Origin of the sequence: Xenorhabdus santafensis (genome assembly GCF_033949405.1) — a bacterium.
GTDB classification, from domain to species: Bacteria; Pseudomonadota; Gammaproteobacteria; order Enterobacterales; family Enterobacteriaceae; genus Xenorhabdus; species Xenorhabdus santafensis.
The window spans coordinates 1-57,671 of sequence record NZ_VCDN01000048.1 but is presented as its reverse complement, the minus strand read 5'-3'; the positions used below and the strand labels follow the sequence as shown (position 1 = coordinate 57,671).

General features: G+C 42.5%; 46 protein-coding genes and 2 pseudogenes. 23 read left to right on the top strand and 25 right to left on the bottom strand.

Annotated features, from left to right (window positions below):
• Nucleotides 1-16: 16 nt before the first annotated feature.
• Nucleotides 17-718, bottom strand: coding sequence for a hypothetical protein (locus tag FE392_RS13315; RefSeq protein ID WP_319930706.1), 702 nt, complete (start codon nucleotides 716-718; stop codon nucleotides 17-19).
• 97 nt (nucleotides 719-815) lie between these two features.
• Entirely contained in the window at nucleotides 816-1,220 is a 405-nt protein-coding gene (locus tag FE392_RS13310; protein WP_319930705.1) for a TetR family C-terminal domain-containing protein, read from the bottom strand.
• A 165-nt stretch (nucleotides 1,221-1,385) separates the two neighbouring features.
• On the opposite strand from FE392_RS13310, the gene FE392_RS13305 reads away from it, so the two are divergent.
• Nucleotides 1,386-2,582 (top strand): MFS transporter, encoded by a 1,197-nt coding sequence (locus tag FE392_RS13305; RefSeq protein ID WP_319930704.1) that lies wholly within the window; start codon nucleotides 1,386-1,388, stop codon nucleotides 2,580-2,582.
• Between the two features lie 103 nt (nucleotides 2,583-2,685).
• Here FE392_RS13305 and FE392_RS13300 read toward each other — a convergent pair whose 3' ends face one another.
• From FE392_RS13300 to FE392_RS13265, 8 genes are all read right to left on the bottom strand, one after another.
• Nucleotides 2,686-3,387 carry a hypothetical protein gene (locus FE392_RS13300; RefSeq protein WP_319930703.1) on the bottom strand — a complete coding sequence of 234 codons (702 nt, stop codon included), beginning with the start codon at nucleotides 3,385-3,387 and terminating at the stop codon, nucleotides 2,686-2,688.
• An 87-nt stretch (nucleotides 3,388-3,474) separates the two neighbouring features.
• The gene (locus FE392_RS13295; RefSeq protein ID WP_319930702.1) at nucleotides 3,475-4,074 is read right to left on the bottom strand and encodes a TetR/AcrR family transcriptional regulator; all 600 of its coding nucleotides are present in this window, start codon (nucleotides 4,072-4,074) and stop codon (nucleotides 3,475-3,477) included.
• Between the two features lie 218 nt (nucleotides 4,075-4,292).
• Complete coding sequence (locus FE392_RS13290) at nucleotides 4,293-5,009, bottom strand: hypothetical protein (protein WP_319930701.1); 717 nt, start codon at nucleotides 5,007-5,009, stop codon at nucleotides 4,293-4,295.
• Nucleotides 5,010-5,440: 431 nt separating this feature from the next.
• Nucleotides 5,441-6,547 (bottom strand): ABC transporter permease, encoded by a 1,107-nt coding sequence (locus FE392_RS13285; RefSeq protein WP_319930700.1) that lies wholly within the window; start codon nucleotides 6,545-6,547, stop codon nucleotides 5,441-5,443.
• Between the two features lie 12 nt (nucleotides 6,548-6,559).
• Entirely contained in the window at nucleotides 6,560-7,720 is a 1,161-nt protein-coding gene (locus FE392_RS13280; protein WP_319930699.1) for an ABC transporter permease, read from the bottom strand.
• Nucleotides 7,717-9,453 carry an ATP-binding cassette domain-containing protein gene (locus FE392_RS13275; RefSeq protein ID WP_319930698.1) on the bottom strand — a complete coding sequence of 579 codons (1,737 nt, stop codon included), beginning with the start codon at nucleotides 9,451-9,453 and terminating at the stop codon, nucleotides 7,717-7,719. The genes FE392_RS13280 and FE392_RS13275 overlap by 4 nt, the downstream gene beginning before the upstream one ends.
• Before the next feature lie 9 nt (nucleotides 9,454-9,462).
• Nucleotides 9,463-10,491: a secretion protein HlyD gene (gene hlyD, locus FE392_RS13270; RefSeq protein ID WP_319930697.1), complete on the bottom strand. Its 1,029-nt coding sequence runs from the start codon at nucleotides 10,489-10,491 to the stop codon at nucleotides 9,463-9,465.
• Nucleotides 10,492-10,633: 142 nt separating this feature from the next.
• Nucleotides 10,634-11,311 carry a transcriptional regulator gene (locus FE392_RS13265; RefSeq protein ID WP_319930696.1) on the bottom strand — a complete coding sequence of 226 codons (678 nt, stop codon included), beginning with the start codon at nucleotides 11,309-11,311 and terminating at the stop codon, nucleotides 10,634-10,636.
• A 372-nt stretch (nucleotides 11,312-11,683) separates the two neighbouring features.
• On the opposite strand from FE392_RS13265, the gene rhlE reads away from it, so the two are divergent.
• The 5 genes from rhlE to FE392_RS13240 all read left to right on the top strand — a co-directional run bounded on the left by rhlE (nucleotide 11,684) and on the right by FE392_RS13240 (nucleotide 21,625).
• A complete protein-coding gene (gene rhlE, locus FE392_RS13260; protein WP_319930695.1) occupies nucleotides 11,684-13,210 on the top strand; it encodes an ATP-dependent RNA helicase RhlE in 1,527 nt (508 codons plus the stop codon).
• Nucleotides 13,211-13,213: 3 nt separating this feature from the next.
• Nucleotides 13,214-14,170 carry a tRNA dihydrouridine(16) synthase DusC gene (gene dusC, locus FE392_RS13255; RefSeq protein ID WP_319930694.1) on the top strand — a complete coding sequence of 319 codons (957 nt, stop codon included), beginning with the start codon at nucleotides 13,214-13,216 and terminating at the stop codon, nucleotides 14,168-14,170.
• A 422-nt stretch (nucleotides 14,171-14,592) separates the two neighbouring features.
• A complete protein-coding gene (locus tag FE392_RS13250; protein ID WP_319930693.1) occupies nucleotides 14,593-15,642 on the top strand; it encodes a hypothetical protein in 1,050 nt (349 codons plus the stop codon).
• A 313-nt stretch (nucleotides 15,643-15,955) separates the two neighbouring features.
• Entirely contained in the window at nucleotides 15,956-21,061 is a 5,106-nt protein-coding gene (locus FE392_RS13245) for an RHS repeat domain-containing protein (RefSeq protein WP_319930692.1), read from the top strand.
• 312 nt (nucleotides 21,062-21,373) lie between these two features.
• Nucleotides 21,374-21,625, top strand: coding sequence for a GlsB/YeaQ/YmgE family stress response membrane protein (locus FE392_RS13240; protein ID WP_319930691.1), 252 nt, complete (start codon nucleotides 21,374-21,376; stop codon nucleotides 21,623-21,625).
• A gap of 123 nt (nucleotides 21,626-21,748) precedes the next feature.
• Here FE392_RS13240 and sseA read toward each other — a convergent pair whose 3' ends face one another.
• Together sseA and FE392_RS13230 are read right to left on the bottom strand one after the other, a co-directional pair.
• Nucleotides 21,749-22,588 carry a 3-mercaptopyruvate sulfurtransferase gene (sseA, locus tag FE392_RS13235; RefSeq protein ID WP_319930690.1) on the bottom strand — a complete coding sequence of 280 codons (840 nt, stop codon included), beginning with the start codon at nucleotides 22,586-22,588 and terminating at the stop codon, nucleotides 21,749-21,751.
• A 75-nt stretch (nucleotides 22,589-22,663) separates the two neighbouring features.
• Nucleotides 22,664-22,819, bottom strand: coding sequence for a hypothetical protein (locus tag FE392_RS13230; RefSeq protein ID WP_319930689.1), 156 nt, complete (start codon nucleotides 22,817-22,819; stop codon nucleotides 22,664-22,666).
• Nucleotides 22,820-23,042: 223 nt separating this feature from the next.
• On the opposite strand from FE392_RS13230, the gene dinG reads away from it, so the two are divergent.
• Nucleotides 23,043-25,178 carry an ATP-dependent DNA helicase DinG gene (dinG, locus tag FE392_RS13225; protein WP_319930688.1) on the top strand — a complete coding sequence of 712 codons (2,136 nt, stop codon included), beginning with the start codon at nucleotides 23,043-23,045 and terminating at the stop codon, nucleotides 25,176-25,178.
• A gap of 668 nt (nucleotides 25,179-25,846) precedes the next feature.
• On the opposite strand, the gene FE392_RS13220 is transcribed toward dinG, so the two are convergent.
• The 3 genes from FE392_RS13220 to rhtA all read right to left on the bottom strand — a co-directional run bounded on the left by FE392_RS13220 (nucleotide 25,847) and on the right by rhtA (nucleotide 27,853).
• Nucleotides 25,847-26,068, bottom strand: a complete 222-nt coding sequence (locus FE392_RS13220) for an alkylphosphonate utilization protein (RefSeq protein WP_045969765.1) — start codon at nucleotides 26,066-26,068, stop codon at nucleotides 25,847-25,849.
• A 190-nt stretch (nucleotides 26,069-26,258) separates the two neighbouring features.
• Nucleotides 26,259-26,765, bottom strand: a complete 507-nt coding sequence (dps, locus tag FE392_RS13215) for a DNA starvation/stationary phase protection protein Dps (protein ID WP_319930731.1) — start codon at nucleotides 26,763-26,765, stop codon at nucleotides 26,259-26,261.
• A 197-nt stretch (nucleotides 26,766-26,962) separates the two neighbouring features.
• Nucleotides 26,963-27,853, bottom strand: a complete 891-nt coding sequence (gene rhtA / locus FE392_RS13210) for a threonine/homoserine exporter RhtA (protein WP_319930687.1) — start codon at nucleotides 27,851-27,853, stop codon at nucleotides 26,963-26,965.
• A gap of 144 nt (nucleotides 27,854-27,997) precedes the next feature.
• Between rhtA and FE392_RS13205 the strand changes: the two genes are divergently transcribed.
• Both FE392_RS13205 and FE392_RS13200 read left to right on the top strand, forming a co-directional pair.
• Nucleotides 27,998-28,612 carry an LOG family protein gene (locus FE392_RS13205; RefSeq protein WP_319930686.1) on the top strand — a complete coding sequence of 205 codons (615 nt, stop codon included), beginning with the start codon at nucleotides 27,998-28,000 and terminating at the stop codon, nucleotides 28,610-28,612.
• Between the two features lie 21 nt (nucleotides 28,613-28,633).
• Nucleotides 28,634-29,098, top strand: coding sequence for a GNAT family N-acetyltransferase (locus FE392_RS13200; RefSeq protein WP_319930685.1), 465 nt, complete (start codon nucleotides 28,634-28,636; stop codon nucleotides 29,096-29,098).
• A 160-nt stretch (nucleotides 29,099-29,258) separates the two neighbouring features.
• Here the strand turns inward: FE392_RS13200 and FE392_RS13195 are convergent, their stop codons facing one another.
• Complete coding sequence (locus tag FE392_RS13195; RefSeq protein WP_319930684.1) at nucleotides 29,259-30,278, bottom strand: Gfo/Idh/MocA family protein; 1,020 nt, start codon at nucleotides 30,276-30,278, stop codon at nucleotides 29,259-29,261.
• A gap of 305 nt (nucleotides 30,279-30,583) precedes the next feature.
• Here FE392_RS13195 and FE392_RS13190 point away from each other — a divergent pair, with 305 nt between their 5' ends.
• Nucleotides 30,584-31,816, top strand: a complete 1,233-nt coding sequence (locus tag FE392_RS13190; RefSeq protein ID WP_319930683.1) for an MFS transporter — start codon at nucleotides 30,584-30,586, stop codon at nucleotides 31,814-31,816.
• Nucleotides 31,817-32,000: 184 nt separating this feature from the next.
• A complete protein-coding gene (locus FE392_RS13185; RefSeq protein WP_319930682.1) occupies nucleotides 32,001-33,596 on the top strand; it encodes an ABC-F family ATPase in 1,596 nt (531 codons plus the stop codon).
• A 105-nt stretch (nucleotides 33,597-33,701) separates the two neighbouring features.
• On the opposite strand, the gene moeB is transcribed toward FE392_RS13185, so the two are convergent.
• Together moeB and moeA are read right to left on the bottom strand one after the other, a co-directional pair.
• Nucleotides 33,702-34,454 carry a molybdopterin-synthase adenylyltransferase MoeB gene (gene moeB, locus FE392_RS13180; RefSeq protein WP_319930681.1) on the bottom strand — a complete coding sequence of 251 codons (753 nt, stop codon included), beginning with the start codon at nucleotides 34,452-34,454 and terminating at the stop codon, nucleotides 33,702-33,704.
• A gap of 41 nt (nucleotides 34,455-34,495) precedes the next feature.
• Nucleotides 34,496-35,737 carry a molybdopterin molybdotransferase MoeA gene (moeA, locus tag FE392_RS13175; protein ID WP_319930680.1) on the bottom strand — a complete coding sequence of 414 codons (1,242 nt, stop codon included), beginning with the start codon at nucleotides 35,735-35,737 and terminating at the stop codon, nucleotides 34,496-34,498.
• Nucleotides 35,738-35,964: 227 nt separating this feature from the next.
• Between moeA and FE392_RS13170 the strand changes: the two genes are divergently transcribed.
• The 5 genes from FE392_RS13170 to FE392_RS13150 all read left to right on the top strand — a co-directional run bounded on the left by FE392_RS13170 (nucleotide 35,965) and on the right by FE392_RS13150 (nucleotide 40,243).
• Entirely contained in the window at nucleotides 35,965-37,149 is a 1,185-nt protein-coding gene (locus tag FE392_RS13170) for a YbfB/YjiJ family MFS transporter (RefSeq protein WP_319930679.1), read from the top strand.
• A gap of 179 nt (nucleotides 37,150-37,328) precedes the next feature.
• Nucleotides 37,329-37,997, top strand: a complete 669-nt coding sequence (gene folE, locus FE392_RS13165) for a GTP cyclohydrolase I FolE (RefSeq protein WP_319930678.1) — start codon at nucleotides 37,329-37,331, stop codon at nucleotides 37,995-37,997.
• Between the two features lie 15 nt (nucleotides 37,998-38,012).
• On the top strand, nucleotides 38,013-39,161 hold the full coding sequence (gene yeiB / locus FE392_RS13160) for a DUF418 domain-containing protein YeiB (RefSeq protein ID WP_319930677.1): 1,149 nt from the start codon (nucleotides 38,013-38,015) through the stop codon (nucleotides 39,159-39,161).
• A gap of 513 nt (nucleotides 39,162-39,674) precedes the next feature.
• A complete protein-coding gene (locus FE392_RS13155; protein ID WP_319930676.1) occupies nucleotides 39,675-39,923 on the top strand; it encodes a type II toxin-antitoxin system CcdA family antitoxin in 249 nt (82 codons plus the stop codon).
• On the top strand, nucleotides 39,923-40,243 hold the full coding sequence (locus FE392_RS13150; RefSeq protein WP_319930675.1) for a CcdB family protein: 321 nt from the start codon (nucleotides 39,923-39,925) through the stop codon (nucleotides 40,241-40,243). The genes FE392_RS13155 and FE392_RS13150 overlap by 1 nt, the downstream gene beginning before the upstream one ends.
• A gap of 34 nt (nucleotides 40,244-40,277) precedes the next feature.
• Here the strand turns inward: FE392_RS13150 and sanA are convergent, their stop codons facing one another.
• The 6 genes from sanA to metG form a co-directional block, all read right to left on the bottom strand.
• A complete protein-coding gene (sanA, locus tag FE392_RS13145) occupies nucleotides 40,278-41,009 on the bottom strand; it encodes an outer membrane permeability protein SanA (RefSeq protein WP_319930674.1) in 732 nt (243 codons plus the stop codon).
• Between the two features lie 366 nt (nucleotides 41,010-41,375).
• Complete coding sequence (locus FE392_RS13140; RefSeq protein WP_319930673.1) at nucleotides 41,376-43,073, bottom strand: NAD-dependent malic enzyme; 1,698 nt, start codon at nucleotides 43,071-43,073, stop codon at nucleotides 41,376-41,378.
• Nucleotides 43,074-43,296: 223 nt separating this feature from the next.
• Nucleotides 43,297-44,181 carry a cytidine deaminase gene (cdd, locus tag FE392_RS13135; RefSeq protein WP_319930672.1) on the bottom strand — a complete coding sequence of 295 codons (885 nt, stop codon included), beginning with the start codon at nucleotides 44,179-44,181 and terminating at the stop codon, nucleotides 43,297-43,299.
• 233 nt (nucleotides 44,182-44,414) lie between these two features.
• Nucleotides 44,415-45,110, bottom strand: coding sequence for a CidB/LrgB family autolysis modulator (locus FE392_RS13130; RefSeq protein ID WP_319930671.1), 696 nt, complete (start codon nucleotides 45,108-45,110; stop codon nucleotides 44,415-44,417).
• Nucleotides 45,104-45,553, bottom strand: coding sequence for a CidA/LrgA family protein (locus tag FE392_RS13125; protein WP_319930670.1), 450 nt, complete (start codon nucleotides 45,551-45,553; stop codon nucleotides 45,104-45,106). Before FE392_RS13125 ends, FE392_RS13130 begins: the two co-directional genes overlap by 7 nt.
• Before the next feature lie 272 nt (nucleotides 45,554-45,825).
• Nucleotides 45,826-47,853, bottom strand: coding sequence for a methionine--tRNA ligase (gene metG / locus FE392_RS13120; protein ID WP_319930669.1), 2,028 nt, complete (start codon nucleotides 47,851-47,853; stop codon nucleotides 45,826-45,828).
• Nucleotides 47,854-48,034: 181 nt separating this feature from the next.
• Between metG and apbC the strand changes: the two genes are divergently transcribed.
• The 7 genes and pseudogenes from apbC to dcuC all read left to right on the top strand — a co-directional run bounded on the left by apbC (nucleotide 48,035) and on the right by dcuC (nucleotide 56,392).
• The gene (gene apbC / locus FE392_RS13115; RefSeq protein ID WP_319930668.1) at nucleotides 48,035-49,147 is read left to right on the top strand and encodes an iron-sulfur cluster carrier protein ApbC; all 1,113 of its coding nucleotides are present in this window, start codon (nucleotides 48,035-48,037) and stop codon (nucleotides 49,145-49,147) included.
• A 600-nt stretch (nucleotides 49,148-49,747) separates the two neighbouring features.
• Nucleotides 49,748-50,734, top strand: a complete 987-nt coding sequence (locus FE392_RS13110; protein WP_319930667.1) for an Rpn family recombination-promoting nuclease/putative transposase — start codon at nucleotides 49,748-49,750, stop codon at nucleotides 50,732-50,734.
• A 120-nt stretch (nucleotides 50,735-50,854) separates the two neighbouring features.
• Nucleotides 50,855-51,164 (top strand): annotated as a pseudogene (locus FE392_RS13105) (Rpn/YhgA-type helix-turn-helix domain-containing protein); the annotation flags it as partial.
• 417 nt (nucleotides 51,165-51,581) lie between these two features.
• Nucleotides 51,582-52,223: a uridine kinase gene (gene udk, locus FE392_RS13100; protein WP_319930666.1), complete on the top strand. Its 642-nt coding sequence runs from the start codon at nucleotides 51,582-51,584 to the stop codon at nucleotides 52,221-52,223.
• Nucleotides 52,224-52,269: 46 nt separating this feature from the next.
• Nucleotides 52,270-52,851: a dCTP deaminase gene (gene dcd / locus FE392_RS13095; protein WP_092507189.1), complete on the top strand. Its 582-nt coding sequence runs from the start codon at nucleotides 52,270-52,272 to the stop codon at nucleotides 52,849-52,851.
• A 62-nt stretch (nucleotides 52,852-52,913) separates the two neighbouring features.
• Nucleotides 52,914-54,782, top strand: a complete 1,869-nt coding sequence (gene asmA / locus FE392_RS13090; RefSeq protein ID WP_319930665.1) for an outer membrane assembly protein AsmA — start codon at nucleotides 52,914-52,916, stop codon at nucleotides 54,780-54,782.
• Nucleotides 54,783-55,033: 251 nt separating this feature from the next.
• Complete coding sequence (gene dcuC / locus FE392_RS13085; protein WP_319930664.1) at nucleotides 55,034-56,392, top strand: anaerobic C4-dicarboxylate transporter DcuC; 1,359 nt, start codon at nucleotides 55,034-55,036, stop codon at nucleotides 56,390-56,392.
• Nucleotides 56,393-56,494: 102 nt separating this feature from the next.
• On the opposite strand, the pseudogene FE392_RS13080 reads toward dcuC, so the two are convergent.
• A pseudogene (locus FE392_RS13080) lies at nucleotides 56,495-57,671 on the bottom strand (hypothetical protein); the annotation flags it as partial.

Here is a 57,671-nt window from a genome sequence, read left to right as displayed (position 1 = left end):
CAAACTATCACTTACGTTATTGTAGGTGGTAGGGGGTAAAATCGACATGCTCTCTGAACATTACACTCGCATTACTCTGCTCTATAAATCTGTAGATCCTCGGATCTATTGGGTTTATATCTTCTTGCCCATAACATAATAATTTTCCTCTATTACTCCATTTGTGCATTTTCTTTTTCCATTCAATAGGATAGTTGTGTGAAAGGCAAGCTATATTTGCCCAAGGATCACATACCCATATTTCAGCGCCTTGATGTTGATTGAATAAATCTGGTAAATTTGGAAGATACTCTGGTTGCTGAGGGTAATTATATGATAAAATTACACATTGATGATCAAACAAACTTATGTCACTGTTTAAGTTGATCATTATGATATCAAATGGCCTTCGATATATTGCCCAAATTAATTTTGACTTCTCGACTAAATACTCCAATGCTTTACAGCTATGTTCCCCACAATTGCCAACATGATCATGCGATTGTATGCTGTGTAAAATAGTATTTCTTTCATATGGTGAGTGCATAGGTTTTATCCTATCTCTTGTTTTCGCTAGTAATCTTCCACGCATCTCACTATTTTCTGGTGAATATAGTTGGCGTTTATACGCTGGCAATTGTACGCGCACTGATTCTTTATAGCTTTTGTTATAAGATTTTAAATTAAAAAAACACCTTGTAGCATATACAGTTTCTCTGATGATATTTTCTATAGACATATTATTATTCTCATATTCACGGTGTGCGGTGCGAAATTTATTCTTACCTGTTTTTATGGAGAACGATATTTTGTTTAAAATATTGGCCTCACTGATTTTATCCTTTCTTTAATCCATTCAATAAAACATCAAAAGAAATTAATATATTAGATAAGGTTTTGTCAGGACGTTGGCATTTGGTGCTCCACAATGCGGTATCCATCAAGCCCCCATTAATGTATTGAGCCAGAATATGGGAAAAAGTCGATGTAATCTGAGCTTTTTCCATGAGTATACATAGAATATCTGCGGTTGAAACAATACATTGCAAACTGGCATTTTGTAACTGCTCGGCCTCTAAAACTGAGGATGCAGCGAACAGAACAACCCGCGGTATTTCTGGTTCTATTACCATTTCCAAATAGGCATGGCTGCGACGAGTAAAGGCAGCCCAACTATCTGTTTCACGCTTTGAAATATCAGTTAGATGGCCATCCATTTCTGCGGCAATGTGTTGCAGCACAGCAAGAAAAAGCCCTTTTTTATCACTGCAAATTAATAGTATTTGATTTTTTCAATTGACATACGTTATGTATGTCAATTAAATTAACATACGCTTCGTATGTGAATTTGTGGGCATTCTTGATTTTCTAAATAGTCTGGCTTCATCAATTTTTCAGGAGTATTTATGGCAAATCCGTACAAAGAGCTGTTCAAGGCACCGGGCGCATTAGCATTTTCTATTGCTGGATTAATTGCGCGAATGCCAATTTCTATGGCAGGGATAGGAATTATTACCATGCTCTCGCAATTGAAAGGCTCTTACTGGATTGCTGGGGCGGTTGCTGCTACGTTCACTTTTTCCATGGCGATATTTGCTCCACAAATTTCACGTATGGTGGATCGTTTTGGGCAAAGCAGAGTATTGCCTTACGTGACTGTGCTGAGTGTCATTTCAATGTGTATCCTTTTGCTGTGCGCTCATTTTCAAGCACCAGATTGGACATTGTTTGTTTTTGCTGCCTTGTCAGGAGGAATGCCAAGTATGCCAGCCATGGTCAGAGCGCGATGGAGAGAAATCTATCGGGATGATCCTCGACTGCATACTGCTTTTGCTTTTGAAGCTGTTTTGGATGACATTAGTTTCATCATCGGGCCTCCAATTTCTGTTGGATTAAGTGTAGTTGTAGCACCTGAAGCCGGGCCATTGTTTGCTGCGATTTTACTGGCTATCGGCGCTGCGATGCTCATATTGCAAAAACAAACCGAACCAGCAGTACACCCAGATGTCAGCGTAAATAAAGTCACTGTTTTAAAAATACCCTCTGTACAAATACTAGTCGCATCATTAATCGCATTGGGAATTATTGTCGGAACTATTGATGTTATCAGTGTGGCTTTTGCTGAACGCCAAGGGCAACCTGCCGCTGCAAGTATTGTTTTATCAGCATATGCTGTAGGCTCTTGTCTGGCTGGGTTGGTATTTGGCGCAATTAAAATAAATATTCCATTACCTCGGCTGTTTATGCTTACAGCATTGGCAACCATGCTGACGACTGTACCATTACTGTTGGTATTCGATATTTTGACACTGTCAACGATGATATTTATTTCCGGATTATTTTTTGCCCCAACGATGATTATCGCGACGAGGTTAGTGGAATATATCGTGCCCTCTCACAATTTAACTGAAGGATTAACATGGGTAATTACTGGGTTGAGCATGGGGGTTGCTTTTGGGGCTTCACTTGCAGGATGGGTGGTTGATGAAATGGGTATTCAGGCAGGCTTTATGATCACATTGGTTGCAGGTATTGCCGTATTTTTGGCAGCTATTTATAGTTATAGATTGGTGCAACCTAACCGTATTCAGCGATCTATTTAACTCTCTGACTGAAAAGCTCAATACTGAAGTGGGCTATTTTTAACTATTTAATTACAATAAAAAACCCTGTTAGGATAGGGTTTTTATTGTACGTAATGATATATCATCGTATGTGACGTTTGGAAAATTTTACATTTTGATTGAACGCTACGCTTTTAATTCCATTGCCTATTAAGGTGACGATTTTGAAATCTGTTGGTTCTAAAATCCCTCCCGGAGAATTTAATAACTTCCCTTTACCATCCCATTTAAACATTTTATTTTTCCATTCAATAGGATAGTTGTATGACAAGCAAGCAATATTAGCCCAAGGATCACATATCCATATTTCTGAGTCATGATATCTATTGAATAAATCTGGTAAGTTTTCCCTATCTGTAAATTGATTTAGATAGTTACTCGAAATCATTACAATACCGTGATTAAATTGAGTTGAGGGAGAAGTAATGTGGATTATCGAGATGTCAAATTCTCTTTGATATATTTCAAGAATTAACCTTGATTTTTTTATTAAGCATTTAAACGCCTTAGAACTATATTCATCACAGTTGCCTACGTGATCATTGCCTTGTGTGCTTTCTAAAATATGGTTTTTTTTATATGGGCTTTGGCTATACGTCATTTGGCTTCTTGATTTACTCAATAACGCGTACCTTTCCTCTATCTTCTCCGGTAAATAAAATTGGCGTTTATGCTCTGGTAATTCTAATCGTGCTGATTCTTCATAACATTTATTTTGAGTTTTTAAATTAAAGTACCTTCTTGTGTCACTTAATGCTTCTTTAACAATATTTTCTATAGACATATTATTATTCTCATATTAACTGTACGCGTCGTAAAATTTATTTTTCCCGTTTTTATGAAAAATAATATATTGTTTAAAACATTAACCTTACTGGTTTGGTTTTTTCTTTAATCCATTCAATACAACATTAAGGGAACCCAAAGCATCTGATAAGGCTTTGTCAGGATGTTGACTTTGGGCGATCCACGATGCAGTATCCATCAAACCCCCATTAATGAACCTAGCCAGAATATGGGGAGACGTCGATATAACCTGGCCTTCTGCCATGAGTCTGTTTAGCATATCTGCGATTGAAGTAATACATTGTAATCTGGAATTTTGTTGTTGGTCGGCATCCAAGACAGAGGAGGCATCACACAAAACAATCCGTTGTATTTCCGGTTCTATCGCCATTTTCAAATAGGCATGACAGCGGAGAGTAAATACCGCCCAACTATCTGTTTCACGCTTTGAGATTTCATTCAGACGGTCATCCATTTCGGCATCAATTTGTTGAAGTACAGCAAGAAACAGTCCCTTCTTATCACCGAAATGGTGATACAAAGCACCTCGTGTCATTCCTGCTTTAGCGGTCAGATCATCCATCACAGTATTGGCATATCCTACCGTGCCAAACTGTTGACGTGCAGTTTCAATCAATTTTTGTCGAGTTGTTTCAATCATTTCAGTTCTGGGTTTACGTGCCATGTTACCACTCCAAATTTATGCTATCTGGCTTTTATAATTGACGTACGCAATGTATGTCAAGGCTCTAAATGGATTGGCAATTTCAGATTTCAACAACCTATAGAAGGATAAAAGCAACTTATGGTGAACTTATGGCGGTAGGTGAGCTTTACGTAAGCTCAGTTACTTAAAATAAAAATATCTTATATACCAATAGTGATGCGTTGAAAAATACTATTTTATAGTACGCGAAAATGACCAGAATGCACTTCTTGATTGAACCATACGCTTTTAATTCCTTCATCTATTAAATTATAGACATCGGGTTCTTTGGGTTTCAGAATATCCCCAAAACACCGTAATAACTTTCCATTATCATCCCATTTTGTCATTTTAATTTTCCATTCAAAAGGATATTCATAAGAGTGGCAAGCTATATTTGCCCAAGGATCACATATCCATATTTCTGAGTCATGAGGTTTGCAGAATAAATCTGATAAGTTATTTTTATCTGGGAATTTATTCAGGTAATTACTCGAAATCATTACAAAGGCATGATCAAATTTATTTTTGGGCCATTTAATGTCGGGCCATTTAATGGCGATTATCGTGATATCAAATGGCCTTCCATACATGTGCATAATTAAATGTGACTTTTTTACTAGATATTCTAATGCCTTACAGCTATATTCACCGCAATTTCCTATGTGATCTTGACCTTGTGTGCTATGTAAGATTCTGTTTATTTCATATGGATTTCTTTCATCCTTTATTTTACATCTTGTTTTTAAAAGCATTATTTCTCTTTGCTTTCTGTTCTCCGGTGAATAAAATAGGCGCTTATGATCTGGTAATTCTAATTGTGTTGGTTCGTCATAATGCCTATTTGGTGTTTTTAAATTAAAGTACTTTCTTGTTTCACTTAATACATCATTAACAATTTTTTCTATAGACATATTATTATTCTCATATTAACTGTGTGTGACGAAAATCTATTTTCACCTGTTTATCTGGAGAGTGATATGTTTTTAAAACAGTTAGCTCGCTGATTTTATTATTTATTTAATCCATGAAATAAATAATAAAGGGAATCTAAGACTCCATCAAGCTGCGGTTTTTTGCTAACCACAACGCGATACCTACCAAGCCTCCATTAATGAATCGAGCCAAAATACGGGGGAGAAGCCGATGTAATTTGATCTCTTTCCATGAGTATATTTAGCATATCTACGACTGAAACAATACATTTTAGTTTGGCGTCTTAAAACTGTTCGGTAACCAAAACAGAGGATATATATATTTGGAAGATAAAACGTGAAAAGAGAGTAATATCGTTAAATATTACTCTCTTTTATATCTGATTTGGTTTTGATTTTTATTCGGTAGGCTAAGCAATTTTGCTGCGGAACAACCGATATGCAATCCCTCCCGTCGTTGCCGTTATCACCAACAATGGCCATAGATTCGGCCAGATCACCGACAAATCAGCGCCTTTTAAATAAATCTGCTTGGTAATGTCTGTAAAATGCCGGATTGGGTTAATCCACGTAATGTCTTGTAACCAGACAGGCATATTTTCGACCGGAGAAATATAGCCTGAAAGTAAGATCGCGGGCATCATAAAGACAAACACACCGATAAACGCCTGTTGCTGAGTCGAACAAACCGCAGAAATCAGCAAACCGAAGCCAACCAGCGATAAGCCATAAATCAACATGCAGCCGTAAAATAGCAATAATGATCCCGCGAAGGGGATTTGGTAAAACAGTGTGCCAATCAGCAAAACAATGGTTGCCTGCATGGTGGCGACAACTAACGCCGGAATGGCTTTGCCGAGGAATATTTGCCATGTTGCCAAGGGTGAAACCAACAATTGATCTAGTGTCCCTTGTTCCCGTTCACGTGCAACCGATAGTGCGGTAACGATGAGAACACCAATGGTGGTAATCATGGCAACCAATGACGGAACGACAAACCACTTATAGTCCAAATTGGCGTTATACCAATTACGAATGATTAATTCGCTATTGTTGAAACGAGGGGAATCTCCCAAGAATTGCTTTTGGTAATCCATCACAATTTGCTGGATATAATTGGCGGCAATCTGGGCACTGTTTGAGTTACGGCCATCCAGCAGAACTTGAATGGCTGTCGGGTGATGACTGGCGATATTGGCACTGAAATTCTGTGGGAAACGTACTAACAGCAGCGCCTTGCGATCATCAAGTGTCGGGCGGATCTCTTGGGAACTGGTCAGCAAAATAACATCGGGAAATGCTTTTGATTTTGCCAGTCGCTGGGTTAATTCAATCGAAGCTTGCCCTTTGTCTTCATTATAGATAGCGATAGTGGCATTTTTGACTTCCAGTGTGGCAGCCCACGGAAACAGGATCATTTGCAAAATGACGGGTAAGATTAAAATACTGCGGGTTTGCGGCTCTCTCAGAAGAGACTGCAATTCTTTCATGATTAACGTGTACAGACGATAAAACATGCTTTTTCCTTTTTACTCCAGATGCCGACGAGTCTTCCACGCAGTCAAGCCAATAAAGACAATGGAGCTGGCAACCAGCAGGAGAAGGTTGGTAATCAGTACAGTGCCTATATTTCCCGCCAGAAAGAGTGTCTGTAGGCTGCTGACAAAATAACGTGCCGGGACGATATATGTAGAAGCCTGAATAAGTACAGGCATGCTGTCTATTTCGAAAACAAAGCCAGACAACATAATGGCGGGCAAAAACGCAGCATTTAAGGAAATCATTGCGGCATTAAACTGGTTACGTGTCAGCGTGGAAATAAGTAAGCCCATGCCTAAAGCGGTAGCGAGATAAAGGCTGGAAACCAAACCCAATATCCAGAGCGATCCGCGATAGGGAACACCCAGTACAAAAACCGTAAATATCATGCAAAGCACCATGACAAAAGAGCCGAGTACTTGATAAGGCAATAGCTTGGCGAGCAATAATTCCGTTCGGGTAACCTGAGTTGAAAGTAAAGCCTCCATGGTTCCGCGTTCCCACTCGCGGGCGACCACAAGTGATGTCAGGATTGCGCCGACCACAGTCATGATAATTGAAACTGCCCCGGGAATAAGAAAATGTTGGCTAATTGCGGCAGGATTAAACCAATAGCGGATTTCTGTATCAATCAACGGAGTCGTTGAAACACCCCGGTTTTGCCCCCGTTGTTGCAGCCAAATTTGCCAAATGCCTTTGGTATAACCTTGAACAAAATTGGCGGTATTCGGTTCGCTGCCATCAGTAATGACTTGAATCGGAGAGTGGCTGCCTACGCGGGCAAGTTGGGCATCAAAATTAACCGGGATGACCACAATGCCCCGAATTTGGTTCTCCTGCATTTTGTTGATTAGGAATTGACGATTGTCACTGATGGTCGCATCGATATAAGGGGAACCAGTAAATGCATGCACTAATTCACGGGCGTCTTCGCTTTGCTGCTCCATCAAAATACCAATGCGCAGTTTGCTGGAATCCAGATTGATGCCATAACCGAAAATAAATAGCAGCATGAGGGGGATCACTACTGCAATCAAAGTACTGCTGGGATCACGAATGATCTGTTTTGTCTCTTTGATGCAAAGTGCTTTCAATCGCCGCCATGAGAAACTGACTGTTTTTTGCGATGCGGCTTGCCCGGAATGACTCATTGCGGCTCCTTATCGTAATTCACGACGAGATCGATAAACGCATCTTCCATTGAAGGATTCGGGCGATCTTCCGTGGCGACCAGTTGTTTGAGATGGTCAGGTGTTCCTGCGGCGATCAATTTTCCCCGAAAGACCAAGCCGATGCGGTCACAATATTCAGCCTCTTCCATAAAGTGGGTTGTGACCATCACGGTGACACCTTTATCCACCATCCCATTGATATGCAGCCAAAACTCACGGCGAGTCAGAGGATCTACGCCAGAAGTGGGTTCATCTAAAAAAAGAATGTCAGGTTCATGCATCAATGCGCAGGAGAGAGCCAGCCGTTGTTTAAAACCAAGTGGAAGACTATCTGTTTTTTGATTCAAAATGGGCTCGAGATTGAATGCACTGATCATGTCAGACATTTTTTCCCGCTGATGCCGGCTTTTCAGCCCATAAACACCAGAGAAAAACTTGAGGTTTTGTTCTACGGTCAGATTGCCATACAGCGAAAATTTCTGCGCCATATAACCAAGGCGCTGGCGGGCTTTGCCTGAACTGGTCTTTAAATCCATATTCAGTACTAAGGCATTGCCGGCAGTAGGAAGCATCAACCCGCACATCATTTTGAAAGTCGTGGATTTGCCGGCACCATTTGGCCCCAAAAGACCAAAAATTTCCCCGCGTTTAACCTGAAAGTTTACATCGTCAGTGGCGGCGAAATCGCCAAATTTTTTTGTCAGATGGCAGGCTTCTATTACCGTTTCCGTCGGATTAGGTGGAATTTGCGGCATAATTTCTGCCAATTCAGAACGATGGGATGGGCCGCCACCCAATAAATCAATAAAAGCATCTTCGAAACGGGGTTCAGCATCCAAAATATTGGTTTCGGGTAGATCGAATTGCGCAAGCAATGCGCTTTTATCCGCTTTCTCTTTTAAGATTAATCGAACATATTTCCCTTGAATGACGCCATCAGTAACTTGTGGCAGGGTAAGGGCGTGTTGCAATGTTTTTCGGCGGGCGGCTTGTTTGACATCAAGCAAATAAGAACGCCCGGCAATATTTTGGGTTAAGTCTTGTGGCTGGCCGCGATAAATCAATTCGCCGTGGTTCATGAGCAAGACATCACGACATAACTCTGCTTCATCCAAATAAGAAGTGCTCCAGAGGATTAACATTCCTTCAGAAGCGAGTTCATGTACCATTTGCCACAATTCACGCCGTGCAATGGGATCGACGCCGACGCCGGGTTCATCAAGCAGCAATATTTTGGGGCTGCCCAACAGGGTACAGGCAAGCCCCAGTTTTTGTTTCATGCCCCCAGATAATTTTCCCGCGAGCCTTTCAGTAAAGCGGGTTAAATCGGTAAATGTCAGTAATTTTTGGAAGGTAGCCTTGCGTTCTTCGCCAAGTACACCACGGAGATCAGCATATAAAGTGAGATTTTCCATGACGGTTAAATCTTCATATAAACCGAATTTCTGCGGCATGTAGCCAAGTTCTGAACGTACCTGAACACTGTCTTTGATGGGGTCAAGCCCCATGATCTCAATATTGCCGCTATCAGGTTTCAACAAACCGGCCAGCATTCGTATCAACGTGGTTTTCCCAGCACCATCAGGGCCGACAAGCCCTGTGACATAGCCTCCCTGAATTTCTGCCTGCAAATGGGAAACTGCCGGGGTGTCCAGTCCTGGAAACGTCTTTTCCACGCCGTTCAGTTTGATTGTATAAGCTGAACTGGTCATGTCATCACCTTACTTACTTTGGGTTTCAGCAGAACGTGTAGTTTCGGCAGAACCTGGAGCAGCAAAGCGTAGCGTGACCGGCATCCCTTGCTTTAATTCTTCATCGGGATCTTGAACAATAATTCGCAGACGATAGACCAAATCGGTTCTTAAGTCGGGTGTTTCGACATTTTTAGGCGTAAATTCGGCGGTAGGAGACACAAAACCGATTTTGCCGTGATAAGGCTTGTTTTTTCGGCCATCAGTATAAATCAGAATCTCTCGTCCCGCAGTTGCCTGATTCAGATTGGGTTCATCAATATATGCCCGGATCCAAACTGGATTTGTGAGCGACAGGGTGAATACCGTGTTGCCGGCCGCCAGCATTGTGCCCGGCTCAATGGCTCTGGTCAGGATCACACCGGCAGATGGCGCGGTGAGTTGAGTATCTTTTAAATTGAGTTCAGCTTGGGCAACGCTGGCCTGTGCCTGGGCTAACTGAGCCTTGGCTGCGGCAATTTCTTCTATGCGATACCCCGTTTCGAATTGACGTAATTTATCTTTTGCTGCTTGGTAGGCTGCGAATGCTTGATTGCGCCCGGTTTTGGCATTTTCTAATTCATTGGCTGAAATGGTTTTACTTTGCCACAACCCTTGCTGGCGTTTCAGGAAACTATCCGCAAAATGGAATGCTGATTCTTTTTGAGCGACTTCAGAACGTACTTGGGCGATTTCCTCGCTTCGGTAACCCGCCTCGGCTTTGGCAAGATTAGCTGTGGCGACATCTTGGGCTGCTTTGGTTTGATTCAAGGCATTAATAAAGGGGGAATCATCAAGGTGGCCGAGAATTTGGCCTGCTGCAATGGCATCGCCTTCATCTACTTGCAGGCCAGCCAGTTTGCCTCCAACTCGAAAGCCAAGGTTGACAGTCCTGACATCAACATTGCCATACAACGTTAATTCCCTGCTGTTTTGTTCTTGATAATAATAAATACCAACAACAGCGCCGATAACAACAATGAGTGCCAGTAGGGCAAGAGCAAACTTTTTACTGTTCATACTATCCCTTATGCCTTGTTCAATGTATAGCCATTGTATTTCAACTGATTGAAATACAATGGCTTACCCTTTACCTTTCAAAGCGCAACCTGATTGGTTGCGATGAGAAATTTATTGGGTATATGTCGATACCATTCTTGTGTTACGCTTTCCGTAACCCATCAAGCAATAAATTTATATGTTGAGATAAAACCTGATTGATCAATTCATACTCTTTGGTGCCAATATTATCCCAGCCAGTCTGGCGCAATAAGGCTTCCCGTGCCAAACGGAAAGAAAGGATCTCCCCCAATAAGGCGTGTGTGTGGATTTGGGTTGAAATATGATTTTCATCAGCACCAATATAATTGGCAATTAGCTTATTCAAGCGGGTATAAATTGGCGCCAATCCTTGTTCATGCATGACACTATAAGCATCTGTTGGCGTTAATTGTTCATGCGACATGATACGACTGAGATTAATGCTGCTTTTCTCGAAAATCAGACGATTGTAACTAACCATGCCTTGGTGAATAAACGCCAATATCTGATCTTGCGGATAGGGTTTTGGTGTCTCGGCAAAGAAAAGATCGATTGCTTTAATTAATGGGGAAAATTCTGATTTCAGTCTATCGGCAATATGCTGTACAACAGCAAGGTATAACCCTTCTTTAGAACCAAAATAATAAGCAATGGCGGCAATGTTTTGTTGGGCATGTTGGGCGATAGTGCGGGTGGTAGCGCCGTCCAAACCTGATTTGCCAAAAATTTCTATCGCTGCTTCAAGCAGTTGCTGTTTGGCTTGCTCGCCTCGTGAGGTTTGAGCGGTTTTCGCTGTCATGTTAGGATATTTCCTGTTACAAAAGGTTTCCGAGAGTGTCATAAATATATCAATCGTATGATTAACTTTAAAACTAAAGTAAGTCGATGTAAAGCTGACACAAATTGTCTTTTTAATAGACACCAATAAAAAATAATTTGCCCTTTTTTAGTTCACCGTCAAAGATAATTGACTCCAATCAATGCATTCGCATGAATAATTGTTCTTTCTGGCTCTGCTTGGAAAAACATATCTGTTATAATCCCTGCCTAATGATACATTGCAGTTTGTGTAATTTCTTTGCGATTTATTTATCGCGTCTGTTTTCTTCCCATAAAACTGCCCCTGATAAATTGATATCAGGAATGGTGAAGTCTGGAGCATTTCTTATTTATGAATTTTGAGTCACTCGGCTTGAAGGCTGATATTTTGCGTGCCGTTGAAGAGCAAGGCTACACGGAACCTACCCCTATTCAGCAGCAGGCCATTCCTGTTGTGCTTTCTGGAAAAGATCTGCTTGCCAGCGCCCAGACAGGAACGGGAAAAACAGCAGGATTTACTTTACCTATTCTGCAACTTTTAAGTGAATCGCCAGCCCAGTCAAAAGGCCGTCGTCCGGTAAGGGCACTGATTTTGACGCCGACTCGTGAATTGGCGGCTCAAGTTGGTGAAAGCGTACGTGATTACAGTAAGTACCTAAAACTACGTTCATTTGTCGTGTTTGGTGGCGTTAGCATCAACCCGCAAATGATGAAATTACGTGGCGGCGTGGATATTCTGGTGGCAACTCCGGGGCGTTTGCTGGATTTAGAGCATCAAAATGCGGTCGATCTTTCCCGTGTTGAAATCCTGATCCTTGATGAAGCCGACCGTATGCTGGATATGGGCTTCATTCATGATATCCGTCGAGTGCTGAACAAACTGCCTGCCAAACGCCAGAATCTGCTGTTCTCTGCCACTTTCTCTGACGAAATCAAAAGCCTTGCCAATAAATTACTGCACAATCCAGTGAGCGTTGAAGTTGCCCGCCGTAATTCTGCATCTGAGCAAATTGATCAGTCTGTCCATTTTGTAGACAAGAAACGCAAAAGCGAATTGCTTTCTTACATGATAGGAAGCCAGAACTGGCAGCAAGTATTGATATTCACGCGAACCAAGCACGGGGCGAACCGGCTGGCTGAGCAACTGAATAAAGATGGTGTGACTGCCGCTGCTATCCACGGTAATAAAAGCCAAGGGGCAAGAACTCGCGCTTTGGCTGATTTTAAATCCGGGCAAATCCGTGCATTAGTCGCGACAGATATCGCTGCCCGTGGGTTGGATATCGATCAGTTGCCTCATGTCGTCAACTATGAATTGCCAAACGTTGCAGAAGATTATGTGCACCGAATTGGGCGAACCGGCCGTGCGGAAGCGACCGGGCAGGCAATATCGCTGGTCTGTGTTGATGAGCACAAATTGCTGAAAGATATTGAACGCTTGTTGAAGCGAGAGATCCCGCGCATTGCCATTGCTGGCTATGAGCCAGATCCTTCCATCAAAGCTGAGCCAATCCAGAATGGTCGCAATAATGATCGTGGCAACGGCTCGCGCGGCAACGGCCCTCGTGGAAATGGTGCTCGTGAAAACAGCTCTCGAGGCAATGGTTCTCGAGGAGGCAGCTCGCGTGGAAGCAATTCACGCAGTAGTCGCTCTCATGGCAATGATTCCGGAAACAGTCCTTGGGGCAGCGGCTCTCGCGATAACCATTCACGCAGTGAACAGCCACAGGGACAGCGCGGCAACGGTAAGTCCGGTTATGCTAAATCAAACCAAACTAACCAGAATGGTGATCGCTCACGTAATCAGGGAGCACCATCGCGTCAACGCCCTCAACGAAACACCACCAAAGCGCCACGTGCTGTAACATCAAGAGATTAAACAATGCGTGTTTTGCTGGCTCCAATGGAAGGCGTGTTGGATTCTCTGGTCAGAGAGTTGTTGAGTGAAGTTAACGACTATGACCTTTGCATCACAGAATTTCTGCGAGTGGTTGACAGCTTACAACCGGTAAAAACGTTTTACCGGTTGTGTCCTGAATTGCATCACCAGAGCCGTACACCATCAGGAACACCAGTCAGGGTACAGCTTTTAGGCCAATATCCGGAATGGCTGGCAGAAAATGCAGCAAGGGCCGTTGAACTGGGCTCATGGGGCGTCGATTTAAATTGTGGATGCCCTTCCAAGACAGTCAATGGCAGCGGCGGCGGTGCAACGTTACTGAAAGATCCCGAACTCATTTATCTTGGTGCTAAAGCCATGCGTGAAGCTGTGCCTGCACATTTGCCTGTTACAGTAAAAATTCGTCTGGGATGGGATTCCGGCGCTCGTCAGTTTGAGATTGCGGATGCTGTACAGCAGGCGGGGGCAACAGAATTGGTGGTGCATGGACGAACCAAAGAAGATGGCTATAAGGCTGACCGCATTAACTGGGAAGCGATTGGAGAAATCCGGCGTCGCCTCTCTATTCCGGTAATTGCCAATGGTGAAATCTGGGATTGGCGCAGTGCACAGGAATGTATGAAAACGACGGGATGCGATGCAGTTATGATCGGACGCGGTGCATTGCATGTTCCAAACTTGAGTAGGGTCATTAAATATAACGAACCAAGGATGCCTTGGAACGAAGTGCTTGAGCTGCTGGAAAAATATACTTGCTTAGAAAAACTGGATGCGCCGGGGTTGTATCATGTTGGCCGTATCAAGCAGTGGCTGGGATTTTTACGGAAAGAGTATGATGAAGCAGATGAGCTATTTATGCAGATTAGGGCATTAAAAACTTCATCAGATATTGCTGATGTTATCTCTTTGGCAGTCAATAAAGATATTGTTAATGTATGAATAGTTATTCGGCGGTGCTGGAATACACCGCTTTGTAAAATATAATTGAGCACTAAATATATAAAATAAATAAATGTTTCCTGATTGATGAAATGACTAATTATTTGATTGGTTGATATGAGTTTATTTTATTATATATTTTTTATTATGTTTTTTTGGTTGTATTTTTCTGTGGGTTTTTCATTATTATAATGAATCAGAATAAACTCACACACGTTAAGAAATATTATAAAATTTCTCTTTATTAATCTGGCGAAACTGAAATGGTCGCCTATAATAAAAATGTACCTCCTAAGTTTGTGCCTGCATTGAATCTATTAATTCTTTTTTTAAAAGTTTTTATTCTATATTTATAAAATCACTAATGATGACAATGAGATATGTTTTTCATTATTTCCTGTTGAGTTTTTAAGGGGTTAATTATGAATGAAGATAAAAAAAATGACCTACGAATTTGGGTTGGAATGAGTACGTTAGAAATAAAACTACGTACAATGGCTGATAGCTCCCTCATATTTGCTAATGGAATGAATATGATTGCTGTGGATGTTTTTTTAGAACCGACAGATAAAGATGGAAACGCTATTAAACTTCCATATGATGTTATTTTAAATAATACTTATCTTCTTGATTACAGTTCAGAAGAAAAACTGAATAAAGGAATATATTCTGGAGGAGGATTTGGGTGGGCATATACGAATAAACCCAATGATTTTACTGGAGTACCTATAATTAAAGAATCCACATTAAAAACTTCTGTAGTTCAATCTTCTGATTTTGAAGATAATACTGACGATAATAAACAAAGAATAACTTTTTATATCTATTGTTCTGAATCTGAACAGAATACAATCAAGAACATAGCTGTAATGATTACGGCACCGGGCGCGGTTTATTCTACAGCGCATGGGTGCGAAATGGATTCTCATGTCCAATTAAAAACATTAGATAAAATAGAATATAAATTTTCTGATGCTAAAACTAAAAAAGAGGCTGTTAATATCAAAGGCGATTTTCCCGCTAATGTATCTGTATATCAAAATAATGTGTATTTTTCACTCAATTCAAATGTTATATATGGAAAGTGTCTTATTACAAAGTTGGAAGCTGATTTACCTGGCTTAATAGGTAAAGCTCATCAATGCTACCACTCTAATGATGGGCATCCTACTTATTTTGCCCACTTTCTTTGGGATGTAGGAAAAGAGAGGGAAGTTTCCATCGGAGAGAGTAAATGGATATCTCTACCTGTTAATTTTCCGCTAAATATTAGGATTAACCAACATTTCGGTGAACTTTGTTTTAGTATATTAACTGTAACGGATTATGATTTTCCTAAATTACAAGACAAATGGTACGATGCATTTATATTTACTGTCTATGACCAGTTCGGGAATAAAGGGGTATATGGCTTAATACCTAATAATAATGATGATGAAACTAAACAAGAAGTATATTTTGCTGAAGCGTAAAAAGAGCTAAACCAATTCCGGAGTTATTTATTTTTTCTGATATTCATATTGGAATGAATAACTTGTATTTTTTTAACTAAAAACGGTTTTTTTAATGTTAAGTTTAGACACTAAAATAAGTTTAAATTAATAATGATGTACTTTCTCTTTTCTATATTCTATGGATTCCAAAAATATAGCCAACAAAGCAAAAATTGAAAGGTGGCGGGTATAAATAAGCAGGTAGAACGCTTTTCATATAAATAAGCATTGTTTGGTACAAAAGGAAAATTCAAAAATCGTTTACATTTTTTTGCCAAAAAAAGGTGACAACATGAATAATACATTCTTTTCCCATGCAAATAACTTTCAAAGCGCAGTAACAAGCGGTGTTGACCCGCGTACCGGCTTGTTCAATTATTCGCTGTTAGCTACCCAGCTTAATGGCAATAATGGCCTCGGTCCAAGCCTGACGCTGGCGCTGTCATACAACCCGTTGAATACGAAAAATATTGGCTTTGGCATAGGATTTACGCACGGCCTGACTCAATATGACCGTAAAAACCAGTTGTTAATGCTGTCGAGCGGTGAGCGTTACAAGGTGACTGAAACCGATAATAGCGTCTCGCTGAGGCAATATAAACTGGATGTTGTGCGTTTTGAGAAGGATACCAAGCAGAATGTTTATCGGGTGATCCATAAATCCGGCCAAATTGAAGTATTGACCGGTGCAAAAAATGCTTATGACCTGAAAGTTCCCATCAAGATTCTTACCCCTCTGGGTCACTTCTTAAAACTGGACTGGGATTTCCAAAAGGGAGTGCGTCCCTATTTGATTAGCGTTTCGGATGAAACACAAACTTTGCTAACGGTTCATTATGAATTCGGCAGTTATACGAAAATAACGGTTTGGCCAGGCACTTCGGAATCCCATGAACTCAAACTGCTGTTTCAGAACGAATATGTTAAACAAATCAAAAACAGTGCGTCTGGTCAAACACTGGAATGGGCCTTGGGATACAGCGATGATCAATTCTGTTTCTTGAATAAAATTACCTCCCCAACCGGGTTGATTGAGCGCGTGCAGTACACGCCTGATGGTCAGCAATTTCCTGATAATGCTCACTTATTGCCCTTACCTTACGTTCAAAAATATACCCAGTTCCCCGCTCATGGTGAGCCCATTATACGAACTTACCGCTATACCAAATATAATTTCCTCGGCTACGGTACAAGTGGTCACTGGGATCCGGATAGTGATAATCTTTATGGCGTGATGAGCAGTTATCAGTACGGTTCAACCGAAATTTGGCATAATGGCAACGATCAGCGCCTTATTACCCGACGTTATAACAACTTCCATTTAATGGTGTCAGAAAGCATTCAACAAAATGAGTGCAAACGGGAACACCGGACTGAGTACTATGCAAAAGTCGGGATATTATTTGAAAAACAAGATCCCAGATTCCAAATGCCAACCTCGGCCACCATTCTTTTTAATGATGCCACTGACGGGGATGTTGTTCAGACGGAGTTTGATGAGGCTGGAAACCTCACCAAGCAGACAATGCCAGACGGCACCTGCACGGAGTGGGAGTATTATGACGTTAATGGCGAAGGCGATGATTGTCCAACTTCGCCATATGGATTTAAACGTTTTCTTAAATCCAAGACGGTTACGCCGGGCCTATCCTTCCCTGAAGGGGCTTATGATGATGCTCCTGTGCACAAAACCACGTATCGCTATAGCCGATTGCCTACCTGCAAAGAAGCATCTGCATCTTATGCTGTAGTATGTACTTATGAGGGGCATTTTGTTGCTGGGCAATTGCTGCGGGAACGTCAGACATATTATGTCAATGAGGTTGATTCTCCGGAGCATGGGCGTATTCAGCAGATTAAAGAGACGCTGCATCCTATTTCAGAGTCTACATCACCTGTTAGCGCTTCATCGGAGAAGTCTTTGCCTGAGAAAACTGTGCATTCGTCAGACTCAACAAAGGAAATTCTGATGACGCTCAGTTATACCCTCAAGGGAGAAGCATTGATACAGGATATTCAGACCAACGATGGCAAACACAGCTTTAAAACTCAATCCACCCAATCTCGGTTCAGTAACAAAGTGTTGGGGCAAATCAGTGACCATAATAGCACCTCTCATTATAGCTATGATGGATACGGGCGTTTGTTGAATAACGTCAATAATCAGGGAACCGATTATGCCCAAGATGTTCATTATTCTTATGCCATTGAGCAAGATGGAGGTGCCACAACCGTCAAAACAGATTTGCTGGGCAACCAGCTTCGTACTTATTTTGATGGATTGGGGCAACCTTACCGTCAGCAACTTTTTGAACAAGGAAAAGAAAATCAGGATTGGTGGGATATCGCTGAAATAGAACGTGATAGCTGGGGGCGGGTAATAAAGCAAACCTGCTATGACTGGCTGCCCGTGGATGGTGATCTTGATAGTTCCGTACAGGTTTCTTCCCGCCAATCTTTTGAGTATGACGATTGGGGGCAACAGTCCCGCATTGTTAACGATACGGGAGGGAGCACTCAGCAGGATTACGATCCGGTCACGCGGACTTTGCAGGTCACCATGCAAGTACCGGGAATGGCATTGGGTAAACGCACAGTGGTATATGATAAACGCCATCAGCCTGTCATCACTACGCTTTATGATGCACAAGGTCGCCAACACAGCCAGCAAACCAATCATTATGATGGATTGGGACGTTTACGGGCAACGATTGATGAGTCGAATCAAAAGACGGAAATGACTTATGACCTGTTTGGCCGGATCAGCACAATAACACTCAGTGACGGTACGGTAGTCAGAAAATCTTATGACCCGTTAAGTTCCGGTAATCTCGTAACTCAAATTAAAGTGAATGATCATATATTGGGTACCCGCCAATTTGATAGATTGGGGCGTGTTATTTCAACAAACAGTGGTGGACGTGCTTATCAATACACTTATGAAGGGAAAAATCCTTATCCCAGTCAGATTGAAGATCCCTTACACAATATTGCTACCTATGCATATGACCCTTTGCTGGATTATTCCCTGACCCAGATGAGTGCAAACGATATACAGCATCGCTTTGTACACGATCTTAAAACCGGGAATGTCACTCAGGCTAACTCTGTGCAGCAAACTACACATGACTTCCATTATTCTCCTTCCGGTCGCTTGCAACAAGATACCTTCCGCTTTGATGATACGAAAGAAGGGATTGAACGGCAGGAAAATTTTACTTACTCACCGGCAGGCAAGTTGACAGTATATCAAGATATAACAGGGAAAAAGCGGCAAGTGGCCTTTGATAAATTTGGCCGTTCAGTGACGGCTTCTGATCCCGATATTGATATGCGTTTGACTTATGATGGCGCGAATAGAGTCAATGGCTGGAGTGTGCAAGATAAGCAGTCTGGCAAACAATTAACAGTCACATTGGCCTTTGATGATTTTGGTCGCGAAATCCGGCGTGAGATCCGAACTGAAAAAGAAACCCTGACTCTTGAACAAACGTATACCATCAAAGGGCAATTGGCATCGCGCACCACGAATTCACAACACGCCGGTTTATTACGTCAGGAAAATTATACCTATGACCCAGTGCGTCATTGGCTGACAGAGTATGGCTGTACGGGGGCGGAGCAGCCTTTAGATGCTTACGGTTTTGCCATCACCCATCAGCGTTTTACCTATGATTTTCTGGGAAATATCTTGACGTGCCTCACGACACTTGCTGATGGCAGTGATGATAAGGCTGTATTTACCTATAGCCCGTTAGATCCTTGCCAGCTCAGTAAGATAACCCATACCCATCCAAAGTACCCAGCGACCATTGTGCTGGAATATGATAAGGCAGGGCGCCTGACTAAGGATGAAGCGGGTCGCCATTTAACCTATGATGCATTGGGACGCCTGATCAAAGTTGAAGCTGGCGAGATGAGCAGTCATTACGCCTATGACGCACAGAATCGTTTGGTGTTGCAAAAGCTGGGTGAAGACAACATCCACGAACTTTATTATCAAGGACAGAAGCAAATTGCCGAAATCACGCGTGGAAATGAATCAGTGACGCGTTTTTTGCGTGCTCAGGGAACAACGGTTGCGACTGCGACAGATAATGAGGTTTATATGCTGGGTACTGATCACAATAGTAGTGTACTGACAAGCTATAAGCGTGATGGAACTCAAACTCACTATCGTTATTCGCCTTACGGCCAGCAGAATAGCGACGAACGTGATCCTGCGATTCCGGCTTATAATGGTGAGCGCGTTGATAAGATTAGTGGTGCTTATCACTTAGGTAATGGATACCGAGCTTATAATCCGGTATTAATGCGTTTTAATGCCCCTGACAGCGAGAGTCCATTTGGTGTTGGTGGCTTTAATACTTATGCGTACTGTCTTGGCGATCCCATTAATCATATTGATCCCAGCGGGCATATGAGTCCGGGCAGCATTTTTGGTCTTGTTTTTGGTACGGTTGGGCTGGCGGTGGGCGTGTTTTTGGCTATTCCGACGGGAGGCGCGTCGCTGAGCATAAGTGGGGCGATTTTAGCCGGTATAGGATTAGCGTCAGATGTGACAGGGATCGCGAGTGCAGTACTTGAAGATAGCGATCCTAAGGCTTCTTCAGTTCTTGGTTGGGTATCTCTGGGGCTTGGGGTAGCCACTATAGCGGGAGGCGCAATTAGTTTTATCAAGGGACTACAGCAAGCGAAGAGGATGGCAGATTCATTTGGTACTGTCTATAGGAGCGAAATCATGACCCACGAAGGAATGCCGGTGAGAACAAATATGATGGAGCCTTCTGCTGGCCCCTCAGAATATATGCATGGAATAGATAATGAGCCTGTAAGACGGTTTAAGGAAGCAGTAGAGAGGAGAATGATTGTTCCATTTGAAAACCCGCCACGTACTGGCGTTTATACGCTAGGATTTAATTCCAGAGGCCCGGGCCCGCTAAATAGTGATTTTAAGGAACTTAAACAGGCATTTTTTACAGCCAGAAGAGGTAACATAGCATTTATAAATAATGTTTATGAAGAGACAGGCATTCCCTATTATTTGAACATCACGCAGCAAGATTTCGAACTGTTGTATTTGACTTATGCGGGAGAGGATATATTCAACCCTATTGGGAATTCTCAGTTTTTTATCAGAGATGTGAATAGCTTACGTACTCTTTTGGATACTCATATACATACTGCACCCATGAATAGTTTGACCAATAGTGAGTTTCAAGCTATGCAAGAAACTTGGGCAAGAGGCCATTTTACATCAGAGATAAGTTTGGAAGGATGGGTGTGCACCATGTTAGGTTTGAGGTATCGTAATCTTGGGTCACTAATATATGATAGTCGGATAAACGGGGTGAACGTTGTCAGCTTATTTAATAACATAATTGAGGCAAGCCTCTAAGGCGTTGTAATGATGTTTTTTAGGCTCAAATTTAGTGTCTATATTAATAAGTAAAATCGATTAAAAAATGTATTTTTTTTAATATAAACAGATTGTTATTTTAGATTTATTTTTTTCTTCCTGAAGAAATATTGATTTCATCTAATTGAATAACTGTTATATTTTTAAAATTAAATAATCCGTAGTGGTATAACCGCCAAAAGAGTATAGAAACATTGACGATTTGCAATTTTTTTCGTTAGTGTCTTAAATTAGTGCGTAGGGATTAATCAATTCGTAAACAAATAATCTAATCGATTCTGGAGGTTGTATATGGGTATCCTGTCATGGGTTATCTTCGGTCTGATTGCTGGGATTCTTGCGAAATGGATTATGCCAGGTGATAACAGTAGCGGCATCATCATGACGATTATTTTAGGTATTGTTGGTGCAGTTATTGGCGGGTATGTCAGTACTTTCTTTGGGATGGGGAAAGTTGACGGGTTTAATTTAGGTAGTTTTGTGATTGCGATTGTGGGAGCAATGGTTGTCCTATTTGTATACCATAAAATTGCTAACCGATAGTTTTATATATTTTTTTGTGAATAATTCAAATGATTAAAAATAGAAAAGGGCATGTGATTGTAGTGCCCTTTGCTATTACTGACTTTTCCGATTGATCGTATTTTCCAATTTATTTTTTAAAATTTATTTTTCCAATGGAAGTGAATCATCGGCTCCCCATTCAGCCCAAGAAGCATCGTATAATCCTGCTTCTTTATGCCCAATCATATCAAGCCCCAAGACTAAAACCGCCGCTGTCATTCCTGAGCCACAACTGGTCATAATCGGCTGATTTAAATCGACGCCTTGTGCTCTGAATATCGCTGCGATTTCTTCGACTGATTTATAGCTGCCATTATCAATCAACGCTGTCCAAGGCACATTTTTAGCACCGGGAAGATGGCCCATTCTCAAACCGGGGCGTGGTTCAGGTGCTTTTGCCTGAAAGCGATCTTCTGCTCTGGCATCGATAAATTGTACGGGGGATTTGCTGTTTAACGCAGCAAGTATTTTCGTCTGTGTAAAGACTTTTTCGGGTGTAAACTGAAGATTGAACGTTTCAGGTGAACGAATAACTTCGCCTGATTCAGTCGGATAACCCGCTTGCTGCCAGTCTTGCAGTCCTCCTTCAAGAATACGGATATGGCGGGCACCAAAAATTTTGAATGTCCACCACGCCCGTGGAGCAGAAAATAGGTTGCCCTGATCGTAAATGATGACCAGATGATTTTCACTGATCCCCATTTGACTGACCGCTTGGCGGAAAACATCCGGTTCCGGCAGCATGTGTGGCAGGTTAGTCTGTAGATTGGCAACTTTATCAAGATTAAAGAATTGTGCTCCAGGAATATGTTTTTCCAGCCAGAGCTGCTGATAGTCGATGGATTGAGTAGGCATTGGGGCACTGGCATCAATGACAACTACATTCTCATCATAGAGATGCTCGTTTAACCATTGCGGACTAACAAAATATTCGTTTTTCATGAGCTTCCTCACCTGACATCGTAATTTCAGATATCACGCGTTAATATCTGGGGGTTGCGATAAGGGCCAATATATTTATTGTTGCCCTGTCGGGGCATTTTCCTGCTGAGTTTGCTGTGGTTCTTCTACTGGGGTTGTTGAGCGTGTGTACATATTCAATCCAGCCAGAAAAACACCGCCAATGGAGCCAATAGAAAATAAGATGATGATAATGAGCAGGATTTTTTTCATCGTTGTATCCAATAAGATTTTATGATGCACAATAATGGCCATAAAAAGCCAAAAGAGAGAAAGTCAAAAGTATATCGGCTTCTGCATTCCAAACAAGCAATAACCGATCTTTATGCATTGATAATAAAGCGCTGGGAAGCGCTTCCCAGTAATGGACATATTAAGCTGATTTAATACTCACTCTATGGGAGAATAGCTTTCCAATTTTTAAGCAGCAAAACTCATGGCACTTTCCAGTTCAATTAAAAATCAAATTAGCCAATGGTATAAGGCGTTATCTACTCATATCGATGGTTTTATCCCACGAGCGCCCCAACGTCAGATGATAGCAGAAGTTGCCAAAACGCTGGCAGATGAAGAGGGACGGCATTTAGTCATAGAAGCGCCTACTGGGGTGGGAAAGACATTGTCATACCTGATACCGGGCATTGCTGTCAGCCGGGCGGAACAGAAACCGTTGGTAGTAAGCACCGCCAACGTGGCATTACAGGATCAAATCTACAGCAAAGATTTACCTTTGCTGCGCAAGATAATCCCTGACCTGAAGTTCACAGGGGCTTTTGGTCGCGCTCGCTATGTCTGCCCACGCAATCTGGAGGCTATTTGTGCCGCGGATGGAGAACAAATTGACCTGATGTTTTTGGTTGAGGATCAGGCGGAAGTTGCCAATAGTGAAGAGCGGGAATTATGCCGTCGATTACGCAGTGATTACACCACTTTTGCATGGGATGGCCTGCGTGATCACCACAAACTGGCATTATCGGATTCTCTGTGGGCAAAAATCAGTACAGATAAAATGAACTGCCTGGCAAGGAATTGTCAGTTTTATCATCGTTGCCCGTTTTTTCTTGCTCGCCGGGAAATCGAAGATGCGGATGTAGTTGTTGCCAATCATTCATTGGTCATGGCTGCTCTGGAGAGTGATTCTGTTTTACCGGAGGCTAAAAACCTGTTGCTGGTATTGGATGAAGGCCACCACCTTCCTGATGTCGCAAGGGATTCACTGGAAGTCGAAGGGGAAATCACGTTATTTCAGCTCAATGGGCAGTTGGACACATTTGTCCGCCATGTGGAGCAATATCTGGCTCAATTCAGGCCACCGAAACCACCGACTTTGGCAAATATTCCCCGGTTGCAGAAGCATTGCGAAACAATGCGTGAATACTTTAAAGAGCTGTCTGTCATGGCGCAGGCACTTTTGCCCGAACGTGGTGAAGAAGAAGTATATCTATTTGAATTGGGAAGATTACCGGACAGTTTACTACTGTGTTGCCAGCAATTATTTAAATCGACAGACGGGCTGCGTGGTTTGGCTGAAGCAATTTTAAACGATTTAACAGATCAAACGGCCAAGCAGGATATTGTTAGATTACATCGGGCTATTCTGCAAACCAGCCGGACATTAGGCTATTTTGAGAATATGACCAAGCTATGGCGTTTGGCATCGCTGGAGGAATCTTCCCATGCACCGATCTCAAAATGGCTAACTTGTCGTCATGAGAAAAATCAATTCCACCTCTATTTTCACTGTGCAGGCATTCGTGTCAGTGAACAATTAACCCAGTTGTTATGGCGGAATATTCCGCACGTTGTGGTGACTTCTGCCACATTGCGCTCTCTGAATAGTTTTTCCCGCATTCAGGAACTGACGGGATTACATGAAAACTATGATGATCGCTTTGTTGCTCTATCATCGCCTTTTGAACATGTGCGGCAAGGTCGTTTAATCATTCCGTGTATGGCTCAGGAACCAACAATTCAAAATGAAATGCAACATCTTGAAGAAATGGCACGTTATTTTCGTTCACAAGTCATTGAGGGGAAGCACCGGGGCATGCTGATTTTATTTAGCAGCCAGCGGGCAATGGAAGGGTTTCTTACATTTGTGACTGACTTGCGTTTAATGTTATTAGTGCAAGGTGATCAACCTCGTTACCGTTTGGTAGAAACGCATTGCAAACGCATTGATGAAGGGCAGTCCAGCGTTTTAGTGGGATTGCAGTCGTTTGCAGAAGGGCTGGATTTAAAAGGCGACTACCTTTCACAAGTCCATATCCATAAAATTGCGTTCCCACCGATTACCAACCCGGTCATTATTACTGAGAGCGAGTGGCTGAAATCATTGAAACGCTATCCGTTTGAAGTACAAAGCCTACCAGCTGCTTCTTTTAACTTAATTCAGCAAGTAGGAAGATTAATTCGTAGCCATGAGTGTTATGGCGATATCGTCATTTATGATAATCGATTATTGACGAAACGTTATGGCCCACGTTTGCTGAATGCTTTGCCCGTATTCCCGATTGAGCGGCCAAAAGTGCCGACAGAAAATGAATTGAAGGAAATCAAAAAGGATAAATAACTCATTAATGAGTTATTTATCCGAAAATTTCAAATGTAGTCTTGAAGTTACAGTGTGGTTTTCAATGTATTAGAAAATTACACTCTTTATTGGGAGAAAGGCTTTTTGAGCTGGTGAATTATTGGCGAATGCATATGTTATATATTTCTTTTAGGCAGCGCTGATACCTTTTGGGGTGTAATATGTGTTTCTTACAGATGACAAGAGCGCGTTCTTTGCATTGCTCTGGTGTATTACGCTTTATATTTTCTAATGAAAATGCATTCAATGATACTAATGGAAAAATAGTCATGCATAGAAAAATAAGTATTTTTTTCATATTTCACCTCCATATAAATTTTAATTTCTTAAATTTTAATGAGTTAAGGTATTCAATCTTTTTAGAAAAAAGAAAAATACAGGGTGATAATAAATTTTTCGGGAGGTAAATTTCAATATTTTATTTTTCATTTATAATGAATATTATGAAATTCTTTTTTTTCAGTAGGATATATCTAATGGGATTAGAATTGCAAAATGACAGAGAAATCTTAAATATAATTTAATTAAATTCTATTTAATAAGATTTAATTAAATTTGAAGTTTAATCACCATTAGTGTAAAAGGATAAATAATATAAAAGTTAATATTATTTATCCTTTAAGCTAAAAGAGATTTGTAACGGCTGTTTATCCTATTTTCTTCAGAAAGCAGGTTTTCAGCACTAACCCTTTGATTTTATCGGCGTTACACTCGATTTCATCTTCGCGGTGGGTCAGGCGGATGTTTTTGATCAAAGTACCGCGTTTCAGGGTCTTGGAAGTCCCCTTGACTTTCAAGTCTTTGATGACTTGAACTGAATCACCGTCGTTCAGCAGTGCGCCATTGGAGTCTTTGACTTCGATATCCATTGTGTGGAATCCTCATGTTTATTTTTAAATCAAACAGGGATTATAAAGAGAAAAATGTTTTTTTTAAAGGTTAGTCTAATTTTTTAGGTTATAGCTTCTATTTCTTGCGTTTTTACCAGCTCTGGAGAGCCTGAAACACAAAAAGGCCACTGATGTGACCTTAATATCATGAAAAATAGTATTTTTTATTTTATTGCTCAATATTTGCTTCAATAAACCATAAAAATTTATCGAGATCACGAGAGGCTGCCGTGAACATATCTGCAGTATCTTCATCTTCAGCGTCAGTAATTGCCTGGCGAATATCGTTGGCGACAGTGGCATACCGATCAGCCAATGCTTTCAGATGATCTTGTACATCATGAATATTGGTTGGATAGCTTTGCAGTGTTGTACTCTTGTTCACTTCCTGAATTGTCCCCAAAGCTGTTCCCCCAAGCTGGACTGCTCGCTCAGCGAAGATATCCAGATGCTCGGTGATTGAATCGCGGAAATTGTCCAGCATTTCATGGATGGAAATAAAATTCCGGCCACGCATGTTCCAATGGGCTTGCTTTGTCAACAAGGACAGATCAATAAATTGGCTCACCATGTAATTTAAGGCAGCAATTGTTTTTTGTTTAATTTCATCATTAACATTATTGCGTGTGTAAATTAGGTTAGTGTGCTGAGTTTTAAGTAATTTTGCTGTAGTCATCATATTGTCCTTCTAGTTATTGGATAATAAGTAATTTCATTAGATAGGGTAAATTTAGTAGACAATTCATGAATAGTCATATTGATTATTTCTATCAAAGTGATAGTTGATAAAAATAAAAACCGAAGTATTTTGAAAATACTCCGGTTTTTAGCAAAATTACCAAAACAGAAACACATATTTTCAACGTGAATCACTTACTTTATTTTTTCTATTTTCGTTTTTTGCCTAACAGTGGACGTTGAGCCGATAGACGCACATATAATGCAGAAAAGAGCAACCCATTGAGTCATGCTCAAATGCTCATTAAGGAATATGATGCCGGACAAGGCACCCAATGCCGGTTCAAGGCTCATCAATGTGCCAAATGTTTTGGCTGGTAAGCGGGTGAGGGCAATCATTTCCAAAGTATAAGGGAATGCGGTGGATAAGATGGCAATCCCCAATGCGATGGGCAGTAATGAGACGTCAAATAGCAGCTCAGGGCCTGTTTGTATCAACCCAACCGGAAAGAAAATAAAGGCAGCAATCAGTGAACCAATAGAAACAGTTGCTGCGCCATAGCCTGCACCGGCACGCTGTCCGAAAATAATATAAAGTGCCCAGAAAACACCAGCCCCCAATGCATAGATAACACCGATAGGATCGAGCGTATTGACGCTATCGCCAATGGGTAACAAAAAAGCTAATCCTGCTATAACCAAGGCTATCCAGAGAAAATCCAGCGGGCGGCGGGAGGAAAACATCGCTACTGCCAAAGGGCCTGTAAATTCAAGTGCAACGGCAATACCAAGGGGAATGCGGGAAAGTGCCATATAAAACAGGTAGTTCATCGCTCCAAGGGAAATACCATAAGCAAAAAGCGGAAGCAGCGATTCCCGTCTGAATTTCAGGCGCCACGGTTTAAAAATCAGAAATAGAATGATAGTTCCCAATGCAAGTCTCAGCGCTGTTACACCCGGCGCACCGATGACGTGGAATACCGTTTTAGCCAATGAAGCCCCGGCCTGAATAGATGTCATTGATAATAACAGCAAAATGACAGGAAGCAGCGGAAAAGAATCCATCCGCTTTTTGGAAAGAGACATTTACGGAAAACCTCAGTTACATCATGTTGTTTAAAGGGTGCCATCTTCGCAGTGAAAGAGGTATAACTCAACTGTATTGTCAGTTGTGCGATCATTAGGCTATCGTATAATCAGAAATTAAAAAAATAATAATGGAGTTTAGCAATGAATGAGATAACGTTAAGAAATTCTTCAGCAGTCTCCCGCCCTATAAAAAGTATCGCGGTTTATTGTGGTTCAAGTCTTGGTGCATCTGAAATATATAGAGAAAGTGCAATATCTTTTGCGAAAGAGCTGGCCAAGCGCGATATTACTTTAGTTTACGGTGGTGCCAGTGTCGGCATTATGGGTACAGTCGCAGATACTGTTTTGAAAGCGGGTGGTAAAGTAATTGGCGTGATCCCGACATTGCTGGAGGAGCGTGAAATTTCTCATAAAAACCTTTCAGAACTCCATGTCGTAGAAACCATGCACCAACGTAAAAGCAAGATGATCGAGTTGGCAGAAGGTTTTGTTGCTTTACCGGGGGGATTTGGTACTTTGGAGGAGTTCAGTGAAGTTTTTACCTGGAGTATGATTGGCCTGAACAATAAACCTTGTGGTCTTTTGAATATCAACGAATTTTATGATCCTCTGATTGCCATGATCGATAAAATGGCGGATGAACAATTTTTACAAGAAAAATATCGTCATATGGCGATTATTGAGAAAGATCCTGCAATGTTATTGGATCGTTTCAATCATTACACAGTTCCATCGATAAAAACTTATAGCAAATAATTTTAATTCCGGGAGAACGAAATGGTAATAAGAACTGCATCTACACAAGATATCGAAGCTATTTTATCTCTTTACAGTGTGTTATTTACTGAAATGTCAGCTATGCAGCCTGATAGAATTCAGGCTGCTGAACAAGATAGAGATTTTGTTATTTCCTCTATTAATGATGATGAATATCATTTACTGGTTGCAGAAGATGAAAATGGGGAAATTAAAGGGTTTGCTATCGCACAAGAGCAAAAAAGCCAGCCTTATAATGCCTTGGTTTCCAGAAGTTATGGTTATGTGATTGACTTAATCGTCAGCCGGGAATCCAGAAGTTTGGGAATTGGACAGAAACTGCTGGCCGGAATGAAAGAGTGGGCACAGAAAAACAATTATTCACATCTGGAACTAACGGTATTATCTAAAAATACAAAAGCAATACAGTTTTATGAAAGGGAAGGTTACCAAGATGTCTCCAAAGTTATGTCAATCTCCCTTTAAAGAATGAATAATATGCCCAACCAAGTTCCATATGTAGTGGGCGGCTTTCCCCATTCTTGTTATCGCCAGGAATAGCATGACAAGGAATCAAAGAGTGGGGAAGGCAGTAACCATTTAGAATGTAATTGTTGCCAAAATAAGAGCGGATTTACGGTAACTCTTATTTGGAACTGATATTTTTGGACGCCGCGTTCAACATTTCTCGATAATCTTTTAACACTTCATCGATAACCCAACTCGTGCGGGCAGCAGAATTTCCCGTGGATGGACAAATCCCATTGCCCTGTATTTCATCAATGATTGTTTTAATAAAAGGCATTTGGATATGTTCAGGGTTTTCGAAATGATATTGGTGTAGCTGGTTATTTTCGTCATAGTACGAAATGGGAGAATCACCAAAGGTGGAAAAGACAATCTTGCCTTTCGTGCCAATGATTTCGACCTTATCTTCATGGGAGCCGGCAACGAAATTCCAAATACCAACGCCTTGAATATGGTTCTCAAACATAAATGACATGGAAACACAATCTTCGGCAGGATAGGCTTGTGCCTGCGAATTGGCATGCCCTTTTGCGGAAGTAATTTTACCCAGCAGGAAATCCAATATATCAAAAGTATGGCAGGCCAAATCAACAAATAAGCCACCACCAGATATTTCTGGTTTGACAAACCAGGGTAAATTATCAGGATCTTGGTAAATAGAGGCCATTTCTCTGAATAACATACAATTGACAATACGTGGTGTGCCGATGGCACCGGAATCAAGCAACTCTTTTATTTTGATAAACCGTGGCAATGCCCGACGGTAATAGGCGACATAGAGTGGAACTTTTTGTGCTTGGCAAAAAGCAATCATTTCGTTGCATTCTTCAAATGTCATAGCCATTGGTTTTTCAACGTAAACGGTTTTTCCCGCCTGAGCTGCCATGATGGTATATTTTTTGTGATCAGATGGCGGGGTGGCAATATATATTGCATCGATTTCTGGATCATTAATCAGGGATTCAGCATCTGAATACCATTTTCTGATATTGTGCCGTTCGGCAAAATCTTTGGCTAAATCTACATTGCGGCGCATTACCGCCACTAATTCCGAATTGTCTAGTTTATAAAAAGCCGGGCCGCTTTTTACTTCGGTAACATTACCACAACCAATAATTCCCCATCTCACTTTTTGCATACTTTTCTTCATCTATTAATTTGTTGAACTGAAAGAATATATTAACGCTATAATAACATTACGTTTTTTACCATATATTTGCCAAAGGTTATATCAATTAGTGAGGCAATTCGCCTTATGATTGAAAGAGACTTTGAAATAGCTCTAAAAATTCAGAAAAAATAGCAATATGGTTTTAAGATTAATGTTTAACTTTCATCCAGCACAAATAAAATCACAATAAAAATGTGGTTTTATTTGTAATGTAATTTGTGGTATGTGATGAAGGACTAAAATTTGGCAGAAAAATAAGATGGTGGAAAATAATGAAACAATCAAGTAGTGAGCTCAACAGAAACTACATTTTAAAGTTATCACTGTTTATCATAATTGCAGGATTGGGGTTAAGGGTGCCAATATCTTATATCCCGCCCATGTCGTTGGAAATAATGGGTGATCTTAAGATAAATCACTCTACGTTAGGGTTGATAACGTCTTTATCACCGCTTTGTTTCTTTTTCTTTTCGCCTTTAACACCTTACTTTGAAAAGAAAATAGGTCTGCTTAAAACATTGGTGATGACTTTTATTATTGCAATTCTGGCTTACTGTTTAAGGTTAAATAGTTCTGTCATATTACTGTTGGTTTCAACTGTGTTGTTTGGTTTTGCCATCGCGTTGGGGAATGTTGCATTACCCTCATTTTTTAAACGATTGGGCAGCAGCAGGATAGCCATATTGTCTTCAGCCTATACTGCTTCCTTGTACCTTGGGCCAGCGATGGCTACAGCGCTAACCTTGCCGATTAAGAACGTATTGAATATATCCTGGAATCAAATGTCGTGGGTTTGGGCTTTGATTCCCGTGTTTTCCATTCTTTTAATTATGTTTTTTGCCAGCCATAAATCGGTATCAACAGGAAATAAAACAGTTTCCAGTGCAGGAAGCAGCGGGAATGCTAAAGATGCAATTAATCCATGGAAAAAAATCTCATGCTGGATTATGGCTACTTATTTTGCCATTTTGTCATTTAATTTTTTTATTATTACCGCTTGGTTTCCGGAATTGATTAGTTCCTATGGGATCATTGAAACTGAATCTGCGTTTTATGCATCAATATTTCCGCTAATTGCCATTCCTTTCGCGACCTTGTCATCATTTTATATTTATAAAATTAAACGACAAAAAATCATGTTTGTTATCAATCCCATTATCGGGATCATAGGTCTTTTGATGCTTATCTATGGTGGTAATGGATTGATTCCTTTTGCGATTTCTATTATGGGAATAGGAGCGGGAATTTGTACGGGGGTAGCCTTTATATTGCCTTTGTTAAGATTCAATAATATTACCAATGTGACAAAAGCAAATTCAATGATGCAATCCATTGGCTATTTAATTGCATTTAGCGGCCCTTTAGTGTCGGGTTACCTTCATGATTTAACTCAATCTTGGGAAGTCGTGTTGTGGTTGTGTATGCTGACTCTTGTGATACAGACTATCGCGGGAATGATTATTGGTAAGAATGAAAAATTTGATCCGGTAGAATCCGCCAGCTAATGCTGGCGATACTTTTTTCTTGTTGTGGCATAATGCGCGACTATCAATTTTAATTCCCTTTGTATACCCATTGGGTTTCAAGGTGCAGCGCGACGGTGAGGGTGCAAATTTTCCCGACCTGAGCGCCGCTAACAAAGCTGCAACTTGAAAGACGACAGGTATATTCACTTTAAGAGCAAAAGTAGTGTTAAGTACAAACAACATCACTATGCAGTTTGGCAGCAAGCCACTGTTTGAAAACATTTCTGTCAAATTTGGCAATGGTAACCGTTATGGTTTGATTGGTGCGAATGGGGCAGGTAAATCTACTTTCATGAAAATTCTGGGTGGGGATTTAACACCTACCTCCGGTAACGTAAGTCTTGATCCCAATGAACGTCTGGGTAAATTGCGTCAGGATCAATTTGCTTTCGAAGAATATACCGTGCTGGATACCGTCATCATGGGGCACACGGAGCTGTGGGCCGTCAAACAGGAACGTGACCGCATTTATGCCATGACTGAAATGAGTGAAGAAGATGGCTACCGTGTGGCTGATCTGGAAGTCGCTTATGGGGAAATGGATGGCTACAGCGCCGAAGCCCGTGCTGGTGAATTATTGCTGGGTGTGGGCATTCCAGTGGAACAGCATTATGGTTTGATGAGTTCTGTGGCACCGGGCTGGAAATTGCGTGTCTTGCTGGCACAGGCTCTGTTCTCCAATCCAGATGTTCTGTTGCTTGATGAGCCAACCAACAACTTGGATATCGATACGATTCGTTGGTTGGAGCAAGTGCTTAACGAACGTAACAGCACCATGATCATCATTTCCCATGACCGTCATTTCCTGAATACCGTATGTACCCATATGGCTGATTTGGATTATGGCGAGCTGCGCTTGTTCCCCGGCAATTATGATGAGTACATGGTGGCAGCAACACAGGCCCGTGAACGTTTGATGGCAGATAACGCGAAGAAAAAAGCCCAGATTGCTGAATTACAGTCGTTCGTTAGCCGTTTTAGCGCAAACGCGTCTAAATCTAAGCAGGCAACTTCCCGCGCCCGCCAAATTGATAAGATCCAGTTGGCGGAAGTGAAGGCTTCCAGCCGCCAGAACCCGTATATCCGTTTTGAGCAAGATAAGAAACTGTTCCGCAATGCGCTGGAATTGGAAGCCTTGACCAAAGGTTACGATAACGGCCCTCTATTCAAGAATCTGAATTTGCTGATGGAAGTCGGCGAAAAGATGGCGGTGATTGGTGAGAACGGTATCGGTAAAACAACCTTCCTGAAAACCTTGATGGGTGAAGAGCAGCCGAATAGCGGTACGGTTAAATGGTCTGAAAACTGCACTATTGGCTACTATGCACAGGATCATGCCCGTGATTTTGACTGCGATATGACGGTTTTCGAGTGGATGAGCCAATGGAAGCGTGAAGGCGATGATGAGCAGGCAGTGCGCGGTATTTTAGGGCGCTTGCTGTTTGGTCAGGACGATATCAAGAAAAAAGTGGGTGTGCTGTCTGGTGGTGAGCAAGGCCGGATGCTGTTTGGTAAGTTGATGATGCACAAGCCAAATATTTTGTTGATGGATGAGCCAACCAACCACTTGGATATGGAGTCTATTGAATCATTGAACCTTGCGCTGGAACTTTATGAAGGAACGCTGGTTTTCGTCTCCCATGACCGTTCGTTTGTTAGCTCATTGGCCAGCCGTATTCTGGAAATCAAATCTGATAAGGTTGTTGATTTTAAAGGTACTTATGAAGAATACCTGACAAGTCAGGGCATTACTGAGTAATCCCGTCAGGTAATTAAATGTGGGGCTGTAAATAGCTATGGCTCCATAAATAACTGTGGCTTCGTAAATAATCATGGCCCCGTAAAATAAGCGGGGCCATGATTATTATTCGTGGCAGATTTCACACTGCGGATCTTTAGGCAAGCGGATCTCCCGGAATTGCATCGCCAAGGCATCAAACAGTAAGACTTTGCCATGAACGCACTTCCCGTATTGGGTCAATAATTTAATCGTTTCCATTGCCTGAAAAGAACCGATAGTTCCCACCAATGGAGCCATGACTCCGGCTTCAACGCAAGTCAGGCTATTTTCTCCAAACAATCGACTTAAGCAGCGATAGCAAGGCTCTTCTGGTTGATAAGTGAAAACAGAAAGCTGACCTTCCATACGGATGGCTGCTCCAGAAACCAACGGAATTTTATTGCTGTAGCACAAACGATTGAGTTGCTCCCGGATGGCAACATTATCCGTGCAATCAAGCACAATGTCGTGTTGGCGGATTAATTTATCCAGTGCAGGGTCATCCAGCAATCCTTCAACAGGCTGGATGGTGACATGCGGGTTAATCTCTCTCAGTGTCAATGCCGCAGAATGCACTTTAGGCATGCCAATGCGTTTATCGCGATGGAGAATTTGTCGTTGCAGGTTGGAAAGGGAAACGGTGTCAAAATCCAACAGAGTCATTGTACCGACACCTGCTGCGGCAAGATATTGGGACGCCGCGCAGCCAAGCCCCCCCAGACCAACTATCAGTACTTTTGAAGATTTTAATTTCTCCTGCCCGTCGAAATCGAAACCACGTAAGACAATTTGCCGGTTGTAACGCAAGGTTTCTTCATCAGTCAGTTCGATAGCCATTTCTCAGTGTCTTCTTCACATTGTATTATTGGTAAATAGTGTTATTGGTTCTTCAATAAGTGATTGAAAAACTCAATTTGCACTGTTTCGCCAGCTTCAACTTTCCCGCGTTCTTGTTCCAAAACAATAAAGCAGTTACCGATACTATATGAACTAAAGACATGGGAACCTTGGTGCCCAGTGGTTTTTACTTCCAGTTCGCCATCTGTGTTAAGCGAGGCTATTCCGCGCTGGAAATCCAATCGACCGGGGGATTTTTTCAATGGGGTTGTCGTCTTGGCTAGAAGGCGTACGGGGGGCTGCCAGGCAGTAAAACCCGACAGGCGGGCAATCAGGGGTTGCACTAATTGGTAAAATGTCAGCACGGCTGAAACAGGATTACCCGGTAAACCGCAGAACCACGCATTTTCCAGTTTGCCGAAAGCGAAAGGTTTTCCCGGTTTAATGGCCAGTTTCCAAAAACCGATGTTGCCTACTTCATCCAATATTTGCTTGGTGTAATCCGCTTCACCGACAGAAACACCGCCGCTGCTGATCACTAAATCTGCTTGTTTATCCGCTTTGGCAAAGGTGTCACGCAAGAAATCGGGATTATCGCGAATTATGCCCAGATCGATGATTTCACAGTCGAGCTTTTCCAGCATCAGGCGAACTGCAAATCGGTTGGTATCGTAAATCTGGCCTGCCTGCAAAGGGCTGCCGATGGTTTGTAATTCATCGCCGGTAGAGAAAACAGCGACTTTCAACTTACGAATGACTTCAACTTCTGTAATGCCCAAGGAAGCAAGAAGCGGTAGCTGCGCGGTGGACAGTTTGACTCCTTTTGGCAGTACTACCGCATTTTGCTGGATGTCTTCCCCAACGGTACGGATATTTTGCCCCTGATTGATTGGATTGGCGAAATGTACCCCTTCATCAGTGACTTCCGCCTGCTCTTGCATGACAACTGCATCAGTACCAGAAGGGACAGGGGCTCCTGTCATAATGCGCACACAACTACCGGAAGGCCATTCCCCCTGAAATGGAACCCCTGCCAGTGCTTTGCCGGCTACTGGCAAGGTTGAGTTTTGGCTGAGATCTTTCAGGCGAACGGCATAACCATCCATTGCTGAATTATCAAAAGAAGGGACGTTGATGGGAGAAATAATATCGGTAGCGGTAATACGGCTAGCAGATTCAGTCAGGTTAATTATTTCTGTGGCAGTCAGGGAAACAGTTTGTGCCAATAATGCTTCCAATGCTTGCTCAAGTGAGATTAAACCAGAGGTATGACAGTGATCCATGAGAAACTCCATAAATGCCGCAAGCTGCAGATATCACAGATTGCGGGCAAGGGTTTATTCTTGATTGCATGCATTATGGCAAATATTGCTTTGATGGGAAATGATGAAGGTCTTCTCTTTTAATCGGGCAAAAGAGTAAATAAATAAAAGATGTATATTATATTCATGATTTGCTATAACTAAATTACCCCTAATAAAACAATTAATTCCATTGTTATTTAATCACTATGAACAATCAAATCGTTACACCTCAACGCCGCAATTATGAAGCGTTTCAGATTGCATTGAGTGGTTTTTTTGCTCTGGCGGTCGCAATGGGAATCGGTCGATTCACATTTACTCCACAAGTTCCGTTAATGATTGCTGAATCTCAACTGACATTGACGGGAGCAGGTATTGTTGCGGCGTTCAATTACCTAGGCTATTTGGCTGGCTCTTATGATGCAATGCGTGCGCAACGTTTTGTTGAATATCGTTTGTGGAGCGGGTTATGGGGAGCGGTAATTATTACGTTGCTCTCCGCATTAATAGATGGCCCGATATTGCACAGTATTGCCCGTTTTTTCATTGGCTGGGCAAGTGGGTGGACGTTGGTATTGGTGGTGGCATGGGCAAACGAAGGACTGGCTAGATTGAATCGCCCCGGATTGAGTGCGGCAGTTTTCTCAGGAACCGGGGTAGGGATATTCATCAGTGGCGTACTGGCGGTAGGTGTCCAATCCTGGCAAATGGATGCAGCCGGTGCGTGGATGTTATATGGCATTCTGGCTCTGTTGTTGAGCATTTATGTCAGTCTTCACTTGCCTCGCAATGGTGAATTGCATCGCCCGCAAACAGCAATCCAAACGCTTGTCCTGACCCCGGAAATCAAGCGATTAGTCTGGAGTTATGGTCTGGCGGGATTTGGTTATATCTTGCCTGCAACATTTCTTTCTCAAATGGCGGCAGAGCGTTTCCCTGACAGCCTTTTTGCTCAGTTCGTCTGGCCAATATTTGGCGGCGCTTCTGTCATCGGCATTATATTGGGCATTTTGATGCGCAATACAGGAACAACTCAAGGCCGTTTGGCAATGGTATTGTGGCTGCAAGCTCTGGGTATTCTGGTTGCAGAAATCTGGCCGGGAATGGCCGGGCTAATGTTAGGGGCCTTGCTGGTGGGTGGCGGGTTTATGTGCGTGGTGCAGTTGGCTTTACAGTATGGTCGTGAACTGGCGCCCGAACACGCCCGTTACATGGCTGGGCTGTTGACTACAGGCTATGCGCTGGGGCAATTGGTTGGGCCAATGGTGTCAGCCTCGTCAACGTGGTTAACCGGAAAATTAGAGCCAGCCCTTTATATCGCATTTATTGGTTTGGTCATTGCCGGGTTGCTGGTATTTTACCGTAGCCATAATGATCGTGAGCTATCTTGATTTGGCTCATTGATAACCTGAAGGTATAGTTATGCTTGGATATATAGTTTTTCTCCGATATATAGTTGTGCGCGGATCTATGGCTGTGTACAGATATAATATGGAAGTGTTATATATCTGCGTAAATGAGATCTCGATTTCCCGTCGAGTGACGGAAAGTATTACTCTTGGAGAAACTAATGTCATCCCTAAGTACTGAAGCTGCATTAGTGCATTCGGCACTGGTCGCCCGTGGTCTTGAAACCCCATTGCGTGAGCAAACTCTGGAACCGGAGGTACGTAAAGCGCGCATTGAGGAACACATGACAGAAATTATGAAACTGTTAAGTCTTGACCTGAGCGACGATAGCTTAGCGGATACGCCGAGTCGGATTGCGAAAATGTATGTAGATGAAATATTTTCAGGGTTAGACTATCGCAATTTCCCCAAAATCACGTTAATAGAAAATAAAATGAAAGTGGATGAAATGGTGACAGTACGTGATATCACGCTGACCAGCACCTGTGAACACCACTTTGTTACCATTGATGGTAAGGCGACCGTTTCTTATATCCCTAAAGATAAAGTGATCGGATTGTCTAAGATTAACCGTATTGTCCAGTTTTTTGCTCAGCGCCCACAAGTGCAGGAACGTTTGACGCAGCAGATCCTGATTGCATTGCAAACGCTGCTTGGCACGAGCAATGTTGCTGTTTCCATCGATGCTGTTCATTACTGCGTGAAAGCACGCGGTATTCGTGACGCAACCAGTACCACAACAACGACATCTCTTGGTGGGTTATTTAAATCAAGTCAGAATACACGGCAGGAATTCCTGCGCGCTGTGCGCCATCTGCAATTGTCATGATGAACTTTTATTATCATGGAACATAATTGCAATGGAGTAATAAATCAGAGAATTGAGATAATTGACAGTATGCGTGGCTTTGCCATTCTGGGGATATTGTTGCTGAATATTACCAGTTTTGCATTGCCATATGCTGCTTACATGAATCTCTTCTATAAAGAGCCTGTCACATTTTCCGATGTGGTGGTTTGGTCAGTCCTGAGTATTTTTGCTCAGGGAAAATTTTTATTTATCTTGACGTTATTGTTTGGGGCATCACTCGAATTACTTCGCCAAAGGGGAAGTAATTGGAATATCCCCAGGTTGTTGATTTTAGCTGCCATCGGCTTATTGCATGGTGTTTTGCTGTGGGATGGCGATATTTTGTTGTCATATGGCCTTGTGGGTTTATTGGCATGGCATTTTATTAATACCCGTCAAAAACTGTTCAGTACAGGAGCCACTTGTTACTTATTTGGTGTGATGATGTTCTATCTTCTGGGCTTGTTTCCTGTGGGGGAAAACAATGCATTCTGGCATCCTACACCGGAAGATATTCTTCATGAAAGTAACTGGAAAACGGATAGCGGGCTATTGGCGATGGCCCACAGAATTCGTCAAATAAGCGGTGCAATGATTGTGGTCGTGGTGCAGTATGGCTGGCAACTCATTGGCGTTATGCTTACAGGCGCTATGTTGCTGCGCAATGGATGGCTGAAAGGTGAATTCAGCTCCAAACATTATCGTCATATCGCATTAAGCTTGATTCCTGTTGGTGTGGCGATACATTGTGTTGCTTTGTCGATCCAGTTTTTATATCCATACAGTTATTTTGCATCCTGGACTGTCCGCTATACCATTACTGAATTGGCGACCCCGTTGTTGGTATTTGGCTATATTGCCTTTATTTATGGGTTTTGGTCTGTGATTTCGAGCTGGCGGCTGGCTTTCTGGTTGCGGCAGGTCGGAAGAATGTCATTGAGCAGCTACTTGCTGCAATCTTTGGTTTGCACCACGCTTTTTTATCGTTTGGCGTTATTTGATCATTTTACCCGCTTAGAACTGATGATATTTGTTCCCATTATTTGGGGATTGAATATTGCGTTTGCTTGCTGGTGGTTGAAGCGTTATCGACAAGGGCCGATGGAAAAGCTGTGGCGTAGCTTAACGTCGAAATTGGCGTAAGGTTAAACCCGTTCTATGATGAAACAGAGCCTATTTGATAGGCTCTGTTTCAGATTGCTAACAAACTCCGTTGAAAACAGCAGAATTTGTATTTTTATGAGCATAATGGATTGGCAACTATCCACCCTTCCTACTTTCATCCTAAAAATAATTAGAAATACTAACGAATTATTCATTTCATTATTCGATGCCTTATGGATTTCAAGATGTACAGCCAGTCAAGAGGCAACTTGAAAAACGACGGGTATACACAAAGGATTCTGACTATCTCATAGTGTAAGCCATAAACTAAAACATAATGAGGGTGAATAACTAATTCACGTGTACCAATAACACACCCGTATCGCTTTGTATTAATAGGGCAATTAATAACGTGTTTTTTTGGGAAATTAATCTCGAAGTTCAATACACTTTCTATTTGAACCTGATTGAATCAACATATCACTGCTGTTGATTTTTTATCCTATTATGGACATAATTATGCGCAGACTTATGCGCATAAGAGACATCATCATGAGAACTTCGACAACTTCCCGCCATAACACAAAAAAAAGTACCAATGTATACCTGACGGCTGCTTTGGTTGAAACTGCCCGCAGTATGAACATTAATCTGTCAGCAACGTTGGATAGGCTGTTGGCTCAGGAAATAGAGGCTAGAAAAAGTGAACAATCGAAGGAAAAACAAGATATGCAAACTATGAATGCTTTTATGGAGCGCGCAGGAATGCTTAAGGATGATGACTTTTTCGGGAGTTTGTAATGTCACAGTTTGATGTTTACCGTAATCCCTCAGCTAAATCTAACCAGCTTTGGCCTTATTATCTGATCATTCAACATGACTATTTTGATGATTTATCAACTAGGTTAATTGTTCCGTTGGTATCTAAAAATGATTTGAGTCTCAATCAAAAACGTATAACTCCAATCGTCAGTGTTAACGGTGCAGATTATTATGTGTTTACCCCAGCAATGACTTTTCTTGAAGCCAAGAAAATCAATAAAATGGACTTCATTTGTAATGTCACTGGATCCAGAAATAACATTATTTCCGCTTTTGATGCTTTATTGACGAATACCTGAATCCAGATTTTGTCAATAACCTGTGAACCGGAGCTTATCGCTCCGGCTCTTTGCGATTCTTCTTTTCTAATTCCTGTAACTCTTCTGGTGATACAGCAGGGTAGCCTTGGATATCACTGGGTACGCTATTGAATGTCGGGATTGGCATCAACGGGCCTAAAAAACGAGGCTCACGTTTTAAAATATAGAGATCAGTCAAGGCACCCAGACGGGCAAGTACTTCCCTGACACGAACCGTCATCATATTTTTGGGTGAAGGCACCGCATAACATTGTGCTTCTATCCCCAAGTGCATGGCAATGAACAGAGCGCGTTCACAATGGAAGCGCTGGGTGATGATCGTGAAATCATTGGTATCGAAAACCTTGCGCGTTCTGACAATCGAATCCAGTGTTCTGAAACCGGCAAAATCCATCACAATACTGCTGGCCGGGATTCCTGCTTTAATTAAATCCTTGCGCATCGTAATCGGTTCATTGTAATTGTGCTGGGCATTGTCACCACTGAGCAGCAAATATTTAATTTTGCCACTGTTGTAAGCGTTAGCGGCACCTTGGATCCGGTAAAAATAGTATTGGTTATATTTACCGCTCTTATAATATTTAGATGTGCCAAGCACCATACCGACTTCTCTGGCAGGAAGCTGCCTGAGGTCATCAAAAATGTAAGGGGCCGTTTTCCAGCTAATCCAACGATCAAGCATAATGGCTGTCAGAATAAGGACAGCAATGATAAGAATGAGACCAGTAATCAAGCGTTTCCACATGATTTATGTTTGCCTTATATATACTGATGAGCCAATGTCCTAAAGGCTACTTTACTTGAAATACCGAAGCAAGCTGCGAATTTCACAACTATAGAGAAAGTTTAGTCGGAGATTAAAAGTTGATCTTTAGTAAAAATACAGAAGCAGAGGCATTGAGCTTGTCAAAATTATTTATCTTTCAAGTTGCAGCCAGCAAGGCTGCAACTTGAAATTTACAACGAACTTATACCCAATAGTTTTCAAGTTGCCTCTTTGTTGGCTGCACGCATTCACCCCAGTCACCGTGTTTATCAACATACGGTTATCTATGCTTCTGTGGATGAATTCACTTGCCGCCGCGATGCAACTTGAAAGACGAAGGCTATATCAGAATGAGGTGCGTTTATAGACGCGATATTCTGGTTTCCAGAAATTGCGCTCAATCGCTTCATCCAATGCATCTTCTGATGTAACAATCGCAACGCCTTGAATTTGGGCTTTTTTTGCCACTTCTTTAGCGATTTTGCGGGAAACATCCTGAATGTCATCAATGGGTGGCAATAATGGCCCCGAACCTGTTTGCGCTAACGGTGAGCAATCTGCCAATGCCCGGCTGGAAGCCATCAACATGTCATCTGTAACACGTTTGGCACCGGAAGCAATGACGCCCAAACCAATACCCGGGAAGATATAGGAGTTGTTGCACTGCGCGATTGGGTATTCCTGATCTTTGTATTTTACCGGAGCAAACGGGCTTCCTGTTGCAACCAGTGCCTTGCCATCCGTCCATTTAATGATGTCTTCAGGACGTGCTTCAACACGGGAAGTCGGGTTGGACAAAGGCATCACGATTGGACGTTCGCAATGTGCGTGCATTTCACGGATGATCTCTTCCGTGAACAAACCTGATTGACCAGAAACACCAATCAAAACGGTTGGTTTCGCGTTTCGAACCACATCCATCAACGAGAGGGAATCATTGCTGACATCCCACGATTGCAACGTTGAGCTTTTTTGTACCAATACGCTCTGGAAATCCAACAAATTTGGCTGCTTATCTGTCAGCAGGCCAAAACGGTCAACCATAAATACACGAGCACGGGCTTGCTCATCACTCAGTCCTTCGGATTTCATCTGCGCAATAATCTGCTCAGCAATACCACAGCCCGCAGAGCCTGCACCGAGGAATGTCACAACCTGATCTTTCAATTGACGACCAGCAGCGCGGCTGGCGGCGATCAGACTGCCCAGAGCTACAGCAGCGGTGCCCTGAATATCATCATTGAAGCAGCAAAGTTCATCACGGTAGCGGCTCAACAGTGGCATGGCGTTTTGCTGGGCAAAGTCTTCGAATTGCAGCAATACGTTCGGCCAGCGGCGTTTCACGGCTTGAATGAACTCATCCACGAATTCATCATATTCTTTGCCTGTGATACGTGGATGACGCCAGCCCATGTACAAAGGGTCATTTAAACGCTGAGGGTTGTTTGTACCGACATCCAGTACAACCGGTAAGGTATAAGCTGGGCTGATCCCGCCGCAGGAGGTATACAGTGATAGCTTACCGATAGGAATGCCCATCCCGCCGATCCCCTGATCACCCAGACCAAGGATACGCTCACCGTCGGTCACAACAATAACTTTAACATTCTGCTTGGTGGCATTTTGCAGCATGTCATCAATGTAGTCTTTGTTTGGATAGGAGATAAACAGACCGCGGGCGCGACGGTAAATATCAGAAAAGTGTTCACACGCTTCACCAACCGTCGGCGTGTAAATGATAGGCATCATTTCGCTGAGATGCGCATCAAGGAGCCTGTAGAACAACGTTTCGTTGGTGTCCTGAATATTTCTGAGATAAATGTGTTTATCTGAGTCATTTTTGAAATCGCGATATTGGCGATAGGCGCGTTCAGTCTGTTCTTCTATGGTTTCAACAGTCTGGGGCAGTAAGCCATGTAAATTGAAATTGCTGCGTTCTTCTTCTGTAAAGGCGCTGCCTTTATTCAGCAGAGGGAATTCCAACAAAATCGGGCCTGCGTAGGGAATATAAAGAGGACGTTTACTTTCGTGTTCCAGTTCCATGATGCTTACTCTTTGAACTAATCAATAACAAAATCGGCAACAGATCCTAAGAAGATAAAAAAAATAAGTACAGTAAATGTTACTTAAATATCATTATCATGAGTAAAAATGAGAGATAACATACAGAATTGGCTAATTAAATGTTATTTAATTTCCTATTTTTCCCCTTTTGAGGGGGGTAAGAGGATAAATTGCCTTTTTGTTAAGTCACCCTTATTTCATTTTAAAATGTATGCCGTTCCACTTTTGTGCAACCGAGGGCGGTTAATGTAGATTCTGTAGCATTCCACTGTGATATGTGGCTGCTTTCACTTTCCACCAGCACTGCACGTTTGATGGCATGGCAATCACCACCAGACATATTCATAAATATCAATGCTGCCTGCAATGGCGGCAGACTTGGGTTAAAAGCGGCATTTTCCGCGTAACGCCCGGCATAAATTTTCCCTTGTGCATCCTGTAATGCAATACCGGAATGGGAGTGACTGTAAGGTGCATGGCTACGGTTTGCGGCATCCAATGCTGTTTGTACAAGTTCGTCATCGGTTGCCAATTGGTAGCCGTGATTAATTGCATCCAATAACAGTGGCATGTCCGTTAAATCACGTGGGCCAAAGGATTCCGGCAAATAATCGGCCAAAGTCAATTTTGGCCGATTGGGAAGATAAACTTCCAGTTGTATCCCGCTGTTCAATTCATTCATAAATTGGCGGCAGTGACCACAAGGCGAATAATTTATGGTGATGGAAGCGAGTTTCTTTTCACCGCGTAACCAAGCATGAGTGATGGCTGATTGTTCTGCGTGGACGGTTTGTTGTAATGCCACGCCGGTGAATTCCATATTGGCACCAAAATAGAGATTACCACTTTCTCCCCGAGCGACAGCACCGACGTAAAAACGGGAAATAGGTGCGATGGAGCAGGCTGCTGCAAGTGGCAGTAAGGCAAGTGCCAGCTCATGATCATTAAGTCCGCAGGCCTGCTTGATAGACTCAACCTGCTCAGCTGTCAGCATGGCAGGAAAATCGTCATGGCTGATATAAGGTAACAGGGCTTCTTGCAGTTCAGGCGTAATTTCTGACCAAATAGCGTTAAAACGAGCTTGCATAGAATGATCTCCAAATTAATTGAAGGTCATTCTATGGGTTCTGTTCGAGTTTGTAATGTGATAACGGCCAAATAATTAATGAAATTTGTGTAATAAAGATATTATTTTAGCAACTTATGTCAAATTTTTACTATTTTTATCACTTAATTCACGTAATTGTTACATCTGAATAACTATTTTGGCTGTGATTATTCGAGAGGATCGTTAACAAAAAGCAATGAATAAAATAGCCATTAACTGAACAGATGCAGTAATACTGGAAATAGAAAAGGCGCAATCAGTGAAGTGATAATGCCGCAAGTCATTAAAGCCAGTGAGCTGTATGCTCCTTCAACATGATCTATTTCAGCACAACGGGCGGTGCCGACCGCATGAGCGGCTGTTCCCATGGCTAATCCGCGGGAAGCCCTGGTTTTTACATTTAATAGATTGAATAGGTTATGGCCGAATATTGCCCCTAAAATGCCCACCATAATGACACAGGCTGCGCTGATGGCCGGAATGCCGCCAATGGAACTGGCTACTGCCATGGCGATTGGGGTAGTGACAGATTTAGGCAGAACGGAAGCCGCAATTTCAGGCGTTGCGCCAGCCCATAATGCAATTGCAGTACCTGTCACCATAGCCACAATACAACCAATGAAGCAGATGGTAATGATAGATTTCCATTGGGCACGGATCTGGTGGAGCTGTTCATACAGCGGGAAAGCAAGGGCAACAACTGCGGGTTGCAGCAAATGGTTCAATATCTGGCTCCCGGCAAAATAGTGCTCATAGGAAGTGTGTGTGATGAGCAGCAGGGGAATAATGACAATTATGGATATCAACAAGGGGTTGAAAATAGGTAACTTGAGCCGTACCGACAGTTTTTTGGCAAAATAAAATACGATCAGTGTTAGCGGGAGTGACCACCAAATATGGCTTAACATTTTTCTTTCTCTTCCGATTCTTGCAATGTTGTTGGGGGTTCGGTTCCGGTTTGCTCTGAGCCAATGACGATGCGTTCGCGATGGATATAGTGGGAGCTGTAAGCAACCACAATCATGACAATGATGGTACTGACGATGCAGGAAAGCACTATCGGAAGTATTTGCTGGCTGAGCTGAGGATAGTAATCCATTATCCCAACCCCGATGGGCAAGAAGAGCAATGTCATGTTCTTCATCAGTAAATTGCAACTGGGCTTTACCCAATGCGCAGGGATAATTTGGAATGCCAGCAAACAAAACAGGATGAGCAAACCAATAATGCTGCCGGGAAGGGAGAACAGAAGTAGTGCTGAAATGAAATTACCGGCAATCAGGCATAAGTAGAGCAGCGCGAATGCGCGCAGGTATTGCCATCCTATCATCAGCACGCTTTGTAAAGACATGATAGATTATTCCTCAATATGACTAATCTTTTATCATACGATTTACTCTGCAAATCTTCTATCAGCTACATTAAAAAACGAGCCTCAAAATGGGCCCGTTTTGTTATTTGATTGATAAAAATCAATATAATTTTAATATATGCGCTATACCCAATGGATTTTAAGTTGCATCGCGGCGGCAAGGGAATGAACCCCAGGAGCATAGATAACTATGTGACTGGGGTGAATGAGTGCAGCCAACAAAGAGGCAACTTAAAAGACGAAGGGTATAATTATTTAACTTGCATACCCGGTTGAGCACCGCTGTCCGGACTTAACAGGAATATTTCTTTCCCGCCGGGGCCTGCCGCCATGACCATACCTTCTGAAATACCAAAACGCATCTTGCGTGGAGCAAGGTTGGCAACCATCACTGTCAGGCGATTTTCCAATGCTTTCGGATCAGGGTAGGCTGACCGGATGCCGGAGAATACCTGACGAGTTTCGCCACCAAGATCAAGGGTGAGCTTCAGTAACTTGTCTGAGCCTTCGACAAAATCTGCCTGCTTGATCAATGCGATCCGCAGGTCAACTTTGGCAAAATCATCAAATGAAATAGTGTCCTGAATTGGATCATCTGCCAGCGGGCCGGTGACTGTTTTGGGTTGCTCGATGTTTTCTTTTGAATCAGAAACCATTGCTTCAATCTTAGTCATTTCAATGCGGTTAAACAGCGCCTTGAATGGAGAAACATTATGACCGAGCAGAGGTTGTTGGATGCTTTCCCAAGTCAGTTCAGTGTTCAGGAATGCTTCCGCACGTGTGGTTAAGCCCGGCAGAACCGGTTTCAGGTAAGTCATCAGTACCCGGAACAGGTTAATTCCCATGGAACAGATGGCTTGCAGATCAGCGTCACGACCTTCTTGTTTCGCGACAACCCAAGGTGCTTGTTCATCAACATAACGGTTGGCAAGATCGGCCAGCGCCATGATTTCACGGATAGCCTTGCCAAATTCGCGGCTAGTGAAATCTTCCCCGATGGTCTGTGCGGCATCAACAAATTTCTGGTACAGCGCAGGATCAGCGAGCTGTTCAGACAGCTTACCGCCGAAGCGTTTATTGATGAAACCCGCATTACGTGAAGCGAGGTTAACAACTTTGTTAACGATATCGCTGTTTACACGCTGGGCAAAATCTTCCAGATTCAAGTCAATATCATCAATGCGGGAAGAAAGTTTTGCTGCGTAGTAATAGCGCAGGCAGTCCGCATCAAGATGTTTCAGGTAAGTTTCAGCCTTGATGAAAGTTCCGCGCGACTTGGACATCTTGGTGCCGTTTACGGTGATATAGCCGTGAACAAACAGATTCGTTGGTTTGCGGTAATTGCTGCCTTCCAACATTGCCGGCCAGAACAGGCTGTGGAAATAAACGATATCTTTACCGATAAAATGATAGAGATCCGTTTTAGAATCTTTCCCCCAGAATTCGTCAAAATTCAGGTCGCTGCGCTTATCACACAGATTTTTGAATGAGCCCATATAACCAATTGGCGCATCCAGCCAAACGTAGAAATATTTACCCGGCTGATCAGGGATCTCAAAACCAAAATAGGGAGCATCACGGGTGATATCCCATTGTTGCAGGCCAGAATCGAACCATTCCTGCATCTTGTTCGCCACTTGCTCTTGCAACGTGCCGGAACGAGTCCATTTTTGCAGCATATCGCTGAATGCAGGCAGATCGAAGAAGAAATGCTCGGTATCGCGCATTTCTGGAGTCGCACCAGAGACAACGGAACGAGGATTGATCAGTTCTGTAGGTGAATAAGTTGATCCGCAGACTTCACAGTTATCGCCATACTGATCTTCCGCCTTACATTTCGGGCAGGCACCTTTAACGAAACGGTCTGGCAGGAACATGCATTTCTCTGGATCGAACAATTGAGAAATTGTCCGATTCTTGATGAAACCGTTTTTTTTCAGTTCCAGATAAATATGGGATGCAAACGCTTTGTTTTCTTCACTGTGCGTGGAGTGATAATTATCATAGCTGATAGCAAAACCAGCAAAATCCTGCTGATGCTCCTGGCTCACCTTGGCAATCATCTCTTCTGGCGAGATCCCACTTTGCTGAGCTTTCAGCATGATTGGTGTACCGTGGGCATCATCTGCACAGACAAAGTGAACCTCTTTGCCGCGCATTCGATGATAACGAACCCAAATATCAGCCTGAATATGTTCCAGAATATGACCGAGATGGATGGGACCGTTAGCATAAGGCAACGCACAGGTCACCAATAATTTGTTCGCGACTTGAGACATAGTTAGGATCTTACTTCCGTAAAATGAAAAGGGTTTTTGATGTTACCTGATCAAGAGCGTTGCCGCTAGGGCAACGAGAGATCTTCGCGACTTTTACTTGTTACCTTATCCGAAGTCATTTGCTTCTGTTATGATGACTAAACAGTTTTAGGTTGAAAAAGATAAATCAAAAGGAGCCGGGATGAATTCACAATCCCCCGAGCAGACCAATCCTGACCTGCTGAAAGAACATGTTGTAAAAGTACTGGCAACGTTCAAACATCCGACATTAGAGCGAGATTTGATTGCCCTGAAAGCGTTGCATCATTGTACGGTGCTGGATGGGGTACTGCATATTGAACTGGTTATGCCGTTTGTCTGGAAACGGGCCTTCGAAATCCTGAAGAAAGAAACAACCCTGTCTTTACAAGCTGCGACGGGAGCTAAATCCGTTGAATGGCGATTACTCCATGATATCAGTACGTTACGCCGAGCCAATAATTTACCCGGTGTCAATGGGGTGCGCAATATCGTGGCTGTCAGCTCTGGAAAAGGGGGAGTCGGTAAATCCAGTACCGCAGTGAATCTGGCGTTAGCGCTGGCTCAGGAAGGGGCTAAGGTGGGCATTCTGGATGCGGATATTTATGGCCCGTCTATTCCCAACATGCTTGGCACAGCCAAAGAACGCCCGACTTCTCCCGATGGCCAACACATGGCACCGATTATGGTACATGGCATGGCAACCAACTCCATTGGTTACCTTGTTACCGATGATAATGCCATGGTCTGGCGTGGCCCGATGGCGAGCAAGGCCCTGATGCAGATGTTGCAAGATACCTTATGGCCGAACCTAGATTATTTGGTGATAGATATGCCGCCGGGTACGGGAGACATTCAGTTAACCTTATCCCAAAATATTCCGGTGACAGGGGCATTGGTTGTCACGACACCGCAGGATATTGCCCTGATTGATGCAATGAAAGGCATTGTGATGTTCCAAAAAGTCAATGTACCGGTGCTGGGTATCGTTGAAAATATGAGTACGCATATTTGCAGTAACTGTGGCCATCACGAACCGATTTTTGGCACAGGAGGAGCAGAAAAACTGGCAGAAAAATATAATTGCCAATTACTGGGGCAAATCCCACTGCATATCTCACTGCGTGAAGATCTTGATCGCGGCGAACCGACGGTAAGCAGCCAGCCTGACAGTGAATTTGCGGATATATACCGTGAAATTGCGGGCACTATTTCAGCTCAGATGTATTGGCAAGGTGAAAAAATTCCGACGGAAATCTCCTTCCGGGCAGTTTGAATCAACAGATTGTTTGATAATCACATAATAAGGCGCCGTTTCAGTTATTGACTTATCTGGAACGGCGCTTTTTTATGTTAGCGCTTTCTCAGCTAAAAATAGATTGGCGTGATTAATATTCTTGGCATAACGATCACGCTTTTTTTTTGCCTCAAAACACCCCCTGTGAATCATCCCTGATTCATTGCTGCAATTAACTGCTGTTCCGGGGGATCATTTTAGCTTGATGGAAGATACTGAAAATAAAAGGGCTCTGGCTGAAGTCTTAAACATGGCATTGGGGGAAATAAATTGCGAAGCGGAGTTACAGTAGCATTGATAGTATAACGGGATGAAAAACGATAATTAAAGGCGAAAATTATTAGGTAAAAGATTCTATAACCGCTGGATAATTTAACAAATTATGGGCACCAGATGGGCTTTTAAAGACTCCGGTGCCTTATTTTTGTTCTCGACGCCAAGGATTGATACAAGACTGATTAACTGGGTTCGATATTGGGCCAATCGAAAATATATTGTACATTGATTGGCCTCTCAGAGAAGGGGGGCGTTTTTTAATAATAGGCTTAATAATCAATCTATTAAATAGAGATGCGGATTGTGTCAAAGAAAGCAAAAAAGCTTCATCATGATGCGTTATTTAAACATTTTTTAACACAGACTGAGACAGCCAGAGAGTTTTTATCTCTTTATCTGCCTGAAGAGATCAGGTCATTGTGTCATTTAACCACCCTGAAATTGGAATCCAGTAGTTTTGTTGATCGGCATTTACGTCAGTTGCACAGTGACGTGTTGTACTCGGTTGAGACAACTCAAGGAGAGGGTTATATATATTGTTTGATTGAGCATCAATCTACACCTGACCCACTGATGGCTTGGCGGTTGATGTATTATTCTATGTCAGCAATGGCGGCGCACCTTAAAAAAGGGCACACTGAACTTCCTTTGGTAGTTCCTTTGCTGTTTTATCACGGGGAAATCCGCCCTTATCCATATTCAAACCAATGGCTGGACTGTTTTAAGTTCCCTGAACAGGCGGCCCGTTTATATCGTCAGGCGTTCCCGCTGGTGGATGTCAGTGTTCTGAGCGATGAAGAAATCCTGACACATAAAAGCATCGCTCTGTTGGAGCTGGTGCAGAAACATATTCGCTGCCGGGATATATTGGACTGGGCTCCCCATTTGGTGGCTCTCTTGAATACAGGGTATAATACCGTCGAACAGCGTCATGTTGTATTAAGCTATATTTTATTGAATGGACATACGTTGAATATGTCACAATTTGTCCATCATCTGATTGAGCAATCACCGGAGAATGAAACAATGTTGATGACTATTGCGGAACAGCTTGAGCAAAAAGGGCGTGAGCAAGGCCGAGTGGAAGGCAGAGAAGAAGGTCGGGTGGAAGGCCTCGAACAAGGCCTAGAACAAGGTCTCGAACGAGGTCTAGAACAAGGTCTAGAACAAGGTCTCGAACGAGGCAAATTGGAAACAGCCCACGCATTATTGCAGCTTGGTGTCAGTTTGGACATCGTTGTCACGAGTACCGGCCTGAGCCGAGATAAAATTGAAGCGTTAACACATTAAATTAATTTGCTTTTCACATTAAAATGCCGATCTTGGACTTCGGCATTTTTGTTTTATAGCGACTCTCAAGGAAATGTGCTGCTGACAGATTGAATAAGCGATTCAGCATTAGGCGTTAGTTTATTGAATGGGCGTACGTTGGGTTTGTCACAATTTTTAACTGATTGAGCAATTACCGGAGCATGAAACAATGTTGAAGACTATCGCGGAACAACTTGAGCAAAAAGGGTATGCGGAGGGATTTATGCAAGGGATTGAGCAAAGCCGAAAGGAAGGCTTCGAGCAAGGCTTCAAGCAAGGCCGACTGGAAGGCCTCGAGCAAGGCAAATTGGAAACAGCCCACGCATTATTGCAGCTTGGTGTCAGTTTGGACATCATTGTCACGAGTACCGGCCTGAGCCGGGATAAAATTGAAGCGTTAACGGATTAAATTAACCTACTTGTTACAGTAAAGTGCCGATCTTGAATATCGGCATTTTTGTTTTATAGCGACTCTTAAGGAAATGTGCTGCTGGCAGATTGAATGAGCGATTCAGCATTAGATATTATCGGGAATTCGTGCTGGTTACTCATTGACTCGTTATAACCTATCTGATTTTTAAGGATAGTTTTGATAATTTTTTTAGAAATAGTTATCGTGCTTACATTTGAACACTATTTTTAGAATATTCTGCATCCGGGTAGCAAATTGCCGGATTTTTATGCGAAGCGCATCGAAAAAAACGAGACTTATCTTGTTTACTCTGGAATAGAAGCCATTAACTCCCTATAATCCGCCACGCACGGCGTTATTGAATGCCATGTCCCCACTTTATTTTTTTTCTTTTTTAACCAGGTTATTTCTATTATGGCTGACGACGCACACAAGTGTACAATCGTAGGTATTTCAGGTGCCTCTGCCTCAGGCAAAAGCCTTATTGCCAACACGCTTTATAGAGAATTACGAGCTCAAGTTGGTGATCACAATATCGGCGTTATTCCAGAAGATTGCTATTACAAAGATCAAACCAATACTCCGATGGAAGAACGCTACAAAGTTAATTACGATCACCCAAGTTCAATGGATCACAGTTTGCTTTTCGAGCATCTTCAGGCGCTTAAGTCCGGGAAATCTATTGAACTGCCGCAGTATGACTATGTCGAACACACCCGCAAATCCGAATCCATTCATTTTAAACCCAAAAGAGTCATTATCCTTGAAGGTATTCTACTATTAACGGATAAGCGCTTGCGCCAAGAGCTGGATTTTTCAATATTTGTCGATACACCACTGGATATTTGCCTGATGCGCCGCATTAAGCGTGATGTAAATGAGCGTGGTCGTTCGTTGGATTCAGTGATGGAACAGTACAATAAAACCGTGCGTCCAATGTTCTTGCAATTTATCGAGCCATCAAAACAATATGCCGATATTATTGTTCCGCGTGGTGGGAAGAACCGCGTAGCCATTGATATCTTAAAAGCCAAGATTGGCCAATTTTGTGAATAATATGCCTTCAGGCATTCATAAGTATCATCGTATTTGAGAGGAAACAATGCGACTCTGTGACCGTGACATTATTAAATGGCTAGATGAAGGTAAATTGGTAATTACTCCACGTCCTCCTGTCGAACGTATTAACGGTGCAACTGCCGATGTGTGCCTTGGGAATCAGTTTCGCGTTTTTCGTGGTCATACTGCTGCTTACATTGATTTAAGCGGCCCCAAAGCCGAAGTTAACGCAGCACTTGATCGGGTCATGAGCGATGAAATCACATTACCAGATGGAGAGGCATTTTTCCTTCATCCTGGAGAATTGGCTTTGGCTGTGACGCTGGAATCTGTCACATTACCTGATAACGTTGTTGGCTGGTTAGATGGGCGTTCATCTCTGGCGCGCCTTGGCTTGATGGTTCATGTTACTGCTCACCGCATTGATCCGGGCTGGCAGGGGCAAATTGTTCTGGAGTTCTACAATTCAGGCAAACTGCCCTTAGCCCTGCGTCCCGGCATGGTCATTGGTGCGTTGAGCTTTGAGCCGCTTTCAGGATCTGCTGAACGGCCTTATAACCGACGTCAGGATGCCAAATATAAAAATCAACAAGGAGCCGTAGGCAGTCGAATCAGCGAAGATTAACTTTTCTGATAAAGTTTTTTGTTGAGGAATAGTCATCTTGTGGACATGAGACTGGGGACGTCATGAAAAGATTGTTAACGACACTCGTTATTTTGTTAGTAGTCATTGTTATGGGCTTATCTGCGTTGGTTATGCTGGTTAATCCTAATGAATTTCGTGGTTATATAGTCAAGCAAGTACAAAAAAAGAGTGGCTACCATCTCGTGTTGCAGGATGATTTGCGCTGGCATGTTTGGCCAAAATTGAGCATTCTGACGGGGCAAGTATCGCTGACTGCTCAGGATGCTGAAAAACCTGCTATTGTGGCAGAAAATATGCGTTTGGATGTGGAACTGTTACCACTGTTGTCCCATCAACTTTCTGTTAAGGAAGTGATGCTAAAAGGGGCTGTTTTGCGATTCACCCCGGATAGCGAGCCAAAAAGAAAAAAAACCGCTCCAATTGCACCTGAAAGTGATATTCGCTATCCGGTAGCGGCAGCTAATCAGGCCTGGAAATTAGATATTGCCAGAATCAAAGTCGTGGATAGCTTGCTTATTTGGCAAACCGACTCTCATACTCAGTTAAATGTACGTGATATCAATTTGTTGCTGGAACGCCATGATCAAAGCCGTGTTGATATGGAGCTCAGCAGTAAAATTAACCAAAACCAGCAAGAATTGGCATTTGGGCTTAATGCCTCCATAGATATCTCCGCTTATCCTAATCAGGTGTCCGCTGATATAAATTCCTTTGAATATCATTTAAAAAGGATTGGTTCATCCTCCGAGGGAATCAGAGGAACCGGTGGTGCCACGGTAAAATATCAATCTTCGCCTAAATCTTTTTCATTGCAGAATCTGGCTCTGACGATAAATGATGACAGTGAATTGAAAGGGGATATCGCCGCTATATTGAAGGATAAGCCGCAATACACTATTAATCTGACTTCACCAAAATTGAATCTGGATAATTTATTGGGATGGGATGTTCTCTCCAAAAATAACCCCAAAGCCCAACATGATTACCGAATTGAAAATAACTCATTAAAACCGGTAATTGCGACCTCGGTATCTCCCCTGCCTAATTATGATCTTACCTCTTTGCAAGGTTTTGATGCTGATGTTTCGTTCACTGCGGATAAATTCATTTATCAGGGCATGAATATCGATAATCTTGACCTGAAAGCCTCTAATCACGCGGGCATAACAGAAATTGCAAAATTAAACGGTCATGTGCTTGGCGGGCATTTTTCATTCCCGACTACAATTGATGCCACGGCTGTTCCGGCCAAATTGCACACAAAGTTACTCTTACAGAAAGTTGAGTTGAAGCCTTTATTAACCGCACTGGCTTTGCCATCCGTATTTAATGGTCAATTGAATTTAAACGGGGAACTTGGAGGAGAAGGTTATGATGAATATGCCATTTCTCATTATTGGCAAGGTAACTTAGATATTGATTTGAAGAATGCACGTCTGGATGGGTTGAATATTCCTCAATTGATTCAACAATCTTTTTCGCGTGTAACAGATAAAGTCAGCCAACCTACAAGTACAGGTGATTTTACTGAAGCAAAAAATATCTCAATGAAAGCACAAGTAAACCGTGGTGATATTGATATTAGTGCAATCGTTGCAAATTCCGAGATATTTAATATTCAAGGCCAAGGCAAAGCGAATTTGCTGAAACAGAACACTGACATTTCATTACAGGTTCAACTGACGAAGGGATGGGGCCAACAAAACGAGTTTGTGCGCCGCCTGTCAGAATTAAAAATCCCATTGAGAGTTTATGGTGACTGGAATAGCCTGCAATATAAGCTGAATATAGAATCCTTGCTACGTGATGAATTGCAGCAAAAAGCCAGAAAATCAATTAAAGATTGGCTGGAAAATAATAGCAGCAGTGAAGAGCGCCAGAAGCTCAGGGATCTGTTGAATAGAAAATAAAGTAACGTCTTAATGTTCACGTTGCATTCTTTTTCTATAGTAAATAGAGCCAATAATGGCTCTATTTACAGCAAAAAAATCTGATTACCGCTCGAAATTTGCATTTTTTCCTCTTTAAATCAAAAAATACCTACTTTCTCTTGATACATATCATAAAATCTCTTGCTTTTTTTGGGCAGAGTGCATGTTAATCATGCATTTAAATTAAAAAAATAGCTCAAAGTTTCAGAAATAAGTTAAAGAGAGGGTAAATGTTAGAACTTTTGATTGGTGTTGTAGTAACCATCGCAGTGGGGTACTACATAATTAAAGGTTATTCTGCGACAGGGGTCTTGATGATTGGCGGTTTATTGTTATTGATCGCCTGCGTATTAATGGGGAAAAGTGTTTTACCTGCCAGCATGACATCTACAGGCTGGCAGGTAACAGACATCATTGAATATATAAAATTCTTGCTGATGAGCCGTAGTGGTGATCTTGGCTTGATGATTATGATGCTGTGTGGCTTTGCGGCTTATATGACGCATATTGGCGCAAATGACGTGGTGGCTAAAATTGCCTCACGCCCATTGCAGATGATCAATTCACCTTATTTGTTGATGGTTGCAGCTTATATCATAGCGTGCCTGATGTCTCTGGCCGTTTCTTCCGCGACGGGATTGGGGGTGCTGTTGATGGCAACTCTATTTCCGGTCATGGTTAATGTCGGGATCAGCCGAGGCGCAGCAGCAGCGATTTGTGCATCACCTGCGGCAATTATTCTGGCTCCGACTTCAGGAGATGTGGTATTGGCTGCCCAGGCATCAAATATGCCATTGATTGATTTTGCGTTCAAAACGACTTTGCCAATTTCTATCGCTGCCATTGCTGCAATGGCAATTACACATTTCTTCTGGCAGCGTTATCTGGATAAGCGGGAAAATATAAAAACAGAAATGCTGGATGTGAAAGAAATCACCACCAATGCGCCGGGTTTTTATGCCATTTTGCCATTTACACCGGTGATTGGTGTATTGGTGTTTGATGGTAAGTGGGGGCCTGAACTGCATATCATTACTATTATCGTGATGTGCATCATGTTGGCGGCATTGATTGAATTTATGCGTAGTTTCAGTGCCAAGAAAGTTTTCGATGGTCTGGAAGCGGCTTACCGTGGTATGGCTGATGCATTTGTGACAGTCGTGATCTTGCTGGTAGCGGCGGGAGTATTTGCTCAGGGATTGAGTGCGATTGGCTTTATCAGTGGGTTGATTGACATGGCGCAATCTTTTGGTTCCGGGGCAATCGTGATGATGATCGCACTGGTCATTATTACTATGCTGGCTGCCATGACGACTGGTTCAGGTAATGCGCCGTTTTATGCGTTTGTTGAGTTAATTCCGCGCTTGGCGGGTAAAATGGACGCTAATCCGGCATATTTGGCAATCCCGATGTTACAGGCTTCCAATCTTGGGCGTACTTTGTCCCCGGTTTCCGGAGTCGTGGTTGCTGTTGCAGGGATGGCGAAAATTTCCCCGATGGAAGTCGTGAAACGTACTTCAGTTCCTGTACTGGTGGGGTTGTTGGTCGTGATTATTGCCACTGAAATCCTGGTACCGGTTTATTTATAGGTTTGCTACCTGAGACAGTTTAAACAGGTGATCGCCTCAGCGATCACCTGTTTTAATTCTTAATTTCAGTCAACTAATTATCAATAAGTCACCCATATTCTACTAATACCCGACAACCTGATAATAAAGATCGGGTTCCCAGCCTAAATGTGGCGTCGTGATTGATACTGTCAGAGTATCTTTCGACAATCCCATTCCATTTGCATTATCACGCCGTGTTTTAACATCAGCCAGAATGCCGGGATTTTGATTATTGAAGTTATCTCCAACGATATTTGCATTACATGAAATGATGCCGTTCGGTAACGTCATGGGAAGTGTTATTTGGTAAAACTGGGTATAATAAGTCACTCCACCAATTTCAGAAATATTATATTTACCAATAGATTCGAGGCCCTTCGCCAGCCCGCTTATCATAAATATTTCGCCCAGCCTGACGATAGTGTGATCAACCCCGATTAGATTGGATTTGATATCTAAACCAACGAGATCCCCCAAACCGATATTTCTTACAAAAGCTTGTTTATCTGGAATATCTGCGCCATTTTGGTTTTTCTCCAGACGTCCATTGGCGTTGCCATTGGCATTGCTGGCTAATACATCCACCTTGTTGATACGCGTATCGACTTCTGCTCTGGTATAAGCACCTACATCAGATGCAGCAAGCTTAATATCTGATGAGAGCGCTTTGCCATTCACTGTACGCTCCATAGGAACTCGGCTGTTGGCATTGTTGTTGGCTTCTTTAGCCTTCGCTTCAACATTGTCGATTTTAGTATCGATTTCGGTCTTGGTATAAGTCCCTATATCAGATGCGGCAAGTTCGATATCGGAAGAGAGCGCTTTGCCATTCACTTTACGCGCCATGGGAACTCGGCCGTTCGCGTTGTTGTTGGCTTCATTGGCTAGGTTTCTAACTTCATCAACTAAACTATCAACTTCCTCAGTGGTGTAAACATGAAGATCAGTGGCGGTCAGCTCGACATCGTGAGTTAATTCCTTGCCATTGACTTTTCGAGTTACCGGAACTTTGCCGGCAATGGCGATTTTCATTTCATCAATGGCTTTTGTTACATTATTGATGCCTGTTATCGCATTGTTATTGGCCGTATTCGCCAGCTTCATGGCATTTTCGGCTTGCACTTTGACCGGCTGGATTAATCCGTCTGTTTCCTGCTTGTTGTAGGCGTCGACATCAGAGGCCGTCAGCTCGACATCTTGAGCCAGATCTTTGCCGTTGATTTTGCGCGTTACTGGGACTTTGTTTTCAGCCTGAATA

What these genes read in the sequence shown, in the direction of transcription:
- FE392_RS13125 (WP_319930670.1), bottom strand. Translation starts at nt 45,553, where the DNA reads ATGTCTTTACAAAGCGTGCTGATGATAGGATGGCAATACCTGCGCGCA.
- dcuC (WP_319930664.1), top strand. Translation starts at nt 55,034, where the DNA reads ATGTTAGAACTTTTGATTGGTGTTGTAGTAACCATCGCAGTGGGGTAC.
- FE392_RS13315 (WP_319930706.1), bottom strand. Translation starts at nt 718, where the DNA reads ATGTCTATAGAAAATATCATCAGAGAAACTGTATATGCTACAAGGTGT.
- FE392_RS13155 (WP_319930676.1), top strand. Translation starts at nt 39,675, where the DNA reads ATGAGAACTTCGACAACTTCCCGCCATAACACAAAAAAAAGTACCAAT.
- FE392_RS13250 (WP_319930693.1), top strand. Translation starts at nt 14,593, where the DNA reads ATGAATGAAGATAAAAAAAATGACCTACGAATTTGGGTTGGAATGAGT.
- dusC (WP_319930694.1), top strand. Translation starts at nt 13,214, where the DNA reads ATGCGTGTTTTGCTGGCTCCAATGGAAGGCGTGTTGGATTCTCTGGTC.
- udk (WP_319930666.1), top strand. Translation starts at nt 51,582, where the DNA reads ATGGCTGACGACGCACACAAGTGTACAATCGTAGGTATTTCAGGTGCC.
- dinG (WP_319930688.1), top strand. Translation starts at nt 23,043, where the DNA reads ATGGCACTTTCCAGTTCAATTAAAAATCAAATTAGCCAATGGTATAAG.
- FE392_RS13290 (WP_319930701.1), bottom strand. Translation starts at nt 5,009, where the DNA reads ATGTCTATAGAAAAAATTGTTAATGATGTATTAAGTGAAACAAGAAAG.
- metG (WP_319930669.1), bottom strand. Translation starts at nt 47,853, where the DNA reads ATGTCTCAAGTCGCGAACAAATTATTGGTGACCTGTGCGTTGCCTTAT.
- moeA (WP_319930680.1), bottom strand. Translation starts at nt 35,737, where the DNA reads ATGGATCACTGTCATACCTCTGGTTTAATCTCACTTGAGCAAGCATTG.
- FE392_RS13240 (WP_319930691.1), top strand. Translation starts at nt 21,374, where the DNA reads ATGGGTATCCTGTCATGGGTTATCTTCGGTCTGATTGCTGGGATTCTT.
- FE392_RS13245 (WP_319930692.1), top strand. Translation starts at nt 15,956, where the DNA reads ATGAATAATACATTCTTTTCCCATGCAAATAACTTTCAAAGCGCAGTA.
- sanA (WP_319930674.1), bottom strand. Translation starts at nt 41,009, where the DNA reads ATGTGGAAACGCTTGATTACTGGTCTCATTCTTATCATTGCTGTCCTT.
- FE392_RS13265 (WP_319930696.1), bottom strand. Translation starts at nt 11,311, where the DNA reads ATGACAGCGAAAACCGCTCAAACCTCACGAGGCGAGCAAGCCAAACAG.
- cdd (WP_319930672.1), bottom strand. Translation starts at nt 44,181, where the DNA reads ATGCAAGCTCGTTTTAACGCTATTTGGTCAGAAATTACGCCTGAACTG.
- rhlE (WP_319930695.1), top strand. Translation starts at nt 11,684, where the DNA reads ATGAATTTTGAGTCACTCGGCTTGAAGGCTGATATTTTGCGTGCCGTT.
- FE392_RS13280 (WP_319930699.1), bottom strand. Translation starts at nt 7,720, where the DNA reads ATGAGTCATTCCGGGCAAGCCGCATCGCAAAAAACAGTCAGTTTCTCA.
- FE392_RS13195 (WP_319930684.1), bottom strand. Translation starts at nt 30,278, where the DNA reads ATGCAAAAAGTGAGATGGGGAATTATTGGTTGTGGTAATGTTACCGAA.
- FE392_RS13170 (WP_319930679.1), top strand. Translation starts at nt 35,965, where the DNA reads ATGAACAATCAAATCGTTACACCTCAACGCCGCAATTATGAAGCGTTT.
- FE392_RS13305 (WP_319930704.1), top strand. Translation starts at nt 1,386, where the DNA reads ATGGCAAATCCGTACAAAGAGCTGTTCAAGGCACCGGGCGCATTAGCA.
- FE392_RS13140 (WP_319930673.1), bottom strand. Translation starts at nt 43,073, where the DNA reads ATGGAACTGGAACACGAAAGTAAACGTCCTCTTTATATTCCCTACGCA.
- FE392_RS13230 (WP_319930689.1), bottom strand. Translation starts at nt 22,819, where the DNA reads ATGAAAAAAATCCTGCTCATTATCATCATCTTATTTTCTATTGGCTCC.
- FE392_RS13150 (WP_319930675.1), top strand. Translation starts at nt 39,923, where the DNA reads ATGTCACAGTTTGATGTTTACCGTAATCCCTCAGCTAAATCTAACCAG.
- dps (WP_319930731.1), bottom strand. Translation starts at nt 26,765, where the DNA reads ATGACTACAGCAAAATTACTTAAAACTCAGCACACTAACCTAATTTAC.
- FE392_RS13295 (WP_319930702.1), bottom strand. Translation starts at nt 4,074, where the DNA reads ATGGCACGTAAACCCAGAACTGAAATGATTGAAACAACTCGACAAAAA.
- apbC (WP_319930668.1), top strand. Translation starts at nt 48,035, where the DNA reads ATGAATTCACAATCCCCCGAGCAGACCAATCCTGACCTGCTGAAAGAA.
- FE392_RS13205 (WP_319930686.1), top strand. Translation starts at nt 27,998, where the DNA reads ATGAATGAGATAACGTTAAGAAATTCTTCAGCAGTCTCCCGCCCTATA.
- FE392_RS13220 (WP_045969765.1), bottom strand. Translation starts at nt 26,068, where the DNA reads ATGGATATCGAAGTCAAAGACTCCAATGGCGCACTGCTGAACGACGGT.
- sseA (WP_319930690.1), bottom strand. Translation starts at nt 22,588, where the DNA reads ATGAAAAACGAATATTTTGTTAGTCCGCAATGGTTAAACGAGCATCTC.
- FE392_RS13300 (WP_319930703.1), bottom strand. Translation starts at nt 3,387, where the DNA reads ATGTCTATAGAAAATATTGTTAAAGAAGCATTAAGTGACACAAGAAGG.
- moeB (WP_319930681.1), bottom strand. Translation starts at nt 34,454, where the DNA reads ATGGCTATCGAACTGACTGATGAAGAAACCTTGCGTTACAACCGGCAA.
- FE392_RS13275 (WP_319930698.1), bottom strand. Translation starts at nt 9,453, where the DNA reads ATGACCAGTTCAGCTTATACAATCAAACTGAACGGCGTGGAAAAGACG.
- yeiB (WP_319930677.1), top strand. Translation starts at nt 38,013, where the DNA reads ATGGAACATAATTGCAATGGAGTAATAAATCAGAGAATTGAGATAATT.
- hlyD (WP_319930697.1), bottom strand. Translation starts at nt 10,491, where the DNA reads ATGAACAGTAAAAAGTTTGCTCTTGCCCTACTGGCACTCATTGTTGTT.
- asmA (WP_319930665.1), top strand. Translation starts at nt 52,914, where the DNA reads ATGAAAAGATTGTTAACGACACTCGTTATTTTGTTAGTAGTCATTGTT.
- dcd (WP_092507189.1), top strand. Translation starts at nt 52,270, where the DNA reads ATGCGACTCTGTGACCGTGACATTATTAAATGGCTAGATGAAGGTAAA.
- FE392_RS13285 (WP_319930700.1), bottom strand. Translation starts at nt 6,547, where the DNA reads ATGTTTTATCGTCTGTACACGTTAATCATGAAAGAATTGCAGTCTCTT.
- FE392_RS13200 (WP_319930685.1), top strand. Translation starts at nt 28,634, where the DNA reads ATGGTAATAAGAACTGCATCTACACAAGATATCGAAGCTATTTTATCT.
- FE392_RS13190 (WP_319930683.1), top strand. Translation starts at nt 30,584, where the DNA reads ATGAAACAATCAAGTAGTGAGCTCAACAGAAACTACATTTTAAAGTTA.
- folE (WP_319930678.1), top strand. Translation starts at nt 37,329, where the DNA reads ATGTCATCCCTAAGTACTGAAGCTGCATTAGTGCATTCGGCACTGGTC.
- rhtA (WP_319930687.1), bottom strand. Translation starts at nt 27,853, where the DNA reads ATGTCTCTTTCCAAAAAGCGGATGGATTCTTTTCCGCTGCTTCCTGTC.
- FE392_RS13130 (WP_319930671.1), bottom strand. Translation starts at nt 45,110, where the DNA reads ATGTTAAGCCATATTTGGTGGTCACTCCCGCTAACACTGATCGTATTT.